Genomic DNA, 57671 nt, shown 5'->3' on the forward strand with positions numbered 1-57671 from the left:
TCATCGTCAGGCTAGTTCTACCGCATCAGCCCTGCCTCCTCATGGACGCAGGGCTGTTTGCTTTGGGGCAGCGGAAAATGGAAGCGATGCCTTGATGCCGTTTCACTATCTCACTATCTCACTATCTCACTATCTCACTATCTCACTATCTCACTATCTCACTATCTCACTATCTCACTATCTCACTATCTCACTATCTTACTATCTCACTATCTCACTATCTCACTATCTCACTATCTCACTATCTCACTATCTCACTATCTCACTATCTCACTATCTCACTATCTCACTATCTCACTATCTCACTATCTCACTATCTCACTATCTCACTATCTCACTATCTCACTATCTCACTATCTCACTATCTCACTATCTCACTATCTCACTATCTCACTATCTCACTATCTCACTATCTCACTATCTCACTATCTCACTATCTCACTATCTCACTATCTCACTATCTCACTATCTCACTATCTCACTATCTCACTATCTCACTATCTCACTATCTCACTATCTCACTATCTCACTATCTCACTATCTCACTATCTCACTATCTCACTATCTCACTATCTCACTATCTCACTATCTCACTATCTCACTATCTCACTATCTCACTATCTCACTATCTCACTATCTCACTATCTCACTATCTCACTATCTCACTATCTCACTATCTCACTATCTCACTATCTCACTATCTCACTATCTCACTATCTCACTATCTCACTATCTCACTATCTCACTATCTCACTATCTCACTATCTCACTATCTCACTATCTCACTATCTCACTATCTCACTATCTCACTATCTCACTATCTCACTATCTCACTATCTCACTATCTCACTATCTCACTATCTCACTATCTCACTATCTCACTATCTCACTATCTCACTATCTCACTATCTCACTATCTCACTATCTCACTATCTCACTATCTCACTATCTCACTATCTCACTATCTCACTATCTCACTATCTCACTATCTCACTATCTCACTATCTCACTATCTCACTATCTCACTATCTCACTATCTCACTATCTTCCGCATCCGATGCATTCAGTTCAAATCATCGCTCGGATGACGACTGCCACAGCTCGCCAGAGACTGCTCACCTGGCAGTGCCTCGTTCCTTCCGTTACACCATAAAAAATTCCCGCTGTTTCTTTGCGAGCCTTGTTATTGGCTGGTGGTTTTCTACACTTCCAGTTCTAGCCACCGATGACAGAAGGAGCTTTGAATGGATATGGACCCCAATGAACATCGCAGCCAAGCCGGATTTCCCGTTGATCAACCACTGGAGGCTTTGAAGGCGGATCATGCCTTCGTAAAGCAATTGTTCGAGCGCTACACCACAACGCAGGACAAGCAAGTCAAGGAAGAAGCCGGACCGCGAATTCTCGAGCTCCTGGAAATGCATGCCAACCTCGAGGAGACGGTTTTCTATCCCGCTGTTCATGATGTCGACGCATCGCTCGTGGATCATTCCGAACAGGAACACCAGGAAGCGAGGCAGATGATGGAGCAGCTCAAAGGCATGCAGGTTGGCAGCCCGGAGTACGATCAGATGATGGTGCAGCTTCGCGATTCGATAATGCACCATGTGCAGAGCGAAGAACAGAGCCTGTTTCCCAAAGTACAGCAGGCGGGCATGGATATGACCCAGCTGGGCGTGCAGATGCAGGCGTATGAGGCGAGCATGGTCACTTCCGAGGCGCGCGCAACGGATAAACGCGTAAGCTGACGCAGCGCTCGGCGCAATCTCCATCAGCGTTAATCAAGCCTTCCTCCCTCAATCCGGGAGGAAGGCTTTTTCATGGCTTACAAACGCACAGGCTTTGCGCGGGTAGTGTCCTGCGCTGAACGCCGGCCGTCCTTCTCCTATGCTTCTTTCTTGTATAACGCGATCAATTCATGCAAGGCCTTGATGGTCGATGCATGATCTCCTTTATGGAGTATGCCGTGACCGCCCCTGGCGACCCATTGTTCGATGTTTTCGGGAGTGTCATCGATCAGCACCTTATGAGGACCGCTGAAATCCTGCTTGAGCTTTTTCGGCACGACGTGCACGATGAATTCAGGCCCGAAGATTCGTGCCACCCATTCTCGCTTCTGCTGCTGAAAGGTCTTGTTGCTAGGCGCGCCGGTGAGGAAGACGGGCTCAAGATCGCGGGTTGCTTCCCATAATGCCATGCAGCCTTCGATAAGCTCCAGTTCGGCGAAGAAACGCTTGTCGGAATTGATCATCTTCCACAGCAAGGGACGTTCTAGCTGGCTTGGATGCTTGCCGGTAAGATGCTTGACGCGTGCGTCGAAGTCGGCAAACACGCCGTCGAGGTCAAGGTATACCTGAAGTTTGGGTTTGTGGTGCATCATGATTTGAACAGAAAGCGGTGGAATGCAAAACAGCCGGCCGTGCCATCATGGCGCACTCCAGTATCGCTGCAACATTTCTGGATCTTGCCATCTTGCCGATAGACAGGCGAACCGCGTCAAGCGTTCGTCAATGAATCTCGCGTAGCATGTGTAGCAATACTATCCTTGTAGGAATCAGCATGCGCTCCATCCTTTTCCCATTGTTTTTTGCCTGCACTGCGATACCGGCCGCTGCCGAGCAGATCGGCGAAGTGGACACGGTATTCAAGTTCATCGGACCCAACCACAAGATCGTGGTCGAAGTCTTCGATGATCCCAAGGTGGCGGGCGTGAGCTGCTACATGTCGCGTGCACGTACCGGCGGCATCAAGGGCGCAATCGGCGTTGCGGAAGACAAGTCGGAGGCGTCGGTCGCCTGTCGGCAAGTCGGCGAAATACGTTTCAATGGCAAGCTGCCGCGCCAGGAGGAAGTCTTCTCCGAGAGGGCATCGATACTTTTCAAGCGCGTTCGCGTAGTGCGCATGGCAGATCCAAAGCGCAACACGCTGATTTACCTCGTCTATTCCGACAGGGTGATCGAAGGCAGTCCGCAAAACAGCGTCACTGCGGTCCCGGTCCCGGCGAATATTCCGGTGCCGGTCGAGTAAGCGCAGTCTTCGAATCTAGAGCGGATAGCGAATGGGTGTACGGCCGCTTCGGCCTGCCTTGGGCGCATGGCGGCGTTGTTCGTCGCTTGTGTAGTCCGCCACAAGGCGCTCCTCTCCTTGCCCTGCCCCAGGACAAACCGATTCTTCCTTACACCTCACGAAAACCCTCTAGCGGGACGCCGGCGCCTCAGCATGAATGGCTTGTCCGGCGGCGGTCCCCGGTTTCTCATGCTCCTTTTCCACCTTCCACCAGGAAGGCAGCAGCTCGCGCACTTCGCCGCGCGCGAAACGGTCATCGATGAGGAATACGACACCGCGGTCGGTTTGAGTGCGAATCACGCGGCCGGCCGCTTGTACGACCTTCTGCAGGCCAGGATAAAGGTAGGCGTAGTCGTAGCCCGCTCCAAACACGGCATCCATGCGTTGACGAATCTGTTCATTGACCGGATTGTATTGCGGCAGTCCCAGCGTCGCGATGAAGGCGCCGACCAGTCGATCTCCTGGCAAGTCCACGCCTTCAGCAAAGGCCCCGCCGAGCACAGCGAAGCCGATGCCCCTTCCTCCGGGCGCAAAGCGGTCCAGAAAAGCTTCCTTTTCGCTTTCCTGCATCTGCCGCTCCTGCGTCCATGACGGTATCTCTGGATGGAGCATGTGTACCTGGTCCGCTACCTTCCGCATGTAATCGAAGCTGCTGAAGAACGCCAGGTAATTGCCCGGATGCCCGGCATATCGCTCCGCCAGCAAGGAGGCGATCGGAGCTACCGACCGCTCGCGGTGCTGGTAGCGTGTCGATATGCGGCTGACGATCTGCACCGACAGCTGCTCCGCCGTGAAAGGCGATTCGACATCGACGCATACCGTCGTTGCGGGCATGCCGAGCATGTCGCTGTAGAAGTACCATGGGCTCAGCGTGGCGGAGAACAGCGTGGTGGTGCGGCTTGCGGCAAAGCGCGCATCGAGGAACGGCGCGGGAATGATATTGCGCAGACAGAGCACGGCATTGCCAGTGGAACCTGAGGCGGCGCCGTTGTTAGGAGAGGTTTTCGAGATATCAAACAGCGAGTGCTTGCCGAATGCTTCGAGCAGGCGGGAAAAATGCAGCGCATCGAAATAGAAGCGCTGCAGCGCCTGGTCGACGGTTGCCGGATGCTCGATGAAATATTCGGTAATCTCGGTAATCGCCTGCTGCAGCGCGGTAGAGAATTTTTCCGGCACATCGGCATGGACCTCGTACGGCAGAGTCTGCTCCTTGTGCATTGCATTCCATTGCCGGTTGAGCCGGTCCAGCGGTTTCTGCAATATGCCGGGCGCGGTCCTGCGCAATTGCCGCAGCGCCGCCTGGTCGAGTTCGGCGCTGTACATCTTGCGGGCCCGTTCGACCAGGTTATGCGCTTCATCCACCAGCACGCCGACCTGCCACTGGTTGGCCAGCGTCATGCCATGCAGCATCGCCGATGCGTCGAAATAATAGTTGTAGTCACCCACCACGACGTCGGACCAGCGTGCGAGATCCTGCGCCAGGTAGTACGGGCAGACCTGGTGCTCGGCAGCAACGTCGCGCACGCGATGCTTGTCGAGAAACTTCACCTCGACCGCGGCTTGGCGCGCCGCTGGCAAACGATCGTAAAAGCCCTGCGCAAGCGGACAGGACTCGCCATGGCAGGCCTTGTCCGGATGCTCGCATGCCTTGTCGCGCGCGGTGAGTTCCAGAATGCGCAGCGGCAGCGTTGGAGCCGAATTGCCGATGCGTTCGAGAGCCTCGAGCGCCAGGCCGCGGCCCGAGGTTTTCGCTGCCAGGTAGAAGATCTTGTCGAGCTTTTGCGAAGGGCAGGCTTTCAGCATGGGGAACAGGGTACCTACCGTCTTGCCGATGCCGGTGGGTGCCTGGACCATCAAGCAGCGTCCATTCGACGCAGCCCGATATACCGCTTCCGCAAGCTGCCGCTGCCCGGGCCGGAAGCTGGAATGCGGAAATGCCAGGCCGGTCAGGGCCGCGTCCCGCTGCGACCGATGTTCCAGTTCCCGTTGTGCCCATTCCAGGAAGCATTCGCACTGCTGTTCGAAGAAACGGCGCAGGTCCGCCTCCGTGTGCCGCTCGGCGAGCATGGTTTCCTTCTGGCTGCCGATATCGAAGTACACGAGCGCCAGCTCCACTTCCTGCAGGCTGCGTGCCTGGCATAGCAGCCAGCCATAAATCTTCAGCTGCGCCCAGTGCAGCGCGCGATGATTGGCCGGCAAGCGATCGAGATCGCCTCGGTGCGTCTTGACCTCTTCCAATCGGTTGTGGGCCGGGTCGTAGCCGTCGGCGCGTCCTCGCACCAGGAGGTGCTTGTACTCGCCGCTGAGCGTGATTTCGCATTCGTAGCCGGCCGGCCTTCGGCCCGCCACCACCGCATGTCCAGCGATGCCTTCCTGTGCGGTCGGCGCGGGCGTGAAGCGCAGGTCGAGGTCGCCGCGCTTGGCGGTGAACTCGGTCATGGCGCGCACCGCCACGGCGTACTTCAACAGCTTGCCTCCTGCCATCGCACATAACAGACCGTGACCGGCATGTCATGCTGGGCGCAAAACTCAAGCCACCGCACCTGGTTGTCCTGCAGCCGGTCGCCCGGACCTTTCACTTCGATCATGCGATAGCGCTTGTCCTGAGGCCAGAACTGGATCAGGTCGGGAAAACCGTTGCGGTTGGAACGGACGTCGGCGAGGATGCGCCGGAACCACTTCTTCAGATGTGCGGGCGGAATGCAGTCGAGCGCCTGCTCCACCAGTGCCGGCGTGATGGCGCCCCAGGCGACGAACGGCGACTGGATATAGGCCTTGGCTTCCAGGTTGGCGAGGATGGTCTGCCGGTATGCGCCGCTGTCCAGCTGGGCCAGGCATTGCTCGAACTGGTCTTCGCGGCGGCGATGGAAGTCCGGCGCCGTCAGGTCGGCCGGGCCGCTGTGAAATGGATGAAAGAAGGCTCCGGGCACGGGATGGAAGATCGCTTGCCAGCATAGAAGACCGAACAGCGAATTGATCAGCGTATTCTCGACATAGTAGGCGGGTGCCGCCTCGGAACTCAGATGGGTTCGCACCACGTGTTCGACATGGATATCCAGTTCCGGCTGCGGAAGAACCAGGGCTATGCTGTCGACAGGGCTGGCTTTCGCACGAGCGGTTTTTGCGGTGAGCCCGAGCTTGCGCCGCAGCCGCGGAAGTATGCGCAGCAGCTGCTGATGTTCCGCATCGTCTTCCGGATGTTCCGCGGCTTCAAGCGCCAACGCGTGCGCGCCGTCGAATTGCTCCAGGCGTTCCATGACCCGGATCGCGCGGATTCGGGCGCCGCCATAGCTGCAGCGAATATAAATTTCCAGTGCCTCTGCCAGCATGCCGCTCTTCTCGCATTGCTGCGCGATCCGATACAGCAGTTTTGCCCGGCGTCCTTCCAGCCAAGCATTCTCGAATGGCTGCGCCGGCACTGCCTGCAGAATGTCGGCGAGCGGTTCTCCGTCGTGAAAACGCTGCCGGCAGCTGTGCAGATGGAGGTAATGATCGATATCGTCGCGCGCGCGAAAGGCCATCGACGCCGACGACAGCGGCACCTGTTCGTACCTGAAGATGCCGAGATCGGCGAGCACGAACTCGGTCCAGTCTTGCCTGAGGTTGCCGAAGAACATCAGGCGAAACCTGTCGCACATGTCTCCGATCAGCAAGCGGTACACACGCTCGTCAAGCGCTCTACACCACTCGCCGAGCGGCTTTTCATCGGCATGCTTCTCGCGCAGCAATTCCAGCTGCTCGGCCTTGCGCGCATTGGCCTTGATGTCCTTGAACACGCATGCGAGCTCAGGTTTGGTCAGCACTGCGAACACCACATCGATCGACAAAGGCGGATCGCCTTGCACCCAGCCCTGTTCGAGCAAGGGGGCGGCAGCGGTTCGAATGCAGCCTATTTCGTCATAGTGCAGTTTTGACAGGCGGAAAAGATCTCCCTTGCGCATGATCATCCGCACCAGCAGAGCCTGCGAAGCCTGCGGCAAGCCTTGAAAGGCTTGGATGAAAGCTCGCTCTCCGGCATTCATCAGCGCGCAGTACTGGCGGTCGATCCATTCCACGACGCGGTGGAAGTTGTCGAGATAGTACAGCGGGTTGTCGAGAGTCCTGTTCATCCTGAAACTGCCCATGCGGCATCGGCCAATGCATTCCCTGGAATACGCATGTCATGTTTCGGCATCGTTCTCCAGAAGAAGATCGATTGGTTGCCGAGGACAGCGTCCGAGTGAGATTTCACTGTATGCATATACATAGCAATTATGCGAGGGTGCAGACGCATCCGCAATACAAGAAAGGCAAGCTCCATGCAAACAGATTGCCCCCGGCGTCTGGTGCCGACTTCGATTCGTCCCGCGTCTCAGCCTGCCTCATTCCTCAATGTTAAAGTAGTGAAAGTTGCAATCGCCGCCTTGAAGGCTGAACTTGCCCCTGCCTCTACATGCCAGACAAGCAAGAGTCATCAAGTTTCGGGCGGGCCGCTATCCGTTACCGGCATCGATCGCCGATAGCGCGCATCGGGCAAAAGTTTTGTCATGGTTCTTTTTAATAATCCGTTGGTCACTTCGATCCGAAAAACAAGATGAGCAACCGCTTCCTCAATCTCTATTCTCACGGCTTTGCCCGTGTCGCGGTCGGCATCCCCGTCTGCAAGGTCGCCGATCCCGCCTACAACGCCGAGCGCACGCTCGAACTCGCACGCAAGGCCGCCGAGGCGGGCGCGGCGCTGGTCGTGTTTCCCGAACTTGGCCTGTCCGCCTATACCTGCGATGACCTGTTTCACCAGTCCGCGCTGCTTGAGGCTTGCAAGACCGCGCTGGCGTCCATCGTCGACGAATCCCGGAAGCTGCCGCTGGCGATGGTGGTCGGCATGCCGCTTCGGGTGGATCATCTGCTGTTCAATTGCGCAGTGGTGGTTGCCAATGGCCGCATCCTCGGGGTGGTGCCGAAAAGCTATCTGCCCAACTACGGGGAATTCTATGAGGCCCGGCAGTTCAATGCAGCCGACTCGGCGACCTCGGAGCGCATCGTGCTGCTGGGGCAGGACGTGCCGTTCAGTCCGACCACATTGTTTGCCGCCGACAATCTTCCACTGCTGCGCTTTCATGTCGAAATCTGCGAAGACCTATGGGTGCCGATTCCGCCGTCGTCTTTCGCCACGCTGGCCGGCGCCACGGTGCTGGTCAACCTGTCCGCTTCCAATATAGTCGTGGGCAAGTCCGGCTATCGCCATCAACTGGTTGCACAGCAGTCGGCGCGCTGCCTGTCCGCCTACCTGTACACGTCGGCGGGCAAGGGCGAGTCGTCGACCGATCTGGCTTGGGACGGGCAGGCGCTGATTTACGAAAACGGTTCGCTGCTGGCGGAGTCCGAGCGCTTTTCCGACGATTCGCACCTGATCTATGCCGACGTCGACCTGGAGCGCCTGTCGCGCGAACGGATGCGCGCCACCACTTTCGGCGACTCGGTGCGTCGCCACCGGGACGAGGTCAACCGGTTCGAAACGGTTTCCTACTCGGTCGATCTGCCGTTCGATCGCATACTGCCGCTCGAACGCGCTGTCGAACGTTTCCCTTACGTGCCCTCCGACCAGAAGCGGCGCGACGAGCGCTGCGCCGAGGTCTACAACATCCAGGTGCAGGCGCTGGTGCAGCGGCTGTCCGCCTCAGGCATCAAGAAGGTGGTGATCGGCGTATCGGGAGGGCTCGACTCGACGCATGCGCTACTGGTCTGCGCAAAGGCGATGGACCGGCTGGGCTTGCCGCGCACCAATATCCTCGGCATCACCATGCCGGGCTTTGCCACTAGCGACCGTACGCTGAAGCAGGCGCGCGAGCTGATGGAAGTCGTCGGCTGTTCGGCAAGTGAAGTCGACATCCGCCCCAGCTGCCTGCAAATGCTCAAGGATATTGGGCATCCGTATGCGGAAGGCCAGGAAGACTACGACGTGACTTTCGAAAACGTGCAGGCCGGCGAACGAACCAGCCACCTGTTCCGCATCGCCAATTTCCACGGCGGCATCGTGATCGGCACCGGCGACCTGAGCGAACTCGCGCTGGGCTGGTGCACCTACGGCGTGGGCGACCAGATGTCGCATTACAACGTCAATGCCAGCGTGCCGAAAACCCTGATTTCTCATCTCGTGCGCTGGGTGGCCGAAACCGGACAGATCGGTGAAACCGGCAGCGACGTCCTCCACCATGTGCTCGATACCGAGATTAGCCCGGAACTAGTGCCCGGCAAGTCGAAAAATCGCCCGGAGCAAAAGACCGAGAGCGTGATCGGGCCTTACGAGCTGCAGGATTTCAACCTGTATTACACGCTGCGCTTCGGCTTCTCGCCTTCGAAGGTGGCGTTCCTGTCGCTGGCCGCCTGGAGCGACAGGAACGCCGGAAACTGGCCCGAAGGACCGCATGTGGCGCGCAACGAATACGACCTTGCCGCCATCAAGCACAATCTCGGCATCTTCCTGTACCGCTTCTTCAAGCTGAGCCAGTTCAAGCGCACCTGCATGCCGAACGGGCCGAAAGTCGGTTCCGGAGGTTCATTGTCGCCGCGCGGCGACTGGCGCGCGCCCAGCGATTCGGAAGCGACCGTGTGGATGGAGGATCTGAAGAGGATTCCGGATCGGGCGGCCGGATAAATCAAGCCGCAATCGCAATTGTCACCGCCTCCGCTTCATGTTCGGAGCGCGGTTCGTCCACGACAGCCAGCCCTAGCCAGATCCTGCAGGCCGCTTGCGCAAGCATCTGTTGCAGAAGGCGGCATACGGTTGCGGAAGCCGATGTCTGCGCGTGCGCGCTGTGCATTTCGATGCCCCGCTTCATCGGCGGCAAGGATTCGGCGGGCTGCAGGCTCAGGAGACGCATAAGGGCATGACTGTCGCCGGCGCGGAATGCATCGACGCATCGTCTTGCGAGCTCCCGGCCGTCGGCCGCCAGCAGGTGGTCCCGGCCCGCGTGCCGGCCGAGGCGCTGCTTCGCCCGGCTCGCGATCTGGCGGCAGTTCTGCACGCTCTTGCCGGTCAGCGCGGCGATTTCCTCGAAGTCGAATTCGAAACCCTCCCGCAGCGCCAGCACCTTTCTTTCATCTTCCGTCAGCAGGCTAAACAATAGCCGGAAGCCGTCCGCCAGTTCGGTTGTCAAGGCCGGATCGCTTTCCCTCTCCGCCTTGCCATCGCCCGCCCAGGCGGGACCAGCGATACCAGCGCGGCCATCGGAATTAATCACAGCGGGCGGCGAGATTCCTTGGCGTTCGTTTTTTCTCATGCGGTCTATCGCAATGCGGGTAGTCACGGTGGTCAGCCATGCTTCGGGCGTGCGCAGATCGGCCGCATGCTGTTCCCGCCAGCGGATGAAGGCTTCCTGCACCACATCCTCGGCTTCCGCCCGGTCCCGGAGAATGCGGCCGGCATGTCCGAGCAGGCGCTGGCGAAATGCCAGGAAGACTTGCAGCTTCCGCTCATCGGTTTCAAATGGCTTATCCATCATTGTTTGCTCCGGGAATGCGTGGAAAGTATTGGCGCAAGAACCAGCTTATTGCAGATTCTCCATTCCGTGGAAAATCAGCAAGCCGCGCGTCCATGTGGAGATGACGCGCAGGCGCCCGGAAATGTGACATCCGTTGTGAAAAATAAATTTGTCATGCGTGCGGGCGTTCCGGCGTCATGCCAGATGAAAGACCGGATTCATTTTCCAAGCTGACCAAGGAGCCTCACATGCATGACATTCCATTTCCCCGGCAATCGATCGGCCTGATCCCGACCGTCATCGAGACCACAGGCAGGGGCGAGCGCGCATTCGACATCTACTCCCGCCTGTTGAAGGAGCGCATCATTTTTCTCGTCGGTCCGGTGACCGAGCAGACCGCCAATATCGTCATTGCCCAGCTATTGTTTCTCGAATCGGAAAACCCGGAGAAGGAGATCTCGCTATACATCAATTCTCCGGGTGGCTCCGTGTATGCCGGCCTTGCGATCGACGACACCATGCAGTTCATCAAGCCGGATGTCTCAACGCTGTGCACCGGTTTCGCCGCAAGCATGGGCGCGCATCTGCTGGCCGCCGGGGCGAAAGGGAAGCGCTTTTCCCTGCCGAATTCCAGGATCATGATCCACCAGCCATCCGGCGGCTCGCAAGGCACCGCATCTGATATCGAGATCCAGGCCAGGGAAGTGCTCTATCTGCGCGAGCGCCTCAACGGCATGCTGGCCGAGCGCAGCGGGCAATCGATGGAAAGCATCAGGCTTGCCTCGGATCGCGACAATTTCATGTCCGCCGACGAGGCGATGCAGTTTGGCCTGATCGACCGCGTACTGCATACGCGCCCGGGGGAATGAACCAGTTGGAATGATGGCGATGGCTTGGGAAGTCATCAATGGCTTCCCAAGCCCGTCATGGCTGCAGCTGCGATAACGCCTGCACGGAAAGCCATGCCAGCCCGCCGGAAAAGGCGAGTGACACCACGATGGCGGCTGCCACGGAAAGCTTTTCATGCAGGGTTAACGAAGCTGGCGCTTCGTCGTGAAAGTCGATGTCGCATATGGTCGTATTCATGATGTTCTCCATGGTTGGGAGTTAAGGGAGTCCAGCTACTGCGGCACGGGCGCAGGAGTCTGGCCCGGTACCGTCGCGCCCGGCAATGCATACTGGGCAATACCGTTGCCGAACGACCAATTTTCCTTTTTCGTTTCCAGCAGATTGATGATGACGTCGGCGCGTGAAATGCCCGCACGCTCCGCGATGCCATCCGCGATATGCCGGTAGAGCGCCTGTTTCATCTCGAGGCTGCGGCCTTCGTTGCAGACGATCTGGATGAATACCGCGTCGCCGGTATGGCGGATGCCGAGATATTCCGGTGCGCAGATGAAGTCGCCGGCAGGGTGTTCGCTGATGACCTGGAAGCGGTCATCGGCAGGGACGTTGAAGGTCTTTACCAGCGCCTGATGAACGGCATCGGAAATGTGCTGTTTTACGACGGCGGACTTGCCCTGGGCAAGAGAAATACGGACGAGAGGCATGGTGGTTCTCCTTTAATGATGAGGACAGATGACAGTGAGGCAGCGCTGCGGTGGCATGGATTGCGTGTCGACACCCAGAATATAAAGAGCTAGAATACATTTGTAAAATTGAAATAACTGTTAAATCACTTTTGCGAAACTCATATATGAGCCAGCCCTTGCTTGAACTCGATGTGTTGAAAACCTTTGCTGCCGGCATCGATGTCGGCAGCTTTGCCCGCGCGGCAGAGAAGGTCGGCAGGTCGCAGTCGGCGGTCAGCCTGCAGATGAAAAAACTGGAAGAGCAGCTGAATATCGCCATCTTCGAAAAGCAGGGCCGTTCGCTGGCGCTGACGGCGGCGGGCAAGACCCTGTACGACTATGCGAAACGCATGCTTGAACTGAATGAGGAAGCCGTCGGCGCGGTGCGTGGCATCGCGGTGGACGGCGAAGTGCGCTTCGGCATGTCGGTCGATTTCGAGAATACCTGGCTGCCGGCGACGCTGGCGCGCTTTACCCGCTCCCATGGCAACGTGACGGTAGAGATACGAATAGACCGCAATGCGGTGCTGTCCGCGCAGATCGAGCGCGGCGAAGTCGATATTGCCTTGCTGTTCACCCACGACGGCGGGCCGGGCAGCGAACGCATCGCCGATGTCGGCATGGCCTGGCTCGGCCGGCCCGACCTGGCATGGAAGCCGGAGCAGCCTCTGCCGCTGCTGCTGCTGGAGCAGCCCTGCGTTTTTACGCATGCCGCACTGCAGGCGCTGGATGCGGCGCGGGTCAAGTGGCGCATCGTGGCGACCAGCCCCAGTCTTGGCGGACTATGGGCCGCTGCGGAAGCCGGCATGGGCCTCACGGTGAGAACCGGTCTGTCGATGCCGCGCAGTCTGACGGACCTGGGAACGACCTTGGCATTGCCGCCGCTGCCCAGCGTCGGCCTGTTCATCAAGCAGTCGGTGAAAGCCGGCGGTCCGGCGGTGATGAGGCTGCGGCAGGCATTGCTCGATGTGCTGCAGGAGCAGCTTTAATCTCGAACGGTTTCAGCGAGCAGACCAGACGGATGGCCGCACGCCGGCCGCGCCGCACAGGCCGTAAGCGGCCAAGCCAAGTGCAACGCCGAGAAAATGCCCGCTCATGCCCATGCCGGCCACGTGAGCAAGCAGCCAGCCGCCGCCGACTGCCAGCACGATTCTCGCCGAGGCGGCAATGACGGGCCACTTCATGCGGCCGGCTCCCATTGAGGCGAAATACAGCGCCATGCCGAGACCGAGGCCGCCGAAGGCCGGGCCGATGTAAGTCAGCGCGATTGCGGCAATGGAGGCAACCGCCATGTCCTGCGTAAAGAAGTCGGCAAAGCGCGCTGAGTTCAGCGCGACCGCGATGCCTAGCACGGCAGTCGCAGCGAAGGTCATGCCTGCACCCAGCCATGCGAGGCGCCGCGCCGTCGGCCAGTCATTGCCTCCGGCCGCCTTGCCTACCAGGGCCGTCAATGCCGAACCCACGCCGAAGGCCAGCGGAATGATCAGGAACTCCAGCCGCGCGGAAATGCCATACGCGGCCACTGCGGCCGTGCCGTATTCCCGCAGCTGGCGCGTGACAAGAATCGTGGTCAGGTTGGCGACGGCCGCCAGCGCACAGGCGGTGGCGCCGATCGCAAGAATGCGCCTGAAGAGAGCGGCCGTCATGCGCTGCCGGTAGACAGGCAGGAAGCCTGCGCCGCCGCGCGTCACCACCATGGCCATCGACAATGCGGCGGCAATGAACACCAGCGCGAATGCGGCGCCGATGCCGGCCAGCCCCATGCCTGCGGGTTCGCACAATGCCCAGGCCAGCACGGGGAAAACGATCCAGGTCAGCGTCAGCGTGCGCGCCGCGAGCGCATGCCTACCGCCGCCGCGCAGCACCGAAGCAAGCGTGTTGGCCAGCCAGGAAGGCACCGCTCCCATTCCGAACAGCAGCAGCACGTAAAGATGGGCCGCTTCGGCGGCTTGGGTACCGGCGACGGCTTCCAGCATGGCGCGGCCGAACAGGCAAAGTCCGATCGTGAAAGCAAGGCCGGCGGTCAGGGCGATCACCAATGCATGCATGACCAGCGAAGACGCTTCGTCGGCGCGTGACGCGCCCAGCGCCCGGGCGATGGCCGACACCACGCCGCCGCCCATTGCGCCGGTCGACATCTGCTGCATCAGCAATGCAAAGGGCAGGATCACCGCCCAGCCCGCGAGGGCGGCGGTTCCCTGGCGTGCCGCCAGCCAGGTTTCCACCAGCTGCGCGATCACCTGAAGCATCGCCACCAGCGTCGTAGGCGCGGCCAGCGCAAAGACATTGCGCAGCAGCGCCGCATTGGCGACGACGGGTGCTTCAAGCGCGGCGGAGGGCGGCTTATTTCGCATGCGGGACAATCTTGCGTGCAGCTCCGGTGGCTCTCGCGGCTCTGGTGTTTCCAATGGTGCCGCCAGCATTTCCGGGTTGGCCGACGTTCGTCTTGCCCGCCATTTGCGAGATGGCGGCCTGCAGGAAACGCTTGCTGGATTCAAGGACCGCACGCTGTGTTTTCTGGTCGGGCATCGTGCGCGCCATCAGTATTGCGCCCACCATCTGGCAAAGAAACGCCCACGCCAGCTCCTTGTCGCCCAGCCGCTGCGTGAGCACCTCGATCCCTTTTGCCAGCTCTTTCGCATACGCTTGCCTGATTTCCTCACCGGCACGCGCGATTTCCGCGCCGAGCGCCGGCAGCACGCAGCCCGCCCCGGGATGCCGCACATGGCTCATGCTGAGATAACGGTCGAGCTCGTAGCCGATCCAATCCTCCGCGCTCTCATGCGGGTTGCCGGCCCACATCTCGCGGCTGGTCTGTAGCTCGTTTTCAATCAGGGCTTTCAGCAAGTCGTTCTTGGATGCAAAGTGACTGTAGAAGGCGCCGCTGGTCACGCCCGCGGCTTCGGTGAGCGCATCGACCCCCGAGGCGGCGAAGCCGCGATTCTTGACCAGCGTGCCGCCGGCCTTGAGCAATTCCTTGCGCTTTTCTTCTTTATGTCCGGGTGGATATCTCATGGCTCATGGTTTTGCTGCGAATGCAAAGGTTGATCCGGGCTGACGACACGGGCTTGACAGCAAGACCGATCGTAGCATAACGTTCGTTGCCATAACCATCGTTATCCAATCGGAGACATGTCATGGAGCTGACGACGCAGGAGGGGCGGGGGGCACGCCAGGGTGCTGCGCTCATCGTGGGAGCGGGCGACGCCACTGGAGGCGCCATCGCAAAACGTTTCGCGAAAGAAGGCCTGATCGTCTGCGCAACGCGTCGCAGCGCCGACAAGCTGCAGCCGCTCATCGATGACATCCGCAAGGAGGGCGGCCAGGCGCACGGATTTGCCTCGGATGCCCGCAAGGAAGAGGATGTCGTCAAGCTGGTCGACGACATCGAGCGCGATGTCGGGCCCATCGAGGTAATGGTGTTCAATATCGGTGCGAACGTGCCGTGCAGCATTCTGGAAGAAACGGCCCGCAAGTACTTCAAGATCTGGGAGATGGCGTGTTTCAGCGGCTTCCTGGTAGGTCGGGAAGTGGCCCGCCGCATGGTGGCGCGGGAGCGCGGCACGATGATCTTTACCGGCGCTACCGCGGCCATGCGCGGCTCCGCGAATTTCGCGGCCTTCGCCGGCGCCAAGCATGCATTGCGTGCCCTGGCGCAGAGCATGGCGCGAGAACTCGGCCCGAAGAACATCCATGTCGCCCATGTCGTGATCGACGGCGCGATCGACACGGAATTCATCCGCCACAATTTCCCGGAACGCTATGCAATGAAGGACAGCGACGGCATTCTCAATCCCGAGCATATCGCCGACAACTACTGGCACCTGCATGCGCAGCCGCGCGACGCCTGGACTCATGAACTGGACCTGCGGCCATGGTCGGAGCGCTGGTGAGATCCGTTCACGAAATATCGCCGTACCGTGCAACCGCCCATTCCGGAGGTCATCATGAGCAGGAAAGTTGAGTTTTATTTCGATGTAGGCAGTCCCTACAGCTATCTTGCGTATCATCAATTGCCGAAAATTGCGCGGTCCAAGAGCGCCGAAATCGTCTGGAAACCGATGCTGCTGGGGGCGGTGCTCAAGGCGGCCGCCAACCATAGTCCGATGGAGGTCCCGCTGAAGGGGCAGCACCTGCTGACCGACCTGCAGCGCTGGGCGGATCATTTCGGCGTGGTGTTCGTGCAGAACCCGCATTTTCCGCTCAATACTTTGCATCTGATGCGCGGCGCGGTCGGCATGCAGATGGTAGGCGAGGAGGAGTTTCAGCGCTATCTAGCTGCAATCTTCAAGGCGATGTTCGAGCAGCCCCGCAATCTCGGCGATGTCAGCGAAGTGGTCGCTGTGCTGGGCGAAAACGGCTTCGACCCCATGCGTTTCCAGGCAATGATCAATGACCAGGCGGTCAAGGACGCCCTGAAGCGAAACACGGATGAAGCGGTCGAGCGCGGGGTATTCGGCGCACCGACATTCTTCGTCGGCGGCGACATGTACTGGGGCCAGGATCGCTTGCATTTCGTGGAGTCTGCACTGGCAGACATCTCCTGACCCATTAACACGACTTTCTGGCTTCATCTTTCGTGCCGGCTCGCCTCTTGGCGGCCGCGCTCCGACCCTCGTTGTTCCTCATCCCGTAAAACTTGGTGCGAAACGCTCGCAACCTCGTCAAATCCGCATCTTCGCGTAAAAAAACGATCGAATTCACGAGTTTGTTTTGATCTGCGAAACATCATTCCAAATTTATTGACACGACCGTTCGCTTTCGGTAGCGTTCGTACAACTAGAAAGCGGACAAAAAGTCCGTTCACTGCCTTCGGTTTTTTGGCTGCACGGCAACTCTTTTGGAGACGACAATTTGGAACTCATACTTCAACAGGTCCTTAACGGACTCACGCTCGGTGGCGTCTACAGCCTTGTGGCTCTAGGACTGACACTGGTCTACGGCATCCTCCACGTACCCAATTTTGCCCACGGCGCCTTCTACATGGCCGGCGCCTATGCCGCGTTCGTGCTCATGGGCAAGTTCGGCGTCAATTACTGGCTCGCGATGGCCGGAGCCGCAGTCGTGGTAGCGCTGCTTGCGGTAATCGCAGAGCGGCTGGTGTTTCACCCGTTGCGAAATTCACCCGGCCTGCACCACATGATCGCGGCAATCGGCATCCTGCTGTTCCTGGAATCCAGCGCCCAGGCGATCTGGGGCGCGGACTTCCACCGCATGCAGACGCCGTACAACGGCATCATGAATTTCGGCGGACTGGTCATGCCGGTACAGCGCATGCTGATCATCGTGGCCGCCTTTGGCCTCATGGTGGCGCTGCACCTGTTCCTGAAGAAGACCACTACCGGATCGACCATCATCGCGATGGCGCAGAACCGCGACGGCGCCGCATTGGTTGGCATCGACCCCAACCGCGTCGCCATGCTGACCTTCGCCATCTCGGGCGTGCTGGCAGCAGTGGCAGCAACGCTGTATGCGCCGATCAACCTGGTGTATCCGGCCATGGGACACCTCGTGATTACCAAGGCGTTCGTCATTATCGTGCTCGGAGGCATGGGCAGCGTGCCCGGCGCCATCATCGGCGGCTTGATTATCGGTTTCGCGGAAGCCTTCGGCGCCTTCTACATCTCGACCGACTACAAGGACATCATCGCCTTCGTGCTGCTGGTCGCCATCCTCTCGGTTCGTCCGGAAGGCCTGTTCACGAAAGGAGTGCGATAAGCATGAACATCCTCGAAGGCAAACTCGGCTGGGCCCTGCTGCTGATCCTGGCCCTGATCTTTCCGCTGGTCGCATCCAACGACTACCTGCTGACCGTGATGTCGCTCGCCTACATCTATGCGATCGCCACCATCGGCCTTAACCTGATCACCGGATACACCGGCCAGTTCAACCTCGCGCATGCCGGCTTCATGGCCATCGGCGCCTATACCGTCGGCATCCTGACGGTGGATCATAAGGTGCCGTTCTGGATCGCATTCGCGCTGTCGGGCTTCGTGTCGGCGGGCATCGGCGTTGTGGTCGGCATCATTTCACTGCGCCTGAAAGGCCACTTCTTCTCGATCTTCACGCTGTGCGTGGGATACATCATGTATCTGGTGATCGAAAAATGGGAAAGCCTCACGCATGGCACGGTCGGCATCATCGGCATTCCGGCGCCCGAATCGTTTTTCGGCATCGACTTCGAAACGCCGCGCGCGCAGTACTACATGGTGCTGTTCTTCCTGGTGCTGAGCGTCTGGATCATGCATCGCATCGTCACTTCGCTGCTTGGCCGCACGTTCGTAGCCATCCGCAACAGCGACGACCTGGCTGAAGCCCTGGGCATCAACCTGATGCGCAACAAGGTCCTGGCCTTCGTGTTGTCGGTGTTCTACGCTGGGTTCGCCGGCGGCCTGTACGCAGGCTCGGTGCGCTTCCTCGGTCCCGGCCTGGCAGGCGTCGAGCATACCTTCGACATGACCATGTTCATGCTGATCGGCGGCATCGGCACCTTGTTCGGCCCGCTGCTCGGTTCGATTTCCATGCCTTGGCTCACGCAGTACCTGCAATTCCTGCAGGACTATCGCTTCATCGTGTTCGGTCCGATCCTGGTGGCGCTGGTGATCTTCCTGCCCAACGGCATCGTCGGCACCTACCTCGCCTGGAAGGCACGCAATGCGTCGCGCAAGGCAATCGCCGCCGCGCCCGTCAAGCGCCCGACCGTGATGGCAACCGCAAAACAGGAGGGATGATCCATGCTGCAGATTGACGGACTTAACAAGCGTTTCGGCGGCCTGCATGCGGTGCGCGATGTCTCGACCACCATCGAGAAGGGCAAGATCAACGCCATCATCGGACCCAACGGCGCCGGCAAGACCACGTTTTTCAACCTGATCAGCGGCGCGTTCAAGCCGACCTCGGGGCGCATCGTATTCGACGGCCAGGACGTGACCGGCCTGCGCGCCGACCAGGTGGCCCGGCTTGGCGTGTCGCGCACCTTCCAGTCGACCAGCCTGTTCGAGCGCGCCACGGTGCTCGACAACCTGATCGTCGGCCACCGCCTGCGCACCCAATCCGGGCTGATGGATGTGCTGCTTGGCACGCGCCGCCTGAAGGACGAGGAAGCGAAGTGCCGCGAAAAGGCGCGCGAGGCGCTCGATTTCGTCGGCCTCTCGCATGTCGCCAATCGCATCGCCGCCGACATTTCCCAGGAAGAGCGCAAGCGCGTCGCGTTCGCGCTGGCCTTGTCCACCGAACCCAAGCTGGTGCTGCTGGACGAACCGGCCGGCGGCGTCAATCCGGAAGAAACCCTCGGCCTGGCCGAACTGATTCGCAAGATGGTGCGAAGCGGACTGACGGTCTGCCTGATCGAACACAAGATGAACATGATCATGAATCTGGCGGACAAGATCATGGTGCTGAGTTACGGCGAAAAGATCGCCGAAGGCACGCCGGCCGAGATCCGTTCGAATCCGGTCGTCATCGAAGCTTATCTCGGGAGTGAACATGCTGCGGCTTGAAAACGTATCGGTCAATTACGGCAGCTTCCGTGCGCTGGACAACGTCAATATCCATGCGAAGGATGGCGAACTGGTGGTGCTGCTCGGCGCCAATGGCGCCGGCAAGAGTTCGATCTTCCTTACCGTCAGCGGGCTGAACAAGGCGGCCAGCGGCAGCATCAAGTTCGGCAACAAGGAACTGGTAGGCATGCAGCCCTCGCAGATCGTGCATGACGGCGTGGTGCATTGTCCGGAGGGTAGAAAACTGTTTCCCGGCATGTCGGTGCTGAAGAACCTGATGCTCGGCGCGTATGTGCACCGCAAGGACAAGCCCGGCGTGCAGAAGACACTGGAAGAAGTGTTCGAGCTGTTTCCCATCCTGCACGAAAAGCGCGAAGCCAATGCCGGCTCGCTGTCCGGCGGACAGCAGCAGATGGTGGCCATCGGTCGCGCATTGATGGGCCGCCCCAAGGCGCTGCTGCTGGACGAACCCTCGCTCGGCCTGGCGCCGCTGGTGGTCAAGCAGGTGTTCGACGTGATCCAGAAGATCAACCGCAGCGGCACCACGGTGCTGCTGGCGGAGCAGAATGCTTTCGCGGCATTGAAGATCGCCAGCCGCGCGTATGTGATCGAGAACGGCCACATCGTGATGGAAGGCTCGCAGGATGAGTTGTTGAATAACGAACAGGTACGCAAGGCCTATATCGGAGCTTAGTGTTTCACGCATGCAGTAACCGGAAAATCGACCGGCAGTACTATCCACAAGGAGACAGGAATGAATATGCAGTCTGGATTCAAGCTTACCCGCATCGCTGCAGCCGCAGTTTCGCTCAGCCTCACCATGGCCGGCGCCGCGCTGGCGCAGGAAGTCGTCAAGATCGGCTACTCCGGTCCGTTGAGCGGCGGCGCCGCGCTGTATGGCAAGAACGTGCTCTCCGGCATGGAGATGGCGGTCAAGGAAATCAATTCGAAGGGGCTGGAAGTCGGCGGCAAGAAATACAAGCTGGAGATCGTGGCCCTCGACGACCAGTACAACCCGAGCCAGACCGGCATCAACGTGCAGCGCCTGGTCCAGCAGCACAAGACACCGGCGGTGCTGGTGCCTCATTCCGGCGGCATTTTCGCGGTGCAGGCCTTCAATGAGAAGTCCAATGTGCTGCTGCTGGCCTATACCAGCCTGCCGCAGGTGACCGCGCGCGGCAACAAGCTGACCGTGCGCATTCCGCCGGAATTCACCGGCTATGTCGATCCCTTCATCAAGCATGCGATGAGCAAGTACGGCAAGAACGCCGCCATCGCCAATGCCGACCATGACTATGCGAAGGCATGGACCGCCGCCTTCAAGCCGGCATGGGAAGCGGCCGGCGGCAAGATCGTGGCAGAGAATCCGATGTCCTACAACAAGGCCACCGATTTCTACAGCGGCGTGTCGCGCGTGATGCAGGCCAAGCCGGACGTGCTGTTCATCGGCGGCGCCTCGGAACCGACCGCGCTGGTCGCCAAGCAGGCTCGCGAACTCGGCTTCAAGGGCGGCTTCATCGTGATCGACCAGGCCAAGATGGACGAGATGTCCAAGGTCATCGGCGGCTACCAGCCGCTGGAAGGCGCGATCGGCGTGTTGCCGCTGGTGGAAGACACGCGTCCCGATGCGAAGGGCTTCGTCGAGCGTTACCGCAAGACGCATGACAATCGGGACCCGAGCTCGGAAGTGTCGCTCAACTATACGGCCGTGCATGCGACCGCGATCGCGATGAAACTGGCGAACTCGGTCACCGATCCGGTCGCGATCCGCGCCCAGATGGACAAGGCGATCAAGGAGCTGCCGAACGAAGCCAACCCGAACGATCTGGACGGTGTCAATGAAGCCGGCGGCATGCTGGCCAACACCTATGTCGGTACGGTCGAAGATGGCAAGGTAAAGGCGCTCAACCTGCGCAGCCTGGCCGCATCTAAGTAAGCATGGCCGGAAGCCCGCAATAGGGCTTGTGCATCACTGCAAGCCGGCGCCCGTGCCGGCTTGTTTCATTCAACTCGGACAGGGTTCATTTCAGCAGGGACATGGGTATGGAGCAACGAGCGAAGGCAGTGATCTGCCGTGAAATCAATCAGCCGGTGGTGGTCGAGGAAATCATCGTCGAGGCGCCGCGGCGCGACGAGGTGATGATCAAGCTGGTCGCCTGCGGCGTCTGCCACAGCGACCTGTCGGCGACCAACGGCACCATTCCCTTCCCGCCGCCGGTGGTCCTCGGCCATGAAGGCGCCGGCCGCATCGTCGCGGTAGGCGAGGGCGTCACCAACTTCAAGGTCGGCGATCATGTGGTCAGTTCCTTCGTCAGCATGTGCGGCAAATGCCGCTATTGCCAGACCGGGCGTCCGCAACTGTGCGACCAGGCCGGCAAGGCGATGTTCACCCTGCCTGACGGCACGGTGCGTACGCGCGACCTGTCTGGCAAGGCGCTGAACGTGTTCTCCGGCTGCGGCGTGATGGCCGAATACGCGACACTGCATACCGACAACGTGGTGAAGATCGATCAGCAGGTACCGCTCGACAAGGCAGCGCTGATCGGCTGCGGCGTGATGACGGGCGTCGGCGCCGCGGTCAACACGGCGAAGGTGGAGCCGGGTTCGATCACCGTCGTGTTCGGGTGCGGCGGCGTCGGGCTGAACGCGATCCAGGGCTGCGCGATCGCCGGCGCGCGCATGATCGTGGCGGTCGACACGTCCGATGCGAAGCTGGAAATGGCGAAACAGTTCGGGGCGACGCATGTCGTCAACAGCAAGAGCGAAGAGAATGTCGTCAAGACTATCCTCAAGCTGACCGGCGGCGCCGACTATGCGTTCGAATGCGTCGGCCTCGGCGACATCGCGGCGCAGGCTTACGGCGTGCTGGGCAAGGGCGGCACGGCGGTGGTGGTCGGCGTGGCAAACCAGAAGGACACGACCACGGTCAAGACAGCGTCGCTGACCTTCGGCGAAAAGACGCTCACCGGAAGCTATTTCGGTTCGGCGCGCCCGACCGAAGATTTTCCACGTCTCATCGGCCTGTACCGGGCGCAGCGTTTGAAACTTGATGAACTGATCAGCCGCACCTATACCGTCGATGAAGCGCCGCAGGCCTTCGCCGATCTCAGTGCCGGCCGCAATGCGCGCGGCGTCATCCTGTTTGAATAGGTCTCACACATAAGCGAAAAGACAAGCGCACCCATCGGAGACACAGCATGCAGAATCGAAACCAGCTCTACATCAACGGCCAGTGGGTGACGCCCTCCGGCCGCAACACCATCGATGTGATCAATGCCTCGACCGAGGAAGTCATGGCGACCATCCCCGATGGCGACGAAAACGATGCCCATGCCGCGGTGGCCGCGGCCCGTGCCGCGTTCGACGGCTGGAGCGCCACGCCGCCGGCCGCGCGCGCCGATTACCTGCGCAAGATTCATGAAGGCTTGAAGGCGCGCAGCCAGGAACTGGCGGAAGTCATTGCCGGGGAAGTGGGCATGCCGGTCAAGCTGTCGGCCGCGATCCAGGTAGGCTCGCCGGTCGCCAATTTCGGCTACTACGCCAAGCTTGCAGGCGAGTTCGAATGGGAAGAGGTGACGGGACATTCGCGCGTGGTGCGGGAAGCGGTCGGTGTCGCGGTCTGCATCACTCCCTGGAATTATCCGCTGCACCAGATCGCCGCCAAGGTGGCGGCCGCCATGGCTGCCGGCTGCACCGTCGTCCTCAAGCCGTCGGAAGTGGCGCCGCTCAATGCCTTCATCCTGGCCGAGGTGATCGACGCCGCAGGGGTGCCGCCGGGCGTGTTCAATCTCGTCAGCGGAACCGGCCCGGTGGTGGGCGAGGCGCTGGTGCGCCATGCCGACGTGGACATGGTGTCGTTCACCGGTTCGACCCGAGCCGGCAAGCGCATATCGGAAGTGGCTGCGGCCACGGTCAAGCGCGTGGCGCTGGAACTCGGCGGCAAATCCGCCTCCGTGATTCTCGACGATGCGGACCTCGGCGCCGCGGTCAAGGGCACGGTCAATGCCTGCTTCCTCAACAGCGGCCAAACCTGCTCGGCGCATACGCGCATGCTGGTCCCGGAATCGCGCTATGAGGAAGCGGCCGCGATTGCAGCCGAAGTGGCTGCCAAATTCACCGTCGGCGATCCCTTCGGCGGCACGGCCAAACTGGGGCCGCTGGTGTCGGCAGCGCAGCGCGACCGGGTGCGCGACTATATCCGCAAGGGCATCGAGGAGGGCGCGGAAGTTTTGTGCGGCGGTCCGGATGCGCCCGCCGACCTGCCCAAGGGTTATTACGTGCAGCCTACCGTGTTCGGCCGCGTCAAGCCGGACAGCACGATCGCGCAGGAGGAAATTTTCGGCCCGGTGCTGTCCATCATCACCTACAAGGACGAGGATGAAGCGGTGCGTATCGCCAACGGCACGCTCTACGGCCTGGCCGGCGGCGTCTGGGCCGGTTCCGACGAGCGAGCGCAGCAGGTGGCGCGCAGGCTGCGCACCGGGCAGGTGGATATCAACGGCGGCGCCTTCAACTTGTTCGCTCCCTTCGGCGGCTACAAGCAGTCGGGCCGCGGTCGTGAAATGGGCAAGTACGGGATGGAGGAATTCCTGGAATACAAGTCGCTGCAGTTCAAGCCGGGCGCGCAGGGGCTCGCAGGGAAGGCACCGTACTGAACGGGCGCGCCATTCCTAATGAACAATTAATTGGCCAGGCATAAGAACAAGAAGACCAAGGAGCAGTTCGAAACGAAAGCGGTAACACTCTCATAACAAGGCAGGAGACATCATGTTCAGCAAACTCGCAGCAAGCATCACCTTCGCATTTTCAATGGCCGCAGTATCCTCGGCACCATCGTTCGCGCAGTCGCCGGCGCAGAATTTTCCCAACAAGCCGATGAAGATCGTGGTCACCTTCACGCCCGGCGGCGCGCCCGACATCCTCGGTCGCTTGCTGGCCGACCGCATGTCGGCCGCCTGGGGTCAGCCGGTCGTGGTCGAGAACAAGCCGGGGGCGGGCGGCAACATCGGCGCCGATGCCGTGGCCAAGTCTGCGCCCGACGGCTATACGCTGCTGGTCGGCACCGTCGGCACCCATGCGATCAACGGCGCGCTGTATGAAAAGATGCCCTACGACATGGTGAAGGATTTCAGCCCCATCAGCCTGCTTGCCACCACGCCCAACATGCTGGTGGTGCCCAATAGCTCGCCGGCGAAGAATCTGCAGGAGTTCATCGCGCTCGGCAAGAAGGAAGGCAAGATGACCTTCGCTTCCTCCGGATCGGGCACCTCGATCCATGTGTCCGGCGAACTGTTCAAGACCCAGACCGGCATCGACATGCAGCACATCCCGTACAAGGGCCGCGCCAGTGCGATTCCCGACCTGCTCGGCGGCCGGGTGACGATGATGTTCGATAACATGCCGTCCAGCCTGCCGCTGGTGCGCGAAGGCAAGCTGCGAGCGCTCGGCGTCACCAGCGCCAAGCGTTCCGCCGCCGCGCCGGAGATCCCGACCATCGCCGAGCAGGGCCTGCCCGGATTCGAGGCGGTGTCGTGGTTTGCGCTGTACACCTCGCCCGGCGTTCCCAAGCCCATCGTCGACAAGCTGCAGGCGGAAGTGGCGAAGATTCTGAAGTCGCCGGACGCCTCGAAGAAGCTGCTCGATATCGGCCTGGACCCTGTCGGTTCCACCGCCGAGGAACTGGCGGCTTACCAGCGTTCGGAAATCGCGAAATGGAGCAAGGTGGTAAAGGATTCGGGCGCCAAGGCGGAATAACGCACGGGCGGGATGTCCGAAATGCGACGCCGTCGTTGATGTCTGCACGGGCATCCTGTAAAGTTTGCTCGCATGCAAGCAACGACAGCGTCGCACGCTCCAGCTGAGCCCGATTGAATCCTATTTAATCCGATTCAATCCGATTGAGCCCATCGAGTGCAGTTGCGTCTGAAAGGCCTGTCTCCAAGGTACCCACATGAATTCCCGCGACAACGATATCGAAGACCTGGCTTCCGCCGAGGAGCCCAAGACGGGCGAAGACCGTTATTTCATCACCGCGCTGTCGCGCGGGCTCGATGTGCTTTCCTGTTTCCGTTCCGGCGACGTGTCGCTGAGCAACCAGCAGATTTCCGAACGCTGCGGCCTGCCCAAATCCACCGTGACCCGCATCGTCTACACATTGTCCAAGCGCGGTTACCTGATCCAGGTCGAACCGGGCGGACGTTATGCGTTAGGCACCGCCACGCTGGCGCTGGGCAGCTCGATGCTGGCGCGCATGGATATCCGGCAGATCGCGCGGCCGCTGATGCAGGAACTGGCCGACTATGCCGGCGCGACGCTGGCGCTGGGCGTGCGCGACCGCTTGTCGATCATCTATACCGAAGTAGTGCGCAGCACGGCCACGCTGGCGCTGACGCTGCAGGTAGGTTCGCGCCTGCCGCTTGCGACATCGGCCATCGGCCGCGCCTATCTGGCCAACGCCTCGCTGCAGGAACGCAATGCGGTTGTCAAACTGGCGACCGAGCTCGACGATTCGGCCGGCGAAGCGATGCGGGAGGGCATTGCGCGCGGCTTGCAGGATTACCAGGAATACGGTTGCGCGACGTCGTTCTGCGACTGGCAGAAGGATGTTAACGGCATTGCCGTGGCGTTCCGCTCGAGCGGAACCATTCCCGCCATGGTAATGAATTGCGGCGGGCCCTCGTCGAGCCTGTCGAAAGAGTTCCTGCTGGAGGAAGTCAGGCCGCGCCTGCTGGAGCTGGTGCGCAGGCTTGAATCCTCAAGCTTTGGGTGACATGGCGAACACGCCATTGGCACGCAGGATGCGGCGCTCTCCGACCTGAAGGTAACAGGCGGCGAAGGTCAGCCGGCCGCCGCTGCGGTGAATTTCCACGCGCGCTTCCACCCAGTCGCCAGGATGCGCGGCTTCCATGAAGTCGGTCGTCAGGCTGACGGTGGCAGTGCGCTTGTCGGGATGGGCGCGCAGGATGGCAATGCCCAGGAAACTGTCGGCCAGCGTCGCCAGCATGCCGCCATGCGCGATGCCGTTGCCGTTCAGGTGGCCTGAGCGGATGTGAAGGCCGAATACCGCTTCTCGCTCGTTGATCTTTCTTTCATAAACCGGACCCAGCGCGCCGAAATACGGGCCGCCCCGGTCAAGCTTCTCGAAGCCTTCCGGCACTGGAAGGAAGTCTGTGTCTGGTTGTTCTTCTGCCATGGTTTTTGCCGTCTTGAGTGGATGGAGCATTGTAAAGGTCATTTACACACACGCATAGAGAAACGGTTCTGCATAGTAAAACTCCAGACGTAATTTCAAAATTCCCTGCACGATGGGGCAGAGCCTTTTCCGCCGGCGATGGAGTTGCGATCTCTTATAGCTCCCTTTTAGGTCCCTCATCTCCGCGCTTTACACCCGATGACGCAACTGCTAACATCGACCGCAATGTGTGGAACATTGTTTTGCTCTGCAAAACTATAGCCGGTGCATCGACGCTGGCATGCGAAGAAAACCGAATAGGACAGGAGAGACGCGAGCATGGACACTGCGCAGTACGAGATCAAGGGCGACGTCGCCGTCATCAACCTCAACAATCCGCCGATCAACGGCCTGGGCCTGAGCCTCCGGCGCGGCATCATTGCCGGTGTCGAGCGTGCGCAGGAAGATGCGGCGGTGAGGGCCATCGTGCTGATCGGGACCGACCGCGCCTTCTCCGGCGGCGCCGACATCAAGGAATTCGGCACGCCCAAGTCCAGCCAGGAACCCAACCTGTTGACCGTGATCCGCATCGTCGAATCCTCATCCAAGCCGGTCATCGCAGCCATCAGCGGCGCATGCATGGGCGGCGGGCTGGAACTCGCGCTGGGCTGCCATTTCCGCATTGCCAGGCCGGATGCGCAGATCGCGCTGCCCGAAGTCAAGCTCGGCATCCTGCCCGGCGCCGGCGGCACGCAGCGCCTGCCGCGCGTGGTTGGCCTCGACACCGCCCTCAACATGATCGTTTCCGGCAATCCGGTAGCGGCCGCCAAACTGAAGGACACTGCGCTGTTCGACGACATGGTGGAAGGCAACCTCGCGGAAGCCGCTCTTGCCTTCGCGCGCAAGGTGATCGACGAGAACCGGCCCCTCAAGCGCGTGCGCGACATGCGCATCAATGAACCGGGCGGCGAAGCCTATCTTGCATTCGCCCGCAATACTGTCGCTGCCACCACGAAACACTTCCCCGCGCCGCTCAAGTGCGTCGAGGCGGTCACCGCCGCCTTCGCCAAGCCTTTCGACGAAGGCATGAAAATCGAGCGCGAAGCCTTTGTCTGGCTGATGAACACCCCTGAATCCCGCGCTTTGCGCCATGCCTTCATCGGCGAGCGTGCCGCCGCCAAGATTCCCGATGTGCCGTCCGACACGCCCACGCGTAAGATCGAACGGGTTGCGGTGATCGGAGCCGGCACCATGGGCGGCGGCATCGCGATGAACTTCCTCAACGCCGGCATTCCGGTCGTACTGCTCGAAATGAAGCAGGAAGCGCTCGACCGCGGCATCGCCACCATTCGCAAGAATTACGAAAATTCGGTCAAGAAGGGCAAGCTGAGCAGCGAAAAGCTGGAACAGCGCATGGCCTTGCTGACCTCGACGCTGAGTTACGACGAGATCGGATCGGCCGACCTGGTCATCGAGGCGGTGTTCGAGGACATGGGGGTGAAGGAGCAGGTGTTCACCAGGCTCGACCAGGTCATGAAGCCGGGCGCCATCCTGGCCAGCAACACCTCCACGCTGGACATGAACCGGATCGCCGGTTTCACCAAGCGTCCGCAGGACGTGGTCGGCCTGCATTTCTTCAGCCCGGCCAATGTGATGCGCCTGCTGGAAATCGTGCGCGCCGAGCAGACCGGCAAGGATGTATTGGCTACCGTGATGCAGCTTGCCAAGACCATCAAGAAGGTCGGCGTGGTCTCGGGCGTCTGCGACGGCTTCATCGGCAATCGCATGCTCAAGTTCTACCGCAACCAGGCCAATGCACTGCTGGATGAAGGCGCATCGCCGCAGCAGATCGACCGCGCTCTGGAGAAGTGGGGCATGGCGATGGGCCCGTTCCGCATGGGCGACCTGGCCGGCCTCGATATCGGCTGGGCGGTGCGCAAGCGCCAGTATGCGGAGAATCCCGGCATGAAGCGTTCGGTCATCGCCGACCGCCTGTGCGAACTCGGCCGCTTCGGGCAGAAGACGGGCAAGGGCTGGTACCGCTATGAAGCCGGCAAGCGCGACGCGCTGCCCGATGCGGAAGTCGATGAAATCATCAAGGCGGCGCGCGCCGAGGCTGGCGTCACGCCGCGCAAGATCAGCGACGAGGAAATCGTCGAGCGCTGCATGTTCGCGCTGGTCAACGAAGGCGCCCGCATTCTCGAGGAAGGCATTGCCGCGCGCGCCTCCGACATCGACATGGTCTATCTGACCGGTTACGGCTTCCCGGCGCACCGCGGCGGACCGATGCTGTATGCGGAAACCGTGGGCCTGCCGAATGTCGTCGAGAAGATGCGCCGCTTCGCGGCGATGCCCGGCGCGGACAAGGCCTTCTGGACGCCGGCGTCCTCGCTGGTATGCATGGCCAACAGCGGCGAGTCGTTCAGCTAGCAAGCTATTTGGATACGCCGGCGGGTGGCCGCCGGCGGTTGCCTTGTTCAAAGCCCGTTCAAACTATTCAAAGAACGTAAAAGGAATTCACCGTGAATGATGCAGTCATTGTCTCCACCGCCCGTACCGGACTCGCCAAGTCGTGGAAGGGCGCCTTCAACATGACCTACGGTGCCACGCTGGGCGCGCATGCGGTGCGCGCCGCGGTCGAGCGCGCCGGCATCGATCCGGCGGAAGTGGAGGATGTGCTGATGGGCGGCTCGCTGTCGGAAGGCACCACCGGCGGCAACGTCGCCCGAGCCATCGCATTGCGCGCGGGCCTGCCGGTATCTGCGGCCGGCGCGACCGTCAACCGTTTCTGTTCCTCCGGCCTGCAGACCATCGCCATGGCTGCCCAGCGCGTGATGGTCGACCGCGTCCCCGTCATGGTGGCCGGCGGGGTGGAATCGATCTCCTGCGTGCAGAACGAGACCAACCGCCACATGCGGCAGGATCCGTGGCTGATGGAGCACAAGCCGGAAATCTACTGGAGCATGTTGCAGACCGCCGAACAGGTCGCCAAGCGCTACAACATCTCGAAGGAAGCCCAGGATGAATACGGCGTGCGCAGCCAGCTGCGCGCGGCGGCTGCGCAGGCTGCCGGCAAGTTCAATGATGAGATCGTGCCGATGACCACCACCATGGGCGTGGTCGACAAGGAAAGCGGCCGCATCACCATGCGGGAAGTGACGATCTCGACGGATGAGGGCATTCGCCCCGACACCACGCTCGAAGCCGTGTCGAAGATCCGCTCGGCATTGCCGGGAGGCGTCATCACCGCCGGCAATGCCAGCCAGTTTTCCGACGGATCATCGGCCTGCGTGGTGATGGACGGCAAGCTCGCCGAACGCCGCGGCATCCAGCCGCTCGGCATCTTCCGCGGATTCACGGTGGCTGGCTGCGAACCGGACGAGATGGGCATCGGCCCGGTGTATGCGATTCCGCGGCTGCTTGAGCGCAACGGCCTGAAGATGGAAGACATCGGCCTGTGGGAACTGAATGAAGCCTTCGCCTGCCAGGTGCTGTACTGCCGCGACAAGCTGGGCATTCCCGATGAACTGCTCAATGTCAACGGCGGTGCGATCGCGGTGGGCCATCCTTATGGCGTCACCGGCTCGCGCCTGACCGGCCATGCGCTGATCGAAGGCAAGCGGCGCGGAGCGAAGTACGTGGTGGTCACCATGTGCGTCGGCGGCGGGCAGGGCGCGGCAGGCCTGTTCGAAGTCTGCTGAAGCGACGCATTGAAAGAACAAGAGACGGAAGGAGACAAGCGATGGGCGTCAAACAATTATTCCAGCTCGACGGCAGGATCGCGCTGATCACCGGCGGTTCGCGCGGCCTGGGCCTGCAGATGGCCGAGGCGCTCGGCGAAATGGGTTGCAGGCTCGCCATCAGCGCCCGAAAGGCCGATGAACTGGCCGAGGCGAAGCGGCATCTCGAAGGCATGGGCTATGAAGTTCTCACCGTGGTCAACGACCTCTCGAAGAACGAACAGATTCCCGCGCTGGTGGACGAGGTGGTGCAGCGTTTCGGGACCATCGACATCCTCGTCAACAATGCCGGCGCCACCTGGAGCGCGCCGGCGGAAGAATATCCCGACGAGGCATGGCACAAGGTGCTGGGACTCAACGTGGACTCGCTGTTTTTCCTGGCGCGGGAAGTGGCGCGGCGCTGCATGATTCCTCAGAAGTCGGGCAAGATCATCAACATCGCCTCGGTCGCCGGACTGCGCGGCAGCGCCACCAACGTCACGACGATCGCCTACCATACCTCGAAGGGGGCGGCGGTCAACTTCACCCGCGCGATCGCTTCGGAATGGGGCAAGTACAACATCAACGTCAATGCGATCTGCCCCGGCTTCTTTCCGTCCAAGATGTCGGCCGGCCTGCTGGAAAAGGTCGGCGATGCCATCATTGCCCGTGCGCCGCTGCATCGCATCGGCGGCGACGAAGACCTGAAGGGTGTAGTGGTGTTCCTCGCATCCGAGGCATCGCGCCACATCACCGGCCAGGCGATCGCTGTGGACGGCGGCGTCAGCGCGGTTTAAGCGCGCCGGCGAACCGCCATCCCGAAGCCCAAGCTCCAAGTTCTGAATCCATCATCCGAGCCGCTCACATTTCCGACAGACTACATCATGACCCTCGATCCCCAAGACCGTTTCGTCGGCACCCGCCCGGTGGCTCCCCAGCATGCGTTCGACATCGACCGCCTGGCAGCTTTCATGCGCCAGAATGTCGACGATTTTCGCGGCGAGCTGCAGGTTGAGCAATTCAAGGGCGGCCAATCCAATCCCACCTTCCTGCTGACGGCCGGCGGCCGCCAGTATGTGATGCGGCGCAAGCCGCCGGGCACGCTGCTGCCTTCGGCGCATGCGGTGGACCGCGAATACCGGGTCATCAGCGCACTGGCCGGTACCGACGTGCCGGTCGCCAAGGCACACGCGCTGTGCGAAGACGATTCGATCATCGGCAGCGCCTTCTACATCATGGATTACGTGCAGGGCCGCATCCTCTGGAATTCAGCATTGCCTGGCTTCGAAGCCGCGGAGCGCAGCGCACTGTTCACGGAAATGAACCGTGTCATCGCGGCGCTGCACAACGTCGACTATGAAGCGGTCGGCCTGGGCAGCTATGGCAAGCCGGGCAGCTACATCGAACGGCAAGTGGCGCGCTGGACCAAGCAGTACCGGGCGTCGGAAACCGAGCGCATCGAGGCGGTGGAAAACCTGATCGACTGGCTGCCGCGGCATATTCCCACGGGCGATGAGACGCGGGTAGTGCATGGAGACTTCCGCATCGACAACGTGATCTTCCATCCGACCGAGCCGCGCATTCTGGCGGTGCTGGACTGGGAATTGTCGACGCTTGGCCATCCGCTGGCCGACTTCGCCTATCACTGCATGACCTGGCGCATGCCGCAGGGCCGATCGCGCGGACTGGACGGCGTGGCGCTGGCCGAACTGGGCATCCCGACCGAGGAAGAGTATGTGCGGATGTACTGCGAGCGCACCGGCCGTTCGGATCTTTCGAAGAGCGACTGGGAATACTACATGGTGTTCAACATGTTCCGCCTGGTCGGCATCCTGCAGGGCATCGTCAAGCGCGCGCAGCTGGGTAATGCCGCCAGCGCCGACGCGGTGGAAACCGGCAAGCGCACCCGGCCACTGGCGGAGCAGGCGTGGGCGCTGGTGGAGCGCATAGAGAAACGCGGCTGATCGCTCTCGCCGACTGCGTGCGGCGGCCTGTCATGCCGCCGATGCCGGCAATCCGAAGATGCGGTCGAAGACCCAGCCGAATATGAAGGTATAGACCAGGAAGAAAATGGACAGGCCGATGTCCATCAGCAGCGACTGCATCAGGCTCACATCCAGCCACCAGGCGATGAGCGGCACCAGCAGCACAATCAGTCCGCCTTCGAATCCCAGCGCATGCGCGGCACGCCGCGCAAGGCTACGGCCGCGCACAGCCTGCACCGCTTCCCAGCGTTCGAACAGGGCATTGAATCCCAGATTCCAAAGTACCGCGATGGCCGAACACGCGATCGAGAGCGTGGTTGCATGCGCCAATCCCTTGTCCGACAGGGCGAAAAAACTAACGCTGCAGATGGTGATGGCGATCGCCTCGTACAGGCAGACATAGACGACCTTGCGTTTTATTCCTTGCAAACCGGTTCCCGTTTATTTCTTGTTGCAAACTGACCGGGCGGATGCCTGGCCGGGCGAACAGGCATTGTAAGCAATTCGGCGCAATCCTTCCGGCCTCAATTGCGACTGCGGCATGCCGAGCCCGCTTTATACCAATCCCAAGTCATGACATGACAAATGAGATCGATGGATTTTTTCGTCTGGCAAGGCGCGGGACGAATCCATAGCGGGCTATGGATGACGAGTGCAATGCGGCCAGACGGAAAAAGACGCGGTCTCATGTCATGAAATGGCTTGGGATTGGTATTACTCATGCGGCATTGATACAAGCCGTACACATTACGCTACATACATCCGGTAACTCTCCTTACGCTTTTCTCGTAGGCGGAAAACACGCTTCGGCCTTTAATACCGTCATGGACAAGCGCACCGCTGGCATGCAGTTGAAGCAGGCGATACGTCATGCATGCGCTTAGCCGACCTTTCCATGGGTTGGGCGCAAGCCGCAACCGACAGATGCATTGCCTAGCGAGGAGAAATAATGAAAGCATTCCTGTTACCCGCGGCCGCCGCCTGCGTCATGCTCGGCGGCTGTGTCGCCGTTCCGGTCAGCGACCCCGGCGTCCATGTCAGCGGCAGTGCCCGCGTGTATAGCCATCCGGCTGAAAGGTATCCACGCCACGTGCATCCGAACTACCCGCGAGGCCGTGGCTACGATCGCGACGGCGACGGCGTTCCTAACCGGCACGATCGCCGTCCGAACAATCCCCACCGATACTGATTTGTCGATAGCCGAAAGCCGTGAGGTGCCTCGCATGCCGCACGAACCCGAGTTTTTCTTGAAAGGATTCCAGTCATGAATGCCAAAAAGCTTGTCACCACCCTGCTTGCCGCTCTGGCGCTCACCTCCGCAAGCCTGTCCGCGGTCAGCGCGCAGGGCATGCCGCCTTCCGGTATTGATCAAACTCAGGCACAGATCCGCGTGCGTATCGAGCAGGGGATAGCCAGCGGACGGATCAATCCGCGCGAAGCCGACGCGCTATATCAACGCGAGCGCGAACTGCACGTGCGCGAGATGCAGATGCGGCGTGATGGCCGCGCCTCGCCGCATGAGCGGGCGGCACTGAGGCATGATCTGGAGGCCATGCGCGTCGATGTCGAACGTGCGATGTCGCGACACTCGTCAGCCTCAAGTTTTCCTGCAACGCGGCCGGGCAGCGATGTGGCGAACGCACATATCAGGGCACGCATAGAACATGGCATCCGCAGCGGACAGCTGACGCCGCGTGAAGCCGGCAGGCTGCGTGTACAGGAACGTGAGCTTTACCACCTCGAAGCCCGGTTCAGTTCCGACGGCTACCTGTCGAGAGGAGAAAGACGCCAGTTGCGGGAAGAGCTTGCCATTCTGGACCGCGACATTGAACGCCTGATGGCGAATCGGCGCTATCGCTGAACCGAACATTGCGCACTGCCGAATCCGGGCAAGCAGAAGTTTCCGCGCTGAACCAATGCTGCCTGGCTTGCGTCCTTCATTTTTTCCCGCCGCCTTGCGTGTGTGCAAAGAAAAGAAATGTTTCGCAGCATATGCTCTTATTGTAGTAATCGATCCTTACTGCACTGCACTGCACTGCACTGCACTGCAGCAAGGCAAAGGTCGGGTTGGTATAAGTCATCCTCCGTGATGGAACAATGACGGAGAGTGACTTCTTCATGCACGCGTTTCATTGGAAATGAAACCGTCGCTTTCGATACTGCGCAAGAGGAAGCCAGATCCTTTTTCAGAATTTCCGGCCGGGAGCAACTGCCGCAAGCATTCGACTCTCTAGATTAGATTCCCCGTTCCCTCACGCTGTCTACACTGGCAAAGGCTGCATTATGAATAAGCGAGCACTCGATCAGCAGCTCAAGAGATGGGCGCGGCTAGGCTATAGCGCCAGAGGGGTGATTTATCTGGTGATTGGCGGCCTGGCTCTGCTTACTGCTTTTGGTGAACGGGGCGGCAAAACCACGGATTCAAAAGGCGCCATACTCAAAATCATGGAACAGCCTTTCGGGAGCGTGATGATTTTTTTGCTCATCGTAGGTTTGCTCGGCTATTCCACCTGGAGACTGATTCAGTGTATCAAAGACCCGGATGGTCATGGGTCAACAGGAAAAGGTCTGGCGGTGCGATTCGGTTTGTTCGTCAGTGCGGTCACGCACTTGCTGCTGGCCTTCTGGGCAGGCAGGCTGTTGATGGGTGCCGGCGGCGGGTCGCCGCAGGGCGGTGGAACCAGTTTCCTGACGACGAACCTTGGCCAGATCGCTCTCGGCATTGCGGGAGCCGCCGTGATAGTGACGGGATTTGCACATATCTATAAGGGCATTACCGCCGGGTTTGAGAAATACATGAGTATTCCTGCCGACAAGCGGAACTGGGCAAGGGCGGTTTGCCAGTTTGGGTTGATTGCCCGAGGCGTTGTGTGGCTGATCGTCGGCTGGCTATTGATACAAGCCGCGTGGATGGCCAAAGGCGGCGAAATAGACGGGACCTCCGAAGCCCTGCAAGCGCTGCGCGACCATGCATATGGACCATGGTTGCTGGGAATCGTGGCCGCAGGGCTGTTCGCATTCGGCATCTACTGCATCATGGAGGCAGTGTATCGCCGCATAAATACCTCGATCGTGGACCAGAGGTAACGTCTCACGGCCGTGCGGTTGCCACGATAAGGTCCGACTTTTGGCAAGCAGGAACCGAGGTTCCTGCCTTCGCCGCAGCTCATGAGGTCAGTGCCAATAAAGATTCGGCAAGCGGCAGGGAAGTCATGCGGCCTTGAATCCGTTTCGCAGTACAGGATTGATACGCCGAAGCACGAGGCTGCAGGCAGCCGCAATCATGACTGCCGCAAGCAGCAAGGCAGCGAGCATCGAAAGCGGCAACGAACCAGAATGCGGACGCGGTTGAAAAACAGGCAAACCTTGCGCTTCCTGCATTCCGAATCGCCGTTCCTCAAATACCAGCGGATAAAAGTAGTGCCGCAGCCGAGCATGGAATTCGGCAATGCGATCGCGGTACGCGAGCTGTGCCTGCAAATCGGTATCGGCAAGCCTGTGCAGGGCGAGCTGCGCGGCGGCGGCAGGCATTAGCCAGGCGCTGCGCTGCGTCCATGCTTCTCGCTGCAACATGCTCTGTGCATAGGCGGCAGCTTGCGCCGACACGGCTTCATCGCCGACCTGGTGCATCGCGTAATACCATTTCCAGTGGAACCGTCCGGTCACAGGCGGCGTGCCGCTCCACTGCGGATGGGTGCGGAAGAATTTTTCCATCACGGCGTTTCGCGGCAGATCCCAGCCTTGATGCACTTCCTGGCGTTGGGCCATTGCCAGTTCGACTCCTTTGCCTACCGGGACCAGCCGGTTGATGGCAGCGTTCGCCAGTGTGGGCAGCACCAGGGTCAGGACGACGAAGACACCGAGCAGGGCGGCGGCTGCCGCGGCAGAAGTGCGGGCAAGCGTGCCGGCGAGGGCGCCGGCGCCTATCCAGAAGGCGGTATATAGCGCGGCGACCGCAATGACCGCGGCCGATAGCGGCAGGCCGGCGGAAGCATTCAGGAGGCCAACCACCAGCGGCAGCAGTACGGCCGCCATGACGAGTCCGTATCTCAGCCAGGCGCGCCGACGCCACAGGCGGCCGGATTGCAGGGGCAGCGACATCAACAATCGCAGACGACCGGATTCGCGCTCGGCGGTCATCCAGTCATGCGTAAGTGCAATCACGAATAGAGGAACGAGATAGATCAGCACGAAGGCGAAGTCGAACTTCCCGAGCAGAACCAATTCCGGATTGAAGGTTTCCGACTCATAAAGCTGGGAATGCAGCCCCAGCATGCGCACGCGCAGCGCCGCCGGCTGCAGGTCGCGCTGGCCGAAGGCGATAAATGCCAGCGGAGATGGCGTGTCCCAGGTGAGGTGGAATCCGTAATAGGCGGCCGAACCGGCGTCAGTGCCCTTGCCGTATTTGGCAATGAATGCCTTGTGGTCTTCCTGGTGGACGGCCGTTAGACGCGCAAGCGCCGCGGTTTGTGCATTGACGGCGCGATAACCGTTCCAGATCGCGAGCGAAGCCAGTATCAGCAGCAAGGCCAATGCGCCTGCGGCCAGGCGGGAGTGAAGAATGATGCGCAGTTCCAGCATCACGGATCTCATGCCGCTCTCCTTTCCAGACGTTTTCCGAGCAGCGCGATGGCAAGCATCAAGGCTGCAAGCCAGCCTGAAAGTACCGCGAACGAAGGCAGCACATGCGTGCCCAGGATGGCGGCAACTGGACGCGGGTCGGGCGAGAAGCGCGGCAGCGCCTGCCAGTTGTTCCGGCTGATGCGCTGTTCCTTGTCGTTGTGGTAATGCACTTGTTCTGCATGCATGCGGTTGAGTGCCTGGATCAATGCGTAGCGGTATCGCTCGGCATCGTTAAGGAAGCGGGCATAGCTGTCTCCGTCGCTGCCGGCGAGCGCGGCGGACAGGCGGCGTACCGCGATCGTCGGGCTGATTGGCGAAAAAGCGTGCACCCAGTTGCTTTGCGCCTGCTGGCGCTGAAAGCCGTCCTGCATGTAGCGATCGAACAGATCGCTGGTCATGCGTTCGCCCTCGGCCATCAGCAGGCCACCGTAGTTGACAGGCAAGTCTTCTATCTTCTTCACGCCGTAGCGTGCCAGGGTCTTTTCCCGGAAGTCCCGGAAATAGGGATCGTCCGGATTGTGACTGTCGCCGATGGCCGCCAGGTCCTTGTGGATGGCGACGTCGGTTTCAATGCGCGTAGGCAGAACGATGCGGTGCGAGGCAAGATCGGGGATCATGCGCGGAAGCAGGATGACCACCGCTATCCACAGCCCTGTGAACACGATCAGCGCATCGCGCGCGCGGGCGGAAAAGGCTGAAATGGCAACCGCTGCGCAGGTCCACATCAGCAGATACAGCGTATAGCCGGCAAGCATGAGCAGCGCCGCCGGCGCGGTGCCGGCAGACGTGAAGGCGAGCCAGGCAATGCCGGCGAATGCCGGCAGCGCGAGCAGCCCTGCAACCAGTGCATGGGCGAGCAGTTTGCCAAGAAGAAGATTGCGGCCGGAGATGCCTTGGGCGATGGAAAAGCGCAGTTGGCCGCGTTCACGTTCGCGCGCAATACTGCCGAAGGCAAGAAAGCCGATCAGCAAAGGCACCAAGGTCTGCAGCACGAAGGCCGGCGTGAGCAGGCCGAATCGCAGCAGCACCGATGACTGGCCGGCATCGCTGAAGTTGGCGGAATTCTGGCGGTGGCCTTCGAGGTACAAGGTATGGCCGGTAAAGGGATCGACGCCGAAGTCGAAGAAAGCCAGCGGACTGAGTGGCCGGAATACGTAGTGGCCGTAATGCGAAACGCGGTGCGGATGGCGGTCTGGCTGGGCATTCCATTGCTGGTCGGCCAGGGATTGAAATCGATTGCGCTCGCTTTCGATCGCATGCCTGTGCTCGAAACCCACTAACGTGGCGGTCAGGGTCAGCAGCAGCATGACGGCAACCGCGCTCAGCGCGACGCGGCTGCGCAGCAGCGCGCGCCATTCTTCCCGGGTGACGGCCCGCACGGTCTGCCAGCTTGCGGTGCGCGCCTTCATGCCTGCCTGCTCCACGCGGCGTCCCCGGGCATCCCCTGTCCGGCGTAATGACGATAGAGCCGGCGCACATCGAAGCGCTCCGTGCCGGAGGCGCTGAATTCCTCCACGATGCGTCCCTGGGCAAGAAAGCCGATGCGATCGGCGACTTCTGCCGCGCTCAGCAAATCATGCGTCACCATGAAGATGGCAATGTCGCGGGAGCGCAATTGCTTGAGCAGCCGGTTGAGTTCGCTCGTGGCCTGCGGATCGAGGCCGGTGTTGGGTTCATCCAGCAGCAATACCGGCGTCTCGCGGGCCAGCGCCAGTCCTATGGCAACCTTTTGCCGCATGCCCTTGGAAAATCCGCCCAGCCTGCGGTCCCAGGCCGCACGGTCAAGCCCGACCGATTCCAGGGCCTGTTCGATACCGGCGCCGTCCTTCATCGGCATACCGGCCAGGCGCATGAAGTAGTCGATGTTCTCGCGCGCCGACAGATGGTCATACAGCGCGACATTCTCCGGTACATAGGCAAGCTGCGCGCGCGCGGACAAAGGGTCTTGCGCAACCTCGTGGCTGCAGACGCGCACGCTGCCCGATGTCGGGCGAACGAAACCGAGGAAGGCATTGATCATCGTCGATTTTCCGGCGCCGTTGCCGCCGAGGAGGGCATAGATTTCTCCTCGTCTGACATGCAGGTCGGCGCCGCGCAGAACGGGCGTGGCGTTATAGGATACGACGAGAGAACTTGCCGCCAGCGCGGCGCTGTCTTCAGTGGTTGTTGTTGACATGATCGGTCCGGTTGTAAGAGCAAGGCCGCCCTAGAATTTCGCCTGCAGGCCGAGCACGACGGTACGCGGATTACCGACCGTCACCCAGGTCCGCTGGAAGGAACTGGTGTAATAGGTCTTGTCGAACAGATTGTCGACATCGAGGGACAGTCGAAGCGCCGGGCTGATGCGCCAGTATGCCGCGAGTCGGGCGACGGTGTAAGACGGCAGCTCGAAGGCGGGTGCGCCTGCGGCAGCCTGAGCCTGCGTGCGCGCCTCGCCAAGACGCTTGGCGCTGTAGGTGAAGCCGCCGCCGATGCCATAGCGGGTGCCGTCGCTGAATGCATCTTCATACATGGCGAGAACGCTGCCGTTAATGCGAGGAATATTCAGCAGTCGGCCGCCGGCTTCAAGCAGATTGTCGCGTTCGACCGACGCATCGATGTATGCGAGGCTGGCATTCAGCCGCCAATTGCGGCTGAGCTGGCCGGTCAGATCGAAATCCATGCCGCGGCTGCGGACTTCTCCCGCCGCTATCGAAAAGCCGGCATTGACCGGGTCGGCAGTCAGCACATTCTTCTTGCGGATCTCGTACAGCGCCAGCGTTGCCCCCAGCGTTTTCGATTCGTTTTCCCATTTGGCGCCGACTTCGGCGGCACGTCCCGACTCCGGATCGAATGGCGATGCGCTTGCGCTCGATCCGTTGTTCGGTCGGAACGACTTGCCGGCATTGGCAAACAACGTCCATTGGGGATTCGGCAGATAGCTGATTCCAATGCGTGGCGATGTGGCGGTCGGACTTTGCTCGATGCGCGCGCCGGTCCTGTTGTTGAGCAGGGATTGATCATAGCGGTCGAAGCGCACGCCGCCCAGCAGGCGCCAATGTTCGCCCAGCGACATTGTGTCCTGCAGGTAGAAGGCGAGGTTCTTCTGTTCTTCGCTGGTGTCGGTATTCGGCAGCGGCACGGGCTGCGGCTGGCCGTAGACCGGGTTGAAAACGTCGATCGCATAAGGAGCGGCCGAGGTCGGATTCGCGCGTAGCATGCGCTGGTCGAAATCCAGACGATAGGTTTCCATGCCGGCCAGCAGTTCATGTGCGACGGCACCGGCTTGCAGCCGTCCGATCAACTCGGCCTGCAGCGTCACGTCGTCGGATGCATAGTCGCGAAAGCGACGCTGGCGCCGAAGGGTGCGCTCGTCTGGCTGGAGCGCCGGTTGTGCTTCTGTCGAATAACCCTTGAGGCTGCCTTCCTTGTACGACAGGCCGACACGGCTGGACCATTGCGCGTTGAACATGTGTTCAAGCGCAAGCTGATGCGTCTGGTTGTCGATACGAATGTCGCCATCCGCGGGTTCGCCGAGAAAGCGCGAACGCGGCACGTCGCCGAGGCGGTTGCCGATGGCCACGATGCCGCGGTCGAGCGGAGTTTCGTGGCGCAGCACCTCGCCGCTGTAATCGAGGCGGGTCGAGGGCGTGAGTTTCCAGGTCAGCGCGGGGGCGATGATGGCTCGCTGCGTATCGACATGGTCGCGGAAGCTGCCGCGCTTTTCCACTGCGACGTTGAGCCGATAGGCGACGCGCTCGCCGAGCGGTCCCGTCGTATCAAGCGCGGTGCGGTAGAAATCGTCGCTGCCGGCATAAGCTTCGATTGAATGGGCCGCTTTCCACAACGGTTTCTTGGTGACGACGTTGATGGTTCCGCCGGGCTCGCTGGTGCCGTACAGCGATGCGGCAGGCCCCTTGAGGAATTCGATGCGCTCGACGTTGGCGGTATCGCGCGGGGCATTGAAGCCGCGGTTGCCGGAGAAGCCATTGAGCAGCAGCGGCATGCCGTTGTTGATATCGCCGGCAAGGCCGCGTATGGCGACGTTGTCCCACAAGCCGCCGAAATTGTTCTGGCGTGAAATGCCGCCGACATAATCGAGAGCATCATCGATGCGCGTGGCGCCGAGGTCATCCAGCGTCTGGCGCGACATGATGCGGACCGACTGCGGCAATTCGCGCAAGGGAAGATCGGTCTTGGTGCCGCTGGCTTCATCGGCGTGGTAACTGCCGGATTGCCTTCGACCTACGACTTCGACAGCGGGAAGAGAAGCTTCCGTATCCGTCACCGCATTCTGTGTCGGTGCGGTGGTCTGCGCGGAGGCGGGAATAAGGACACAGCTGCCGAGCGCAGCAATGCCGGAGAGCGCTGCGCGCCGGCTCATGAGGAATCGCATGTATGGGTTCCGCTGTTTTTATGATTTGAGAGACTGAAATAATTGCCGGCGGGTAGATTTCAGGTTAAGTGCAACCTTGTTGCAAACAACGGTGAATAATAAGTTAAGTCATTTCAAAGTGCAACCATGTTGCATTTTATGCGAGGGCATTGGCGGCTAATCTTGAACAAGCCGCTGAAGAAAAAATACGTGTCCGGCGGAGAGCTAGGCTACACCGGGAGCCATCCATGCTTCCACGTACCTTCAATGAACTTTCGCTTTAGAAGTTTCGCTTTGCTGAGCTGTCCTTTGCCGGAATTTCTCCGGAGGCGTCCAGGAGATGACTCATTCGAAAGACGCGAATTCTTAGCGCCAATATCCATGTCCGGCACACATCATCATTGCGCCGGATCGCCTCTCGACGGAACCCGAGGAACCTAAGGGACAAGCACCGCCTCCAAGCTGAGCAATTTAACAACCTTTAGGAGAGGAAACATGGGCATCCTGAGCAATATCTTCGGCAAGATTTTTCCCTCGTCGCATGCTGCCAATACGCAAGGCCAGCAGCCATCCGCGCAACCGGGCGCGCAGTCAAGCGCGCAACCGTCGCAGCCAGCGTCGCCTCAGGCCGCGCCCGCCGCGCCATCCCAGCCGGCGCCTGCTCAAGCCGCTCCCGTCGCAATGGAACAGGTCGATGTCGAGCAGATCCTGAACGACATGGCCCGGAAGAACTCCCAAAAGCTTAACTGGCGCACCTCTATCGTCGATCTCCTCAAGCTGCTCGATCTCGACAGCAGCCTGGCAGCCCGCAAGGAGCTCGCGCAGGAATTGCAATACAGCGGCGACACGAGCGATTCCGCGGCAATGAACATCTGGCTGCACCGGCAAGTCATGAACAAGCTGGCGGCCAACGGCGGCAAGGTTCCCGCCGATCTAAAAGACTAAAAGTCAGGGGCCAAGGGCCCCCGCATTTCCCGCACGCATTTCCCGCAATCTGGCGCCGGTGTTTATTCATCAAGCCCGGCATGCCAGGCGGCATAAGGCGTATTCTTTGCAAGGTGGCGGTTGTAATCCGGCGCGCCATCATTCCACCATACCGGACCGCGCTCTCCCAATGCAAGCTTGGCTGCGTGCACGGCAGCGCGCGCTGCTGAAAGCGCCTCGCCATCCTTCGTCCGCTGTGCGGCGGCAACCGCTCGCCGAGCCGTCATCAGCTCCGAAGTAAGACTGCGCCTCCGCGCTTCCGGCAAAGATGGATCGGACATGCGCCACAGCCGTCCACGCACGACGAAGTAGCGTCCGTCCGGAGTTACAGGATAATTGATGGCGACTCCTTGCGATGTTGGAGATGCGTAGCGCGATCGCGCCGCTCGAGGCGCATGAGCCGCGCTGCGGGCTTGCAAATATCGACACCGCAGGAACGAAAAAAATCTTTCGGCGCGATCCGGGTTCCAGCCATGCAATTGCATCTTGGGAAACTCAATCACGTCGCGACGGGCTTCCAAGGAGCCATGAAGCTGGAAAACGCATTCGGTGCCGGCAAGACGATCACTTTGAGATGTATTCGTTGCCGAAGGGCAACATTATGCGTTAATCTTTTGTCTGGCCCAGTCTTGATGCGCATTCATGCTTTTTCATTTCATTACCCGCTCACTGAGGCTTACCCCTGAGAAGCAACGGTTTCTACGCCATCACGGACGGTTGGTTTGCGCCTGGCCAGCCGTCTGCGTGATACTTGGCATTCTGCTTTGGGGATTGCTTGCATCGCTGATCGAGACCAACCGCCAGCACCTGGAAGATGAAGCGCGTGTCGATGCAGACATGCTGTCTTCCACCTATGCCAGGCAGATATCCCACACCATCGGCGAACTCGACCATATCACGGCCTTATTGAAGAGTTACTGGGAAAGCTCCCAGGGCCGGTTCAGGCTGGAGCAAATCGGCGAGCAGGTCAATTTCATCGACCCGACGCTGGTCGGCATCTCCATCAGCAACCAGGACGGTGTCATCGTATCGAGCACCTTAAGCAATGCGGTTGGCATGTCGGTGGTCGATCGCGGCTATTTCCAGCACCACGCGGCAAACGCTGCTTCTACCCTGCATATCGGCATACCGCTGACCGGTCGCTTCAACGATGCCGAGATCGTCACCTTCACGCGTCGCCTCAACCGCGAGGACGGAGAGTTCGGCGGTGTGATCACCGCATCGACCGGTACGCCATTCCTGGCCGCGTCCGCAAACAAATCCACGCTTGGCGCGACCGGGGTCCTTGCGCTGATCGGCCAGGACGGCATCCTGCGGGCGGCCAAGGTCGGCAACGACATCGATAGCCTGCTGCGGCCCTCAGTCATCACCCGGGAAATGCTTGCGGCCGGCCCCACCTACAACGATCTGGGCCGTCGGGGCTGGTTCGCCGATGGCGTGCTTCGCTATCTCGCATCCAAGCCGGTGCCCGGATATCCGCTGCATGTCGTGGTCGGGCTGGGCCAGTCCGATGTGCTCGAACCGTTGCGGGACGCGCAGGCCACCTACATCAAGATCGGGATTGGCGGCTCCTGCGTGCTTGCACTGTTTGCCGTGGCGGCAACGGTGATGTCGCTGCGCCTCGCATGGCGGAGACACCGGGAAGATATCGTGCGCCACACCTATCGCGTTGCCACCGAAGGGGCCAATGAGGGCTTCTACATGTGGCGGCCCGTCTATGGCCGCAGCGACGAAGTGTCCGATTATGAACTTGTGGATTGCAACGAACGGGGGGCCGAGCTGTATGGCAGCAGGCGCCCGCAGATTCTGGGAAGGCGCCTCACGAGCCTTTACAACGGCGACATGCTGGAGCGGCTGCTTGAAACGGCCGGCCATGTCATGCAGCACGGCTACCACGAGGACGAGTTCGAGACTTCTTCCCTGAGCCTCGTTACCCCGGCCTGGATCCACCGGAGGTTCGTACGCGCCGAAGATGGCATTGCCGTCACCCTGCGCGATATCAGCGAACGAAAAAGGCTCGAAACGGAGAAGGACCGGATGGCCGAGCAGGATAGCCTGACAAGCCTGCCGAACCGGCATTGGCTCGCCGGCTACCTGCCTGCGGCGCTCTCGCGAGCCGAGGCCGGCGGCGGAATCCTCGCCGTGCTGTTCGTCGATCTCGACAAATTCAAGTCGATCAATGATTCCTGGGGCCACACCACGGGCGACCTGCTGCTGCAGGCGGTCGTTGCGCGCTTGCGCGGCGTGCTCAGGCCATCCGACAGGATCACCCGCTTCGGCGGCGACGAATTCATCGTCCTGCTGGAAGGCGTCGCCCGCGACGCCGACGCCGCCGAGGTTGCGCATCGCATCAGCACGGCGCTGGAAGAACCGTTCCAGATCGGGCAGCGGGAATGCCAGGTCGGGGCTTCCATCGGCATCAGCCTGTTTCCCAAGGATGGCAGCGATGCCGAAACCCTGATCCGGAACGCCGATATTGCCATGTACACGGTCAAGTCCGGCAACCGCGGACACTACCGCTTCTTCGACCAGGAATTCTATGCCCGCATCCAGCTCCGGCGCGAAACGGAAGCGGAACTGGTGCTGGCGCTGGAACAGGATCAGTTCGTCATTCATTACCAGCCGCGGGTGGATGCGCGTTCGGGCACGCTGCTCGGGCTCGAAGCCCTGGTGCGCTGGCAGCATCCCACGCGCGGGCTGGTCTATCCGGGCGATTTCGTTCCCATCGCCGAGGGTTCCGGTCTCATCCTGCAGCTTGGCGCCATGGTCATGGACAAGGTGTGCGCGCAGCTCGCGCAATGGAGAGAGGAGGGATTGCATGCGGTGCCGGTCTCGGTGAACGCATCGGCCCGGCAATTCAATGAGGGCAGCGTCGATGATGTCCTGGCTATGCACGTGCGGCGGCATGGGCTTCCGCCGAGCCTGATTGAAATCGAACTGACCGAATCCATCATGTTAAGCAATGCAGGGCAGGTCTTCGATCAGCTTACCGCCCTGCATGCAATGGGCGTCTCGGTGCATCTTGACGACTTCGGCACCGGTTATTCTTCGCTTTCCATTCTCCACAAGCTGGATGTCGACGTGCTCAAGGTCGATCGTGCCTTCACTGCCCAGCTGGGGACGGGAAGAGAAGGCCAAATTCTTTTCAAGGCCATCATTTCGATGGCAAAGGCGCTGGACATGCGGGTAGTCGCCGAGGGCGTCGAAGATGTAGAGCAATTGACGCTGCTGCAACAGCTCGGATGCGATGAAGTGCAGGGATACCTTGTGTCACGCCCGCTGCCGGCGGCGGAAGTCCGGCACTTCCTGAGGCCCGGCATTTCGCTGCTTGCCGCGGCGACGGCGGCGGAATAATCGGGAACAGGCTGCGAACATCGATCACCCCACTAGAACAGCATGTGCTGACGACTCGTCAATGCCGTGAAATCGTCACCTACGAACGGCAGGATCGCATCGGCCACCGGCTGCAGCTGGCGTGTCAGATAATGATCGTAATCGATAGGTGCGCGCTGCGTCTCCAGCGGTTCCGGTCCTGCGGTGGTCATGACGTAGCGTATCCATCCACCACGCTGATATTGCCGTGGCCGGCCATGGCGCAGATTGTAGTCGTCGGCCATGCGCGCGGCACGCACATGCGGGGGCACATTGCGTTCGTATTCGTCCAGCGGACGGCGCAGCCGTTTTCGATACACGAGCAGCGCATCGAATTCGCCGCTGATGGTGCGGCTGACGTAGTCGCGGACATACTCACGGTAAGGTTCGCCCTTGAAAATCCGCAGGTACAGCGCCTGCTGAAACTGTTGTGCCAGCGGTGTCCAGTCGGTGCGGACCGATTCGAGTCCCTTGAAGATCGCCTCCTCGCTTCCGTCCGGGCTGGCGACCAGGCCGGCGTAGCGCTTCTTGCTGCCTTCTTCGGAACCCCGGATGGTAGGCATCAGAAAGCGGCGATAGTGCGTGTCGAATTCGAGTTCGAGCGCACTGTCGAGATCGTACTCGTCCCGCAAGCTTCGGGTCCACCATTGATTGACGTGTTTTACCAGCGCATCCGCTATTTCTTCGGCCTGCAAGTCCGAATGGGCATGCCTGAGCCAGACGAACAGCGAATCGGTATCGCCATAGATCACTTCATAGCCCCGATCCTCGATCAGCTTGCGCGTGCGGCGCATGATCTCGTGGCCGCGCATGGTGATCGATGAAGCCAGACGCGGATCGAAGAAGCGGCAGCCGCTCGATCCCAGCACGCCGTAGAAGGCATTCATGATGATCTTCAAGGCTTGCGACAGTGGCGCATTGCCTTCCCGTTTCGCGGTTTCGCGCTCCTGCCAGACCTGCCGCACGATCGCGGGCAGGCAATGCTTTTCGCGCGAGAAACGCGCGCCGCGAAATCCGGGAACCGTTGCATTTTCATCCGGCTGGCTCAGTCCTTCAACCAGTCCGACCGGGTCGATCAGGAAAGTGCGGATGATCGAGGGGTATAGGCTTTTATAGTCGAGCACCAGCACCGAATCGTAAAGGCCGGAACGCGAATCCATCACGAAGCCGCCGGGGCTGTTTTCTCCTGCCACATCCCCCACGCTAGGCGCAACATAACCCCGCCGATGCATCATCGGAATGTAGAGATGCTCGAAGGCGGCCACCGAGCCGCCGCTGCGGTCGACCGCCAGCCCGGTGACGCTGGCGCGCTCCAGCAGGAAGTTCATCAGGCGGGCCTTGTCGAAGATGCGCGTGACCAGCTCGCAATCCTTCAGGTTGTAGCGTGCCAGGGCAGGCTTGTCCTCGTTGAAGCGGCGGTCGATTTCCGCCATCCGCTCATAGGGATTGTCGATGGACTTGCCTTCGCCGAGCAGGTTTTGCGACACATGTTCGAGGCTGAACGAGGTGAAATTCCAGGATGCCGACTTGAGTGCTTCGATGCCGTCGATGATCAACCGTCCGGCGGCCGCCGCGAAGAAATGCTGGCTTTTTCCTCCGTGCTCGCGCCATCCGAGCGGGCTGCCATCGCGCCCGAAGCGCAAGGGTACTCGCAGATGGTCGGCATGCTGCTGCAGTACGCGCAAGTCGAACTGGACAAGATTCCAGCCGATGATGGCATCCGGATCGTGACGCTCCAGCCATCGGTTAAGCTGTTCCAGCATCTGCGAACGGCTGTCGCAGTATTCAAGCTCGAAATCGAGCGGCTGGTGCACGCCGCCGGCCGGCCCCAGCATATAGACCTGGCGCTGGCCGCAACCTTCCAGTGCAATGGAATACAGGTCGCCCTGGGCGCTTGTTTCAATATCGAGCGACACCGTGCGCAGGCGTGGCCGGTATGCGGGGGCGGGTTTGAGCTGGCAGTCGTACAGGAGGCGAGCGTTGGTGTGCGCCTGGGCCGGGTCCGGTCGTCCATCGAAGGCAACCGGGCCGGTGATGAACCGTTCCATCAGATAGCGTTCGGGGGGACGGATATCGGCTTCATAGACATCGACACCCTGGTCGCGCAGGCGCTTTTCCAGCTTCAGCAACTGGCGGTACTGATTGCAATACAAACCCAGCACGGGGCGGCGATGAAAGTCGCATAGGCCAAGCGGGCGCAATTCCCAGGCGCGTTCTCCCCGCAATGCCACTTCCGCCTGCTTTTCCTGTTCCGCCGGGATGAAGGCGACCGAGCGCTGATGAGGCAGGCAAAGTCGGCGCGGGCCTTCATCGGTGGCTACCCAGAATTCGACCTCGGTCCCGGCTGCCGTGTCGCGCCAATGGCGAGTCAATAGAAAGCCGGAGCATTCCTGTTTCAGTTCCACCTGCGCACCACCTTCAAGGCATTCCAGAGTCAACGCGATCGCTGCATGACATCGATCCACCATTGCATTTGGAGAATGATGTCTGCGAGAAAGCATCTTAAACCAAGCCGCCGGTTTGCGAGTGCCTGATAGCTTGATGGCTGGGTGCATCGATGCGGGAGGACAGTGTCACGCCGTCGTTGATGGTGGCCGAGGTATCCGGTTGGAACGCACCGGTGCGCGCGGCCACGAATGACTGAGCGTCACGGCACGAACCCGGATGCCGGTGTTACTGCATCTTCGAACTACGGTTATTGTTACTGTTCCAACGGGCTTACCTTGATATAGGCATCCGTTACGCGAAATTTTTGCCGGCGGTCGCCAAGCAGTGCCCGCAGTTCTGCAATGCTCAGGTTGGTCTCTTCGTGTATTCGTATCAGCAACGATGCGCTGACGGGCGTGCGGCGGTGACGAATCTTGCTCAGTACGGGGGGAAGGATTTGCAGTGTTCGGGCAAGCGCTGCATCGTTACTTAACTTCAAGGTCTCTCGGACGCGATCAAGGAGGCGATTGGGATCATAGACGCGGTCGTTGTTGGCGTTTTCTTCCATCAATAAATAGTCCAATAAGCCATGTAAGGAAGCTTGTTGATATATCTATTCAGGAATTGTTCAATTCAAGGTCGATCTTTTTGCATCTTGATTACACAGAGATTCCTGCATCCGGACTGCGTTGCAAAAATGGACACATCGGCCGGGCTGCGACATGGTGCATACCGCAGCCCCGATTCAACTTAGAAACTGCTGCGGCACACCGGCCAGCTTGTCAGGATTGCGTACGACGAAGACCGCCGTGATCAGCCCATTGTCAATATGGAAAGACTGCGCCGATTCGATTCGTCCATTCACGAAACGCAGCAGTCCCGGTTCACCATTGACCCGGGCCATTTGGTAGCGAACGCACCCGGGGTACTGGTGTTCGAGCGACCAGAAGACGCCTGCGATGCGTCCGGCGCCGCGAAGGATGCGTCGGAATGAAGGCATCTTGCCGCCGCCGTCGCTGATGAACGCTACATCCGGCGCAAGCAGAGCCTTCATCGCCTCGCGGTCGGCACGGCCGGCGGCTTGCATGAAGGCTCCCAGCAGCGCCCGATGCGCTTCCGGCGAAGGCTGGAAGCGGGGGCGCTCTTCCAGCAGCTTTTCCTGCGCGCGGTGCACGAGCTGGCGGCAGCTGGCTTCGCTCCTGCCCAGCAATGCGGCGATATCGCCGTAGTCCTGGTCGAAGGCCTGGCGCAGGAGAAAGGCGGCGCGCTCTTCCGCGCTCAGGCGTTCCAGGGTCCAGAGCAGGGCGAGTGAAACATCGCTGGCCAGCTCGGCCGCCGTCTCGGGTGTGTTCTCGTCCATCTCGACCAGAGGTTCGGGCAGCCACCATCCGGGATAGCTTTCCCTTTCGGCCTTGCGTTCACGCAGGCGGTCGAGCGCCAGGCGGGTCGTGACGGTGACCAGCCAGGCCTCCGCCGACCTCAGGCTGGCATGATCGGCGGACTGCCAGCGCAGCCATGCATCCTGCACCACATCGTCGGCGTCCGATCGTGAACCGAGCATCCTGTAGGCAGTCGAGAACAGCCTCGCTCGCAGACCTGCGAATACGCCGTCGGTGCCGATATTTTCCTGTGCGTGCATCGTCATTCCTTTCCACTCGCCTGCGCGATGATAATCAAAATCCGGGAGCAGGAACTTCCGGTACTGGATTGCGCAGGCTCAGATTCAGCATGTTCCACGCCTTGATCGCGGCGACCGCATAGCCCAGTTCAACAACCTCCGTTTCGGAGAAATGCTCGCGCACCCTTGCAAATTCATCGTCGCTCGCATCGGCATGCGGTTGAGCGTTGACGATCTCTACCCAGCGCAGCGCGGCGCGTTCCCGTTCGGTGAAAAAAGGCGATTCGCGCCATGCGGCAACCGTATTGAGGTGGCGCGCGTCCGCACCCTGGCGGATCAGGTCGCGCCAATGCATGTCCACGCAAAAACCGCAGCCATTGATCTGCGAAATCCGCAGATTGACCAGTTCGACCAGCCGTTCGCCGAGCGAACTCTGCTTGACCGAGGCCGACAGGTTCATCAGGGCCTTAAGATTGGCGGGGGCATGCTTGATGACGGATATACGTGCAGTGTGTGACATGGCGGTCCTCTTTCTTTGTTGAGCAGGCGTGCGCCCAATGCGCCGCCTTTGATTACTAGACGGGTGGCCGGATCGAGTTGTGACAGCCGTGACAAAAAATCCTGGCACGTGAAAAGGACGGTAGAAGGAGCGGCCGTATCGGGGAGGGGGCGGTTGTTGAAGTTGTTTAAGTTGTTGCGGTTGTTGCGTTCCGATCGGACCGCGGAAGGAATGGAAACGGGGAGCGGAAATAAAAAAGCTCGACAACCCTAGGGTTGCCGAGCCTTGCGGAATGCTGCCGGTATTTGAACGGTCGCCACTGGCCCCAACGGGCCGCTGCGAAAAACCGGTCAGGTAACCGGGGTGATTCTTAGATCGTTTCCGCGATGGCGCGTACTTTGTTCATGTCGGCCGCGCTTGGGCGGTCGTGGTGCACGGCTTTCGCCATGGCGATGGCTTTGTCGAGGGCGTCCATGAAGATGCCCAGGAACGCGAATGAACGGTTTGCGGCGTTGAATGCGAGAGTAGTCATGGCTTTTCCTTTGGTAATGTCTGCTGCGTTGAAGACAATATAGGCCTGACCAGGCAACATTCCCAATTTCAAGTTGTGATGGAGAGATATGCGTACGGTGTATATCTCTGCGACTCAATAGTGCCTTGTCATGCTATCCGCAAGCCGTTCCCGGAATCGCGGCAAGCCGGAAGCCGGAAGCCGGAAGCCGTTGCGGCATGGCGCGCACTCTGCTAGCTTTCCGTTTTCCCGCTTCTCTACTTGGAATTGACATGAAAACAATATCTTCCCTGTTCGCCGCATTCATCATCGCTGCAGGCACATCAACCTCGGCGACCGCAGCGGATGCGCCGGTGGAAACACTGGATTCCGGCGTCAAGGTGCAGAAGATCAAGACTGCCAAGGGACCGACTCCCAAGGCATCGGATACGGTGAAGGTGCATTACCGGGGCACGTTGCAGAACGGCACCGAATTCGACAGTTCATACAAGCGCGGCGAGCCGGCCACGTTTCCGCTGAACGGCGTCATTCCATGCTGGACGCAAGGGGTGCAGAAGCTGAGCGTCGGTGAAAAGGCGAAACTGTTTTGCCCCGCCAAGACTGCCTATGGCGCTCGCGGAGCCGGCGGCGTGATTCCGCCGAACAGCGACCTCAACTTCGAGGTTGAACTGCTGGCAATCCAGTAATCCGAAAGCGCTACACCGTTGAATGCCGCCGCAAAAACGCAGGCGGCATTCGCGGTCGGATCATTGAGAAGGACTCCGCTGCTCGCCGTTGCGCCGCGCATTCGAGGCGGGCAAGTAGGTTTCGCCATGCCTCAGCACGAAGAACGCGTCGTCCGCCACTCCCTGCTCGCGGCGTGCCTGCGCAAGATCGATCGGTGCCTGGTCCAGCCGTTCCTGCCCCATCGGGAATGTTCCCCAATGCATGCCTACGCTGCGCTTGATCTTGAGCTCGCGGTGGATTCTGACGGCTTCGTCGGGACTGACATGGGAATTGCGATACCAGACGGGCTGGTAGGCACCGATGCCGATCGCGGCCAGATCGAAGCCGTTAAAGCGTGCCGCGATGTCTGCAATATCCTTCGAGTAGCCCAGGTCGCCGGAAAAGAAAAAGGACGACTTCGCGGTTTTCAGTGCAAATGCGCCCCACAGGGTCGCGTTGCGGTCCCAGGGCGTCCGGGAAGACCAGTGGTGCACCGGAAGCAGTTGGATTTCCATGCCATCGATGGAGGTCTTGTCCCACCAGTCCAGCTTGACGATCTTTGACCGGTCGCCGCCGGTGATATTCTTTTCCAGCCAGAGGTCCACGCCGAGCGGTGCCAGCATCACGGGCGGGCCGCCCTCCTGGCGCCAGAGCGCTCGCAGCGAGTCGACCGACAGGTGGTCGTAGTGGGAGTGGCTGATGAGGACGACATCGATGCGCGGCAGGGCGGCGAGCGCAATGCCGGGCGGCTGATGCCGCTTTGGGCCGGCGAAACTCAGGGGAGATGCACGCTCCTCGAACACCGGATCGGTAAGGATATTGACCCCGGTTCCGGTCTGGTACAGGAAGGTGGCATGACCTATCCAGGTCAGCGCCGGTTCGCTGCGGTTGACGGAGACGAAGGGGAGATCGGGAGCGACGCCGAGTATCGGCGCCGACGGCTCGCGCGAATCGCTGGGAGTGGTCCAGTTCTTGAGCCGTGATATCCAGCCTTCGATAAAGCCGAGTTCCGGGCGCTGATATGCCGGATTGGGCGGATAGTTGTTTCTGAAGCCTTCCGCCGTATGATGCGGCTTGGCGGCATCATAGTGCGGGTTGATATTGGTGCACCCCGTCACGGCCAGGGCCGCCAGAAGTGCCGATGTCACGATGGCTGATTTCATATTGTCGGATTGCAAAGAGGTGCCCGACAGTATAGGGCGTCATGCGCCGCGACGCTGACGGCGGCAATTCAGGGCCGTTGCGGCAATTCCACCTCCGCAAGCCTCCAGCTCCACCATCCCGAGCGGACCAGTATGAAGCTTCCGTCCTTGTCCGATGCTTCGGCATCCCGGAAGGCCGCGCGTTGCCAGCCGCGATAGTCGATCTCCATCTTGGGCATGGCTTCGCCCGCGGCCGGCACCCGGGTGAGGGCGCTCGTGATGACGTTGCGGTTTAAGCCAGGCACGCCGGCATTGAGCATCTCCATGACGGCGGCCGGCCCGACCAGGCTATCGATCATCGGGCTTGTCACGAGCCCGGCGATCTCGCGTCCCAGCCAATCCAGCACATTCCCGCCTGCATGCGCCTCCGTTGCGGGCACGCCGTCCCCGGCACCGAGCTGGCGCTTGAAACTTGCACGCAGGGCAGGGAAATCGGCATGAGAGGAAAAAGCCTTGTAGTCGCGCTTTTCGATTGCGACGCGCATGCGGTAGACCGTCCAGTGCGGACTGAAATAACTTGCCGTAGCCAGGATTACGCTTGCTGCGGCTGCGGAAATGACGAGCTTCTTTAAAACCATGGTGTCCCGGGAAAAAGGCATATCGCGCAAGTGCCCACCTTATACCAATCCCAAGCCATCACATGCCATGAAATCGTGTCTTTTTCCGTCTGGCCGCGTTGCACGCGTCATCCATAGCCCCGCTATGGATTCCTCCTGCGCCTCGCCAGCCGAAAAAATCCATCAATTTCACTTGTCATGTGATGACTCGGAATTGGTATTACCTGGCGTTTGGGACTTGCGCCAATGAAGCTTGTTCCGGTCCCGGTCTCCATGTCATGGGATTCCAGTACCGGTCGTCCATTCGCATCGAGGGAAGCAAATGGAGGCATATGGACGCACATGGCTGTACACGGCTTCTGATGTAAAGCACATAAACTATAAAAACAGTTATGTAGCAAAAATATTTTATAGTATATTCGACTTGCCACTGCCGCTAAAAACAAGAATCCTCCGGCGGGGCCATCCCATCCATTACCAGGAGGAGACACATGAGCAACACGTTCAAGCTCACCGCAATCGCCGTCTCGCTGGGGCTCGCAGGAATTGCAGGCTCCGCAATGGCCGACATCAATGTCGGCATCACGCTTTGCGCAACCGGCCCGGGAGCCGCGCTCGGCATTCCGGAAAGGAATACGGTGGCGCTGCTGCCCACCGCCATCGGCGGCGAAAAGATCAACTACATCGTGCTCGACGACGGCACGGACGCGACGATGGCATCCAAGAATGCGCGCAAGCTCGTGAGCGAGAACAATGTCGACATTCTCATCGGCTCCTCGTCCGTGCCGCCGGCAATGGCCGTCGCCGAAGTGGCCACTGAAACAAGGACGCCGCAACTGTCGCTGTCGCCAATCGATCTTGCCGGCGACAAGAACACCTGGGTCTTCCGCAGTCCGCAGCACAACATGGTAATGGCGCAGGCGCTGGCCGACCACATGAAGGCCGCCAACGTGAAAACCCTGGGCTTCATCGGTTTCAGCGACGGGTACGGCGAAAGCTGGCTCAAGGAAATGACGAAGGCCGCGGAAGCCGCAGGCATCAAGATGTCTGTGGTGGAGCGATTCAATCGCACCGATACCAGCGTGACCGGGCAAGCGCTCAAGCTCGCCAGTGCCAGGCCCGATGCGATTCTGGTCGCGGCATCGGGCACGCCGTCGGCCCTGCCGCAGCTGGCGTTGCTCGAACGCGGCTTCAAGGGACAGGTCTACCAGACCCATGGCACCGCCACCAAGGAATACATCCGGGTCGGCGGCAAGGCGGTCGACGGCACCATTCTTCCGGCCGGCCCGGTAATCGTTGCCGGCCAGCTGCCGGACAGCCATCCGTCCAAGAAAGTCGGCATTGATTACAGCCGCCAGTACGAGGAGAAATACGGCCAGGGATCGCTGTCGTCGTTCGGCGCGCACATGTACGACGCCTACCTGCTGTTCGCATCGGCCGTCCCGGTGGCGCTGAAGAAGGCCAAGCCCGGCACGCCTGAATTCCGGCAGGCGCTGCGCGACGCCCTGGAAACCAACCGCGAGGTGGTGGGCACGCATGGCGTCTTCAACATGAATGCCAACGACCATTTCGGACACGATGCCCGTGCGCGCGTGCTGGTGCGCGTCGAGAAGGGTGACTGGAAGCTGGTCAGCGACAAGTAAGGGTAAAGGAAGAGGTCGACATGAGTGGAATCACGACAGGCATGGTGCGATTCGCGGAACCTGAAATTGCGGTCGAGCGGCGTGGCGACGGATCGGTGCTGCTGCGCTCTCCAGTGGCGCTGGAGCCGCATGAACGCTGCATCGGCATGTACCTGGAAAAGTGGGCGACACGGGAGCCGGACCGGCCCTTCCTGCTTGAACGTGACGCCGGCGCCGGCGGCGCTTGGGCCGGCGTAACGTACGCGGAAGCGCGGCGCCGGGTTGCGGCGATTGCGACCTGGCTGCTGAGAAGCAAGGCAAGCGCCGACCGTCCCGTGGTGGTGCTGTCGGACAACAGCGTTGAACATGGCCTGCTGATGCTGGCGTGCATGCATGCGGGCGTGCCGTATTCGGCAATTTCCTCGGCCTATTCGCTGGCGTCGAAGGATCACGCCAAACTGAAGAGCCTGATCGCCCGACTCGATCCGGCGCTGATCTATGCCGCTGATTGCGGCAAGTTCGGCGGCGCGCTTGCCGCGATCCGGGGCTTGCATGACGCGACGCTGGTATCCGCCGGAGCAGGCGATCCGTCGGCCGGCGCTCTCGGCTTTTCCGCGTTGCTGCAGGAAACCGACGAAGCGGCGGTCGCGGCGGCTTTCGCCCGCGTCGATGCCGATACCGTCGCCAAGATCCTGTTCACATCGGGCTCGACCAGCGAGCCGAAAGGGGTGATCAATACGCAGCGCATGCTGGTCTCAAGCCAGCAAGGCAAGGCGCAGCTCTGGCCGTTCCTTGCCGAGACACCGCCGGTGCTGCTCGACTGGCTGCCCTGGAATCATACCTTCGGCAGCAATCACAACCTGAACCTGATCCTGATGCACGGCGGCACGCTTTACATCGACGGCGGCAAACCGATGCCCGGATTATTCGATGCCAGCATCCGCAACCTGCAGGAGGTACAGCCGACCCTCTACCTGAACGTGCCGCGCGGATTCGACATGCTGGTGCCGGCGCTGCGCGCCGATGCCGCGTTGCGCAAGGCATTCTTTTCGCGCCTCCAGGTCATTTTCTATGCGGCCGCCGCGCTGCCGCAATATCTGTGGGATGCGCTAATCGAATTGTCGAAGCAGGAACTCGGACACGCGCTGCCGATGGTGACCGCATGGGGCTCGACCGAGACCTCGCCCCTGGCGACCGATTGCCACTACCAGGCCGAGCGGTCCGGGGTGATCGGCCTGCCGATCCCGGGCGTGACGCTCAAGCTGGTGCCGAACGGCGAAAAGATGGAAGTGCGGGTCAAGGGCCCGATCGTGACGCCCGGCTACCTCAAGCAGCCCGAAGTGACGGCCAAGGCCTTCGACGATGAAGGCTTTTACCTGATCGGCGACGCGGTGCGCTTTGCCGATCCCGCGCGGCCGGAGCGCGGCCTGGTGTTCGACGGCCGCGTCACCGAGGACTTCAAGCTCAGCACGGGAACCTGGGTCAGTGTCGGCAACCTCCGGCTCAGGGCGGTCGAGAAGCTGGCCCCGGTTGCGCAGGATGTGGTCATCACCGGGCACGACCGCGACTGCATCTGCTTCCTGATCTTTCCCAATGCGGCGGCATGCCGCCAGCTTGCAGGGCTGCCGGCCGACGCGCCGCTGGGTGAAGTCCTTGCGCACGAGACGGTGCGCAGCCATGTGAAGGTGGCGCTGGACGAACTGCGCAAACTGGGAGGCGGATCGTCCACCTATGCGCAGCGCGCGCTGCTGATGGCCGAGCCGCCGGCGGTTGATGGCGGGGAGATCACCGACAAGGGTTATATCAACCAGGCCGCCGTGCTGAAGAACCGCGCGCACCTGGTGGAGCGCCTGCATGCGAACGCGCCGGATGCGGACTGCATCTGCCTGTGAATGTGATCGGCCTTTCCGGCCGGTGCCGGTCGTGTTCCGCCGGGAGGCGTGCGCGGATGACATAATCTCGGCGTTACTTGCCGCAGATGGACGCCTGCGGATCGGGATGGAAAACGCAACAGAATATTGATGGGAACGCGGCAATGGCTACAACCACGCGCAAAACTGCGGGCAAAACTGCGGGCAAGACGGCGGGCAAGACGGCGGGCAAGACGGCGGGCAAGACGGCGGGCAAGACGGCGAGCAGGTCGGCCTCGAAAGCGACGGCAAGAAAACAAGCGGTGAAGATGGAGGAAGCAGGGAAGGCAACGCCTGAAGGGATGCAGCAGGAAGCACGTCAGGACAGCGAGGCGTTCACCGCGGCGCTTTCCATGCGGCTGGGCCAGCGGGTGCGTTCGGCGCGCGCGGCGAGGGCAATGACGATGAAGCAGCTCGCCGAGGAATCCGGCATTTCCCTGCCATACCTATCGCGGGTGGAAAAAGGCGACGGCAATATCTCCATCGCCGTGCTCTACCGCCTTGCGACCGCGCTCAGCCTGCCGCTGGAACACCTGTTGTCCGACAACGAGCGTTACGGCGCCGACTATGCGCTGATTGTCGAACTGCTCAAGCGGCAGACGCATGAACAGCTCAGCGAAATACGGCAATGGCTGGCCGATTACACCGCCGGGCGCGGCGGCGCGCGGGCACAGCCGCCCGGTTCGCTGCGGATTGCACTGATCGGCCTGCGGGGCGCCGGCAAGTCGACGCTGGGACCGCTGCTTGCAAGGCAGCTCGATGTGCCCTTCATCGAACTTAACCGAGAAATCGAGAAGGAAGCCGGCGTCAACCTGA

At 60.7% G+C, this 57671-nt stretch carries 52 protein-coding genes (1 of these 52 running past the window's edge); 30 read left to right on the forward strand and 22 right to left on the reverse strand.

Annotated features, from left to right (window positions below):
• The first annotated feature begins 1244 nt into the window (after window positions 1-1244).
• The gene (locus RY831_RS22995; RefSeq protein ID WP_326508714.1) at window positions 1245-1748 is read left to right on the forward strand and encodes a hemerythrin domain-containing protein; all 504 of its coding nucleotides are present in this window, start codon (window positions 1245-1247) and stop codon (window positions 1746-1748) included.
• A 137-nt stretch (window positions 1749-1885) separates the two neighbouring features.
• Here the strand turns inward: RY831_RS22995 and RY831_RS23000 are convergent, their stop codons facing one another.
• Complete coding sequence (locus RY831_RS23000; protein ID WP_326508715.1) at window positions 1886-2380, reverse strand: 5' nucleotidase, NT5C type; 495 nt, start codon at window positions 2378-2380, stop codon at window positions 1886-1888.
• 179 nt (window positions 2381-2559) lie between these two features.
• Between RY831_RS23000 and RY831_RS23005 the strand changes: the two genes are divergently transcribed.
• A complete protein-coding gene (locus RY831_RS23005; protein WP_326508716.1) occupies window positions 2560-3027 on the forward strand; it encodes a CreA family protein in 468 nt (155 codons plus the stop codon).
• 168 nt (window positions 3028-3195) lie between these two features.
• On the opposite strand, the gene RY831_RS23010 is transcribed toward RY831_RS23005, so the two are convergent.
• Window positions 3196-5505 carry a helicase C-terminal domain-containing protein gene (locus tag RY831_RS23010; RefSeq protein WP_326508794.1) on the reverse strand — a complete coding sequence of 770 codons (2310 nt, stop codon included), beginning with the start codon at window positions 5503-5505 and terminating at the stop codon, window positions 3196-3198.
• 23 nt (window positions 5506-5528) lie between these two features.
• Window positions 5529-7175 (reverse strand): VRR-NUC domain-containing protein, encoded by a 1647-nt coding sequence (locus tag RY831_RS23015; RefSeq protein ID WP_326508717.1) that lies wholly within the window; start codon window positions 7173-7175, stop codon window positions 5529-5531.
• 464 nt (window positions 7176-7639) lie between these two features.
• On the opposite strand from RY831_RS23015, the gene RY831_RS23020 reads away from it, so the two are divergent.
• Window positions 7640-9700 carry an NAD(+) synthase gene (locus RY831_RS23020; RefSeq protein WP_326508718.1) on the forward strand — a complete coding sequence of 687 codons (2061 nt, stop codon included), beginning with the start codon at window positions 7640-7642 and terminating at the stop codon, window positions 9698-9700.
• A gap of 1 nt (window position 9701) precedes the next feature.
• Here RY831_RS23020 and RY831_RS23025 read toward each other — a convergent pair whose 3' ends face one another.
• Complete coding sequence (locus RY831_RS23025) at window positions 9702-10547, reverse strand: sigma-70 family RNA polymerase sigma factor (RefSeq protein ID WP_326508719.1); 846 nt, start codon at window positions 10545-10547, stop codon at window positions 9702-9704.
• A gap of 227 nt (window positions 10548-10774) precedes the next feature.
• On the opposite strand from RY831_RS23025, the gene clpP reads away from it, so the two are divergent.
• Window positions 10775-11395: an ATP-dependent Clp endopeptidase proteolytic subunit ClpP gene (gene clpP / locus RY831_RS23030; RefSeq protein WP_326508720.1), complete on the forward strand. Its 621-nt coding sequence runs from the start codon at window positions 10775-10777 to the stop codon at window positions 11393-11395.
• Between the two features lie 55 nt (window positions 11396-11450).
• On the opposite strand, the gene RY831_RS23035 is transcribed toward clpP, so the two are convergent.
• Window positions 11451-11612: a hypothetical protein gene (locus RY831_RS23035; RefSeq protein WP_326508721.1), complete on the reverse strand. Its 162-nt coding sequence runs from the start codon at window positions 11610-11612 to the stop codon at window positions 11451-11453.
• A 35-nt stretch (window positions 11613-11647) separates the two neighbouring features.
• Entirely contained in the window at window positions 11648-12076 is a 429-nt protein-coding gene (locus RY831_RS23040) for a tautomerase family protein (RefSeq protein WP_326508722.1), read from the reverse strand.
• 146 nt (window positions 12077-12222) lie between these two features.
• Here RY831_RS23040 and RY831_RS23045 point away from each other — a divergent pair, with 146 nt between their 5' ends.
• The gene (locus RY831_RS23045) at window positions 12223-13086 is read left to right on the forward strand and encodes a LysR family transcriptional regulator (RefSeq protein WP_326508723.1); all 864 of its coding nucleotides are present in this window, start codon (window positions 12223-12225) and stop codon (window positions 13084-13086) included.
• 12 nt (window positions 13087-13098) lie between these two features.
• Here RY831_RS23045 and RY831_RS23050 read toward each other — a convergent pair whose 3' ends face one another.
• Together RY831_RS23050 and RY831_RS23055 are read right to left on the reverse strand one after the other, a co-directional pair.
• Entirely contained in the window at window positions 13099-14451 is a 1353-nt protein-coding gene (locus RY831_RS23050; RefSeq protein ID WP_326508724.1) for an MATE family efflux transporter, read from the reverse strand.
• On the reverse strand, window positions 14441-15112 hold the full coding sequence (locus RY831_RS23055) for a TetR/AcrR family transcriptional regulator (protein ID WP_326508725.1): 672 nt from the start codon (window positions 15110-15112) through the stop codon (window positions 14441-14443). Before RY831_RS23055 ends, RY831_RS23050 begins: the two co-directional genes overlap by 11 nt.
• A gap of 122 nt (window positions 15113-15234) precedes the next feature.
• Between RY831_RS23055 and RY831_RS23060 the strand changes: the two genes are divergently transcribed.
• The 11 genes from RY831_RS23060 (at window position 15235) to RY831_RS23110 (ending at window position 26365) form a co-directional block, all read left to right on the forward strand.
• Window positions 15235-15990, forward strand: coding sequence for an SDR family oxidoreductase (locus RY831_RS23060; protein ID WP_326508726.1), 756 nt, complete (start codon window positions 15235-15237; stop codon window positions 15988-15990).
• Window positions 15991-16044: 54 nt separating this feature from the next.
• The gene (locus tag RY831_RS23065) at window positions 16045-16644 is read left to right on the forward strand and encodes a 2-hydroxychromene-2-carboxylate isomerase (RefSeq protein WP_326508727.1); all 600 of its coding nucleotides are present in this window, start codon (window positions 16045-16047) and stop codon (window positions 16642-16644) included.
• A gap of 307 nt (window positions 16645-16951) precedes the next feature.
• Window positions 16952-17815, forward strand: coding sequence for a branched-chain amino acid ABC transporter permease (locus RY831_RS23070; protein ID WP_326508728.1), 864 nt, complete (start codon window positions 16952-16954; stop codon window positions 17813-17815).
• Between the two features lie 2 nt (window positions 17816-17817).
• Complete coding sequence (locus RY831_RS23075; protein ID WP_326508729.1) at window positions 17818-18828, forward strand: branched-chain amino acid ABC transporter permease; 1011 nt, start codon at window positions 17818-17820, stop codon at window positions 18826-18828.
• A 3-nt stretch (window positions 18829-18831) separates the two neighbouring features.
• A complete protein-coding gene (locus RY831_RS23080; RefSeq protein ID WP_326508730.1) occupies window positions 18832-19596 on the forward strand; it encodes an ABC transporter ATP-binding protein in 765 nt (254 codons plus the stop codon).
• The gene (locus RY831_RS23085; protein WP_326508731.1) at window positions 19583-20290 is read left to right on the forward strand and encodes an ABC transporter ATP-binding protein; all 708 of its coding nucleotides are present in this window, start codon (window positions 19583-19585) and stop codon (window positions 20288-20290) included. The genes RY831_RS23080 and RY831_RS23085 overlap by 14 nt, the downstream gene beginning before the upstream one ends.
• A gap of 60 nt (window positions 20291-20350) precedes the next feature.
• Window positions 20351-21532 (forward strand): ABC transporter substrate-binding protein, encoded by a 1182-nt coding sequence (locus RY831_RS23090; RefSeq protein WP_437126317.1) that lies wholly within the window; start codon window positions 20351-20353, stop codon window positions 21530-21532.
• Between the two features lie 107 nt (window positions 21533-21639).
• The gene (locus RY831_RS23095; RefSeq protein WP_326508732.1) at window positions 21640-22746 is read left to right on the forward strand and encodes a zinc-binding dehydrogenase; all 1107 of its coding nucleotides are present in this window, start codon (window positions 21640-21642) and stop codon (window positions 22744-22746) included.
• A gap of 47 nt (window positions 22747-22793) precedes the next feature.
• Window positions 22794-24251: an aldehyde dehydrogenase family protein gene (locus RY831_RS23100; protein WP_326508733.1), complete on the forward strand. Its 1458-nt coding sequence runs from the start codon at window positions 22794-22796 to the stop codon at window positions 24249-24251.
• Window positions 24252-24363: 112 nt separating this feature from the next.
• Window positions 24364-25350, forward strand: a complete 987-nt coding sequence (locus tag RY831_RS23105; RefSeq protein ID WP_326508734.1) for a Bug family tripartite tricarboxylate transporter substrate binding protein — start codon at window positions 24364-24366, stop codon at window positions 25348-25350.
• A gap of 196 nt (window positions 25351-25546) precedes the next feature.
• On the forward strand, window positions 25547-26365 hold the full coding sequence (locus RY831_RS23110; RefSeq protein WP_326508735.1) for an IclR family transcriptional regulator: 819 nt from the start codon (window positions 25547-25549) through the stop codon (window positions 26363-26365).
• Here RY831_RS23110 and RY831_RS23115 read toward each other — a convergent pair.
• Complete coding sequence (locus tag RY831_RS23115) at window positions 26351-26788, reverse strand: PaaI family thioesterase (RefSeq protein ID WP_326508736.1); 438 nt, start codon at window positions 26786-26788, stop codon at window positions 26351-26353. The genes RY831_RS23110 and RY831_RS23115 overlap by 15 nt on opposite strands.
• A 318-nt stretch (window positions 26789-27106) precedes the next feature.
• Here RY831_RS23115 and RY831_RS23120 point away from each other — a divergent pair, with 318 nt between their 5' ends.
• From RY831_RS23120 to RY831_RS23135, 4 genes are all read left to right on the forward strand, one after another.
• Window positions 27107-29197 (forward strand): 3-hydroxyacyl-CoA dehydrogenase NAD-binding domain-containing protein, encoded by a 2091-nt coding sequence (locus RY831_RS23120; protein WP_326508737.1) that lies wholly within the window; start codon window positions 27107-27109, stop codon window positions 29195-29197.
• Window positions 29198-29289: 92 nt separating this feature from the next.
• Window positions 29290-30468: an acetyl-CoA C-acyltransferase gene (locus RY831_RS23125; protein ID WP_326508738.1), complete on the forward strand. Its 1179-nt coding sequence runs from the start codon at window positions 29290-29292 to the stop codon at window positions 30466-30468.
• A 41-nt stretch (window positions 30469-30509) separates the two neighbouring features.
• On the forward strand, window positions 30510-31283 hold the full coding sequence (locus RY831_RS23130; protein WP_326508739.1) for an SDR family oxidoreductase: 774 nt from the start codon (window positions 30510-30512) through the stop codon (window positions 31281-31283).
• Between the two features lie 87 nt (window positions 31284-31370).
• On the forward strand, window positions 31371-32450 hold the full coding sequence (locus RY831_RS23135) for a phosphotransferase (protein WP_326508740.1): 1080 nt from the start codon (window positions 31371-31373) through the stop codon (window positions 32448-32450).
• A gap of 30 nt (window positions 32451-32480) precedes the next feature.
• On the opposite strand, the gene RY831_RS23140 is transcribed toward RY831_RS23135, so the two are convergent.
• Entirely contained in the window at window positions 32481-32900 is a 420-nt protein-coding gene (locus RY831_RS23140; RefSeq protein ID WP_326508741.1) for a PACE efflux transporter, read from the reverse strand.
• A gap of 520 nt (window positions 32901-33420) precedes the next feature.
• On the opposite strand from RY831_RS23140, the gene RY831_RS23145 reads away from it, so the two are divergent.
• From RY831_RS23145 to RY831_RS23155, 3 genes are all read left to right on the forward strand, one after another.
• Window positions 33421-33660: a hypothetical protein gene (locus tag RY831_RS23145; protein ID WP_326508742.1), complete on the forward strand. Its 240-nt coding sequence runs from the start codon at window positions 33421-33423 to the stop codon at window positions 33658-33660.
• 75 nt (window positions 33661-33735) lie between these two features.
• Complete coding sequence (locus RY831_RS23150; protein ID WP_326508743.1) at window positions 33736-34332, forward strand: hypothetical protein; 597 nt, start codon at window positions 33736-33738, stop codon at window positions 34330-34332.
• Between the two features lie 422 nt (window positions 34333-34754).
• Entirely contained in the window at window positions 34755-35558 is an 804-nt protein-coding gene (locus tag RY831_RS23155) for a DUF1206 domain-containing protein (protein ID WP_326508744.1), read from the forward strand.
• Between the two features lie 123 nt (window positions 35559-35681).
• Here RY831_RS23155 and RY831_RS23160 read toward each other — a convergent pair whose 3' ends face one another.
• The 4 genes from RY831_RS23160 to RY831_RS23175 are packed head-to-tail and all read right to left on the reverse strand — an operon-like array spanning window position 35682 to window position 41469.
• A complete protein-coding gene (locus tag RY831_RS23160) occupies window positions 35682-37064 on the reverse strand; it encodes an ABC transporter permease (RefSeq protein ID WP_326508745.1) in 1383 nt (460 codons plus the stop codon).
• Window positions 37061-38503: an ABC transporter permease gene (locus RY831_RS23165; protein WP_326508746.1), complete on the reverse strand. Its 1443-nt coding sequence runs from the start codon at window positions 38501-38503 to the stop codon at window positions 37061-37063. Before RY831_RS23165 ends, RY831_RS23160 begins: the two co-directional genes overlap by 4 nt.
• Window positions 38500-39270: an ABC transporter ATP-binding protein gene (locus RY831_RS23170; RefSeq protein ID WP_326508747.1), complete on the reverse strand. Its 771-nt coding sequence runs from the start codon at window positions 39268-39270 to the stop codon at window positions 38500-38502. The genes RY831_RS23165 and RY831_RS23170 overlap by 4 nt, the downstream gene beginning before the upstream one ends.
• Window positions 39271-39300: 30 nt before the next feature.
• Window positions 39301-41469 (reverse strand): TonB-dependent siderophore receptor, encoded by a 2169-nt coding sequence (locus tag RY831_RS23175; RefSeq protein WP_326508748.1) that lies wholly within the window; start codon window positions 41467-41469, stop codon window positions 39301-39303.
• Between the two features lie 474 nt (window positions 41470-41943).
• Between RY831_RS23175 and RY831_RS23180 the strand changes: the two genes are divergently transcribed.
• Window positions 41944-42393: a DUF3597 domain-containing protein gene (locus tag RY831_RS23180; protein WP_326508749.1), complete on the forward strand. Its 450-nt coding sequence runs from the start codon at window positions 41944-41946 to the stop codon at window positions 42391-42393.
• Window positions 42394-42455: 62 nt separating this feature from the next.
• Here RY831_RS23180 and RY831_RS23185 read toward each other — a convergent pair whose 3' ends face one another.
• The gene (locus RY831_RS23185) at window positions 42456-42659 is read right to left on the reverse strand and encodes a hypothetical protein (protein ID WP_326508750.1); all 204 of its coding nucleotides are present in this window, start codon (window positions 42657-42659) and stop codon (window positions 42456-42458) included.
• Window positions 42660-42827: 168 nt separating this feature from the next.
• Between RY831_RS23185 and RY831_RS23190 the strand changes: the two genes are divergently transcribed.
• On the forward strand, window positions 42828-43118 hold the full coding sequence (locus RY831_RS23190) for a hypothetical protein (RefSeq protein ID WP_326508751.1): 291 nt from the start codon (window positions 42828-42830) through the stop codon (window positions 43116-43118).
• Window positions 43119-43176: 58 nt separating this feature from the next.
• Window positions 43177-45786: a bifunctional diguanylate cyclase/phosphodiesterase gene (locus tag RY831_RS23195; protein WP_326508752.1), complete on the forward strand. Its 2610-nt coding sequence runs from the start codon at window positions 43177-43179 to the stop codon at window positions 45784-45786.
• A gap of 32 nt (window positions 45787-45818) precedes the next feature.
• On the opposite strand, the gene RY831_RS23200 is transcribed toward RY831_RS23195, so the two are convergent.
• The 5 genes from RY831_RS23200 to RY831_RS23220 all read right to left on the reverse strand — a co-directional run bounded on the left by RY831_RS23200 (window position 45819) and on the right by RY831_RS23220 (window position 50880).
• On the reverse strand, window positions 45819-48242 hold the full coding sequence (locus RY831_RS23200; protein WP_326508753.1) for a DNA polymerase II: 2424 nt from the start codon (window positions 48240-48242) through the stop codon (window positions 45819-45821).
• Window positions 48243-48505: 263 nt separating this feature from the next.
• Complete coding sequence (locus RY831_RS23205; RefSeq protein ID WP_326508754.1) at window positions 48506-48799, reverse strand: hypothetical protein; 294 nt, start codon at window positions 48797-48799, stop codon at window positions 48506-48508.
• Window positions 48800-48976: 177 nt separating this feature from the next.
• The gene (gene sigJ, locus RY831_RS23210) at window positions 48977-49870 is read right to left on the reverse strand and encodes an RNA polymerase sigma factor SigJ (protein WP_326508755.1); all 894 of its coding nucleotides are present in this window, start codon (window positions 49868-49870) and stop codon (window positions 48977-48979) included.
• A gap of 34 nt (window positions 49871-49904) precedes the next feature.
• Window positions 49905-50369 (reverse strand): carboxymuconolactone decarboxylase family protein, encoded by a 465-nt coding sequence (locus RY831_RS23215; protein WP_326508756.1) that lies wholly within the window; start codon window positions 50367-50369, stop codon window positions 49905-49907.
• 349 nt (window positions 50370-50718) lie between these two features.
• Window positions 50719-50880 (reverse strand): hypothetical protein, encoded by a 162-nt coding sequence (locus RY831_RS23220; protein ID WP_326508757.1) that lies wholly within the window; start codon window positions 50878-50880, stop codon window positions 50719-50721.
• A gap of 251 nt (window positions 50881-51131) precedes the next feature.
• On the opposite strand from RY831_RS23220, the gene RY831_RS23225 reads away from it, so the two are divergent.
• Entirely contained in the window at window positions 51132-51545 is a 414-nt protein-coding gene (locus RY831_RS23225; protein ID WP_326508758.1) for an FKBP-type peptidyl-prolyl cis-trans isomerase, read from the forward strand.
• Window positions 51546-51605: 60 nt separating this feature from the next.
• Here the strand turns inward: RY831_RS23225 and RY831_RS23230 are convergent, their stop codons facing one another.
• Window positions 51606-52712: an MBL fold metallo-hydrolase gene (locus tag RY831_RS23230; protein WP_326508759.1), complete on the reverse strand. Its 1107-nt coding sequence runs from the start codon at window positions 52710-52712 to the stop codon at window positions 51606-51608.
• An 83-nt stretch (window positions 52713-52795) separates the two neighbouring features.
• Window positions 52796-53344, reverse strand: a complete 549-nt coding sequence (locus RY831_RS23235; protein ID WP_326508760.1) for a DUF2939 domain-containing protein — start codon at window positions 53342-53344, stop codon at window positions 52796-52798.
• Between the two features lie 470 nt (window positions 53345-53814).
• Between RY831_RS23235 and RY831_RS23240 the strand changes: the two genes are divergently transcribed.
• From RY831_RS23240 to RY831_RS23250, 3 genes are all read left to right on the forward strand, one after another.
• A complete protein-coding gene (locus RY831_RS23240) occupies window positions 53815-54966 on the forward strand; it encodes an ABC transporter substrate-binding protein (RefSeq protein ID WP_326508761.1) in 1152 nt (383 codons plus the stop codon).
• Between the two features lie 20 nt (window positions 54967-54986).
• The gene (locus tag RY831_RS23245; protein ID WP_326508762.1) at window positions 54987-56837 is read left to right on the forward strand and encodes a feruloyl-CoA synthase; all 1851 of its coding nucleotides are present in this window, start codon (window positions 54987-54989) and stop codon (window positions 56835-56837) included.
• A 143-nt stretch (window positions 56838-56980) separates the two neighbouring features.
• On the forward strand, window positions 56981-57671 hold the 5' portion of the coding sequence (locus tag RY831_RS23250; RefSeq protein ID WP_326508763.1) for a helix-turn-helix transcriptional regulator. It continues 395 nt past the right edge of the window; the window shows 691 of its 1086 coding nt (coding positions 1-691); it begins with the start codon at window positions 56981-56983; its stop codon lies off the right edge, out of view.

It is taken from the genome of Noviherbaspirillum album, assembly GCF_035916955.1.
GTDB classification, from domain to species: Bacteria; Pseudomonadota; Gammaproteobacteria; order Burkholderiales; family Burkholderiaceae_D; genus Noviherbaspirillum; species Noviherbaspirillum album.

Excerpts from the sequence above, each read along its gene's own strand:
- RY831_RS23225 (WP_326508758.1), top strand. The coding sequence starts at position 51,132 with ATGAAAACAATATCTTCCCTGTTCGCCGCATTCATCATCGCTGCAGGC.
- RY831_RS23145 (WP_326508742.1), top strand. The coding sequence starts at position 33,421 with ATGAAAGCATTCCTGTTACCCGCGGCCGCCGCCTGCGTCATGCTCGGC.
- RY831_RS23130 (WP_326508739.1), top strand. The coding sequence starts at position 30,510 with ATGGGCGTCAAACAATTATTCCAGCTCGACGGCAGGATCGCGCTGATC.
- RY831_RS23025 (WP_326508719.1), bottom strand. The coding sequence starts at position 10,547 with ATGATGGATAAGCCATTTGAAACCGATGAGCGGAAGCTGCAAGTCTTC.
- RY831_RS23150 (WP_326508743.1), top strand. The coding sequence starts at position 33,736 with ATGAATGCCAAAAAGCTTGTCACCACCCTGCTTGCCGCTCTGGCGCTC.
- RY831_RS23185 (WP_326508750.1), bottom strand. The coding sequence starts at position 42,659 with ATGACGGCTCGGCGAGCGGTTGCCGCCGCACAGCGGACGAAGGATGGC.
- RY831_RS23170 (WP_326508747.1), bottom strand. The coding sequence starts at position 39,270 with ATGTCAACAACAACCACTGAAGACAGCGCCGCGCTGGCGGCAAGTTCT.
- RY831_RS23105 (WP_326508734.1), top strand. The coding sequence starts at position 24,364 with ATGTTCAGCAAACTCGCAGCAAGCATCACCTTCGCATTTTCAATGGCC.
- RY831_RS23100 (WP_326508733.1), top strand. The coding sequence starts at position 22,794 with ATGCAGAATCGAAACCAGCTCTACATCAACGGCCAGTGGGTGACGCCC.
- RY831_RS23240 (WP_326508761.1), top strand. The coding sequence starts at position 53,815 with ATGAGCAACACGTTCAAGCTCACCGCAATCGCCGTCTCGCTGGGGCTC.
- RY831_RS23045 (WP_326508723.1), top strand. The coding sequence starts at position 12,223 with ATGAGCCAGCCCTTGCTTGAACTCGATGTGTTGAAAACCTTTGCTGCC.
- RY831_RS23040 (WP_326508722.1), bottom strand. The coding sequence starts at position 12,076 with ATGCCTCTCGTCCGTATTTCTCTTGCCCAGGGCAAGTCCGCCGTCGTA.
- RY831_RS23085 (WP_326508731.1), top strand. The coding sequence starts at position 19,583 with ATGCTGCGGCTTGAAAACGTATCGGTCAATTACGGCAGCTTCCGTGCG.
- RY831_RS23120 (WP_326508737.1), top strand. The coding sequence starts at position 27,107 with ATGGACACTGCGCAGTACGAGATCAAGGGCGACGTCGCCGTCATCAAC.
- RY831_RS23175 (WP_326508748.1), bottom strand. The coding sequence starts at position 41,469 with ATGCGATTCCTCATGAGCCGGCGCGCAGCGCTCTCCGGCATTGCTGCG.
- RY831_RS23235 (WP_326508760.1), bottom strand. The coding sequence starts at position 53,344 with ATGGTTTTAAAGAAGCTCGTCATTTCCGCAGCCGCAGCAAGCGTAATC.
- RY831_RS23180 (WP_326508749.1), top strand. The coding sequence starts at position 41,944 with ATGGGCATCCTGAGCAATATCTTCGGCAAGATTTTTCCCTCGTCGCAT.
- RY831_RS23000 (WP_326508715.1), bottom strand. The coding sequence starts at position 2,380 with ATGATGCACCACAAACCCAAACTTCAGGTATACCTTGACCTCGACGGC.
- RY831_RS23075 (WP_326508729.1), top strand. The coding sequence starts at position 17,818 with ATGAACATCCTCGAAGGCAAACTCGGCTGGGCCCTGCTGCTGATCCTG.
- RY831_RS23060 (WP_326508726.1), top strand. The coding sequence starts at position 15,235 with ATGGAGCTGACGACGCAGGAGGGGCGGGGGGCACGCCAGGGTGCTGCG.
- RY831_RS23080 (WP_326508730.1), top strand. The coding sequence starts at position 18,832 with ATGCTGCAGATTGACGGACTTAACAAGCGTTTCGGCGGCCTGCATGCG.
- RY831_RS23035 (WP_326508721.1), bottom strand. The coding sequence starts at position 11,612 with ATGAATACGACCATATGCGACATCGACTTTCACGACGAAGCGCCAGCT.
- RY831_RS23245 (WP_326508762.1), top strand. The coding sequence starts at position 54,987 with ATGAGTGGAATCACGACAGGCATGGTGCGATTCGCGGAACCTGAAATT.
- RY831_RS23015 (WP_326508717.1), bottom strand. The coding sequence starts at position 7,175 with ATGAACAGGACTCTCGACAACCCGCTGTACTATCTCGACAACTTCCAC.
- sigJ (WP_326508755.1), bottom strand. The coding sequence starts at position 49,870 with ATGCACGCACAGGAAAATATCGGCACCGACGGCGTATTCGCAGGTCTG.
- RY831_RS23055 (WP_326508725.1), bottom strand. The coding sequence starts at position 15,112 with ATGAGATATCCACCCGGACATAAAGAAGAAAAGCGCAAGGAATTGCTC.
- RY831_RS23010 (WP_326508794.1), bottom strand. The coding sequence starts at position 5,505 with ATGACCGAGTTCACCGCCAAGCGCGGCGACCTCGACCTGCGCTTCACG.
- RY831_RS23155 (WP_326508744.1), top strand. The coding sequence starts at position 34,755 with ATGAATAAGCGAGCACTCGATCAGCAGCTCAAGAGATGGGCGCGGCTA.
- RY831_RS23050 (WP_326508724.1), bottom strand. The coding sequence starts at position 14,451 with ATGCGAAATAAGCCGCCCTCCGCCGCGCTTGAAGCACCCGTCGTCGCC.
- RY831_RS23095 (WP_326508732.1), top strand. The coding sequence starts at position 21,640 with ATGGAGCAACGAGCGAAGGCAGTGATCTGCCGTGAAATCAATCAGCCG.
- RY831_RS23005 (WP_326508716.1), top strand. The coding sequence starts at position 2,560 with ATGCGCTCCATCCTTTTCCCATTGTTTTTTGCCTGCACTGCGATACCG.
- RY831_RS23020 (WP_326508718.1), top strand. The coding sequence starts at position 7,640 with ATGAGCAACCGCTTCCTCAATCTCTATTCTCACGGCTTTGCCCGTGTC.
- RY831_RS23110 (WP_326508735.1), top strand. The coding sequence starts at position 25,547 with ATGAATTCCCGCGACAACGATATCGAAGACCTGGCTTCCGCCGAGGAG.
- RY831_RS23115 (WP_326508736.1), bottom strand. The coding sequence starts at position 26,788 with ATGGCAGAAGAACAACCAGACACAGACTTCCTTCCAGTGCCGGAAGGC.
- clpP (WP_326508720.1), top strand. The coding sequence starts at position 10,775 with ATGCATGACATTCCATTTCCCCGGCAATCGATCGGCCTGATCCCGACC.
- RY831_RS23215 (WP_326508756.1), bottom strand. The coding sequence starts at position 50,369 with ATGTCACACACTGCACGTATATCCGTCATCAAGCATGCCCCCGCCAAT.
- RY831_RS23205 (WP_326508754.1), bottom strand. The coding sequence starts at position 48,799 with ATGGAAGAAAACGCCAACAACGACCGCGTCTATGATCCCAATCGCCTC.
- RY831_RS23165 (WP_326508746.1), bottom strand. The coding sequence starts at position 38,503 with ATGAAGGCGCGCACCGCAAGCTGGCAGACCGTGCGGGCCGTCACCCGG.
- RY831_RS23190 (WP_326508751.1), top strand. The coding sequence starts at position 42,828 with ATGAGCCGCGCTGCGGGCTTGCAAATATCGACACCGCAGGAACGAAAA.
- RY831_RS23065 (WP_326508727.1), top strand. The coding sequence starts at position 16,045 with ATGAGCAGGAAAGTTGAGTTTTATTTCGATGTAGGCAGTCCCTACAGC.
- RY831_RS23135 (WP_326508740.1), top strand. The coding sequence starts at position 31,371 with ATGACCCTCGATCCCCAAGACCGTTTCGTCGGCACCCGCCCGGTGGCT.
- RY831_RS23160 (WP_326508745.1), bottom strand. The coding sequence starts at position 37,064 with ATGAGATCCGTGATGCTGGAACTGCGCATCATTCTTCACTCCCGCCTG.
- RY831_RS22995 (WP_326508714.1), top strand. The coding sequence starts at position 1,245 with ATGGATATGGACCCCAATGAACATCGCAGCCAAGCCGGATTTCCCGTT.
- RY831_RS23090 (WP_437126317.1), top strand. The coding sequence starts at position 20,351 with ATGAATATGCAGTCTGGATTCAAGCTTACCCGCATCGCTGCAGCCGCA.
- RY831_RS23220 (WP_326508757.1), bottom strand. The coding sequence starts at position 50,880 with ATGACTACTCTCGCATTCAACGCCGCAAACCGTTCATTCGCGTTCCTG.